Here is a 45,540-nt window from a genome sequence, read left to right on the forward strand (position 1 = left end):
CGTCGATCAATAAGGCAGCGGATCTGGGGGTAAAGTGTGTCGAATTTGACGTTAAGTTGACGGCCGATAGACAGCCAGTTCTATTCCATGACACAACTCTTGGTCGGACCAGCAATGGAAAAGGCCATGTCTCCCAAATGACCTTGGAAGAACTCCGCACCTTAGATATCGGAAGTTGGTTTTCGTCTGAATTTTCCGGCGAACGAATTATGACACTTTCCGAAACCATAGAGGTGTTGGTCAAACGCGGGGTCGGCGCGATGGTCGAGCTAAAATCTTCTCCCAGTCAAGAGGTGCAAACCGGGCGCGTCGTGGCTGAGCATTTGATCCAGCACTGGCCTGATAATTTTCCGGCCCCCACTTTGGTGAGTTTTAGCGAGAAATCATTGGCCGCTGCTCGGGAAATCGCGCCAGAACTTCCAGTAGGGCTAAACGTGCGGCGGGTGCCCAAGAATTGGCAGCAGCGCCTAAAGCGTTTGGGGTGTAAAACGCTGCAGTGTCGGCATCAGTATTTGACGCGGGCCCGAGCACAGGAAATTATATCAACAGGCACAACGCTTCGGTGTTTTACGGTCAATACCGCACGGAGGGCTCGGACACTGGCGAGTTGGGGTGTGCATGGAATTTTTTCGAATTTCCCAGACAGAACGCCAAAACCTGCCAAAACTTGCCAAAAAACTGAATAAGGAGTTTCAGATATGACGACCCTAGCGGACATGATCGAAGATCGCTTCGGCATTAAGACAGATGCGGGCGCAGATATTGATGCGGAAGGCGTATTGAAGGCGATTTTGGGGCGGCACTCGATCCGTAAGTATGCCGATACCCCCATTCCCGAAGGTTATTTAGAGATCATATTGGCGTGTGCGCAGTCGGCCCCTGCCAAATCTGATCTGCAACAGTACTCAATTATGGTGATCGATGACCCCAAAACTAAGACAGCGGTTTCTGCCCTTGGGCCCGAACTCTGGTTTGCCGATGCACCGATTTCATTGGTGTTCTGTGGTGATATGCGGCGGGGCCAGCGCTTTACCAACGACATTCACGGCCATGCCCATGTTAATAATACCGTCGATACTTTTATGAATGCAGCTGTGGATGGCGCGCTCGCCATGCAGGCCTGCACCACTGCCGCCGACGCGCTGGGCCTCGGCAGTTGTTTCGTCAGTAATGTTCGTAAATACCCCTTCGAGATTTCAGAAATTCTGGGCTTGCCTGAAGGTGTCTACCTCATTGCCGGGATGGGGGCTGGATTTCCTGCGGAAGAACGCGATGTGACCCTTAGATTGCCGCCGTCAACGGTGGTGCATCGAAACCGATACGATGATGCGTCTTTGGAAGAAGACTTGGCAGCCTATGGTGCTAAGCGGCGCGCGAAGTTTCCCGTGCCCGATGATCGTCAGATGCACCAAGACAAATTTGGAATTTCAGATAATTATGTCTGGTCGGAAAATGCAGCCCGGCGCCTGTCCGTGCGCGAACGAGACAATTTCACCGACTACGTGAAATCCCAAGGCTTTAAGCTGGAGTAACCCCGAGCATTTCTAGAAGCATCTCATTGAAGGGTTCTGGAGCCTCATAAATCACCCAGTGGCCCGCGTCGGGGATGACCCTAAAATCGCAGTCCGGTTGGACTTGGCGCAGGATTTCTTCTCGCTTATCAATGTGACCCAGGGCAATGGCATCCCGTTCGCCCCAAATTCCTGAAATCGTCCCTTTCACCTTATGCAGGGCCTCAAGAGTTTTTGCTGTCACCGCGAATTTAATGCTTTTGACGCGCCCGCGTTTGGTGTTTTCGATTTGGGTGTGAATTGCTAAATCGTCAACTTTATCCGGGTCTGCAATCATTAGAATTTCAAGATTTCGGCGTTGTGCAGCGTGGATGGCTTCGGGTGTCTCGGCATCTCGCCAATTGAGCATTTCATCCATGGGAGAGCGGGGGATGCCCATGCCGCCTGAGCCGATAATGACAAGAGATGTCACCCGCTCGCCTTGATGAACTGCAACCCGGCTGCCAATTGTGCCGCCGAACGAAAACCCAGCCACCTGAATGGGTTTCGAGGCTGAAACCAACAAATTTAGTCCTTCAGATACAACGGCACCAATTCCGTCTGGCGTAATCGGTTCCGGCGGCATGGCTGAATCTCCAAGGCCTGGTGTGTCTGGTGCGAAGACGGTGAAGTGCTTAGACAGGACATCAATATTCCTGATCCAATGGGTCCAAGAGCCATAGCCGCCGTGCATCAGCAGCAGTGGCGGCCCGTCGCCCCAAATATGCCAGACCATTTCCCCCTCACCGCAAGGAGTTGTTTCCTTAACAGAGCGGGCTTCCATTTGGCTTACAATTTCGGCGGGCGTTGTCATATTCATATCCGTTGTGACCTTGGTATCTTCTTTGTTTCCGGTATCAGAGCCGAACTGTCAACCGAGACTCAATAAAATTGCTGACAATTCACAATCAACATTATAATCTCGTTTTAAAGGCGTAAAGATTATTAGAGGAAACTAGCCGATGGCAGCTGTTGCATTAGTCCCGAAATTGGAACTGGTTGGTTCGGAACTAGACTTTATTCGCAAGGAGTCGCTGACTTCTGTGGTGAAGCGTGAGCTTGAGCGTATGATTCTCAATGGCGACTTGAAGGCTGGCGAGCGGATCAACGAGAACATGTTGGCAGGTAAGCTGTCGATCAGCCGCGGCCCCATTCGCGAGGCTCTGCGTAAGTTGGAGCAGGCGGGACTGGTCGAGTCATTGGTTAACCGGGGCATGTTCGTTCGCAAAATCAGCCTGGAAGAAGCCCTGAACCTCTACGAAATAAGGGCCGTATTGGCAGAGCATGCAGGCAAGCAAATTGCCAAGCGTATTACCAACGCCGAAAAAGATGTTCTGGTCGAGTTCGTAGAGCAAATGGAAATTGCGGCGGACGCGCACGATCTTGAAACCTATTATCCAATAAACATCGAATTTCACGCCACGCTGATGGACTTTACCGGTAATCCACGACTGGCGAAGGCCTATACCAACATGGATAACGAACTCCAGTTGTTCCGCCAGCGGGCGATGCTGACGCTGGAAGGACTGAAAACATCAAATGCTGAACACCGCGCAATTGTTGAGCGTATTTCGGTGGGGGACGTAAGAGGCGCGGGTGCAGCGATGAAACATCACGTCATGGCTGGTAAGGAACGCGGGCTATTGGCGATAGAGGAATAAGGCCCGTTCGGATATTTGGGAAGTCTATCTGTTTTGACAAAGGGGAATATTGGGCTAAGCTCATCACCCCTTATTACGATGGAGGTGTCGCAACTACTTGTTAATGCGACTGGTTTCGGCTGAAGCTGCGGGGAGCAGTTTCAGAGTTATCTTAAAATAGAAAAATCTAAAGGGAGGATCACCATGAGACAGTCTTTAAAACAGGCCGGTTCCTTTGCCAATGTGGCCGGGACCGCGCTGATTTTGGCCATGGCTGGCATTATTGCCGCGACAGCCGGTGCCGAGGCCCAGAAGAAGAAAAAGAAGAAAATGTTCGAAAAACCTGTCTGCGATAAGGTCGAAGTGATTTCGCATGCGTCACCAGGTGGCGGTACCGACACAACCGCGCGGATGATGATGATCAGGACACGGCGTTACTTAAAGAAAAGTGGTTATCTAAAAGGTGACATGGTTGTCGTCTACAAACGTGGCGGCATGGCCCGGCGCGCGCACGAGTATTTTGCACGTCGTAAAGCTGACGGCTGTACGATCATGGCGATTACGCAATCGCACATGAATGTGCTGGCGACTAAATCACCGATCACGATTGGTGACATGGTTGGCGTCGCCCGTGCGATGGATGACCCCGTGTTTTTCCTCAACCATGTTGATAGCCCAAATAAAACGATTGAAGCAGTCGTTGCCTCATCGAAGAAGAAGACTTTGAGCTGGGCAGGTGCTGGTGCCAATAGTACGGATCATATCGCCATTGATGAATTCACGCGTGCTGCAGGGATCAAATACAAATTTGTTTCCTATGGAAGTGCGGGTCCGATGACCAGTGGTCAATTGGCGAAGGCACATGACCTTTCTGCTTTGAATGTCAGTGAAGCGGCTGACCAAATCGAAGCCGGTAAGTTTCGCGCTGTTGCCGTTCTCAGTGAGAAGCGTCTGAAGGATTATCCCAACGTTCCGACGGCGATTGAGAAAGGCTGGAACGTGCTTGCTTCCACGACCCGCGGTTATGTGGTGAAAAAAGGCACGCCGGAAAAGGCCCGGAAACATCTCACGGATTCGCTTGTAAAGGCCATGCGACATAAGGTCTTTGCTGGTTATCTAATGGCATCCGGATTGAACCCAAAAGAAGCTGTTGCGGGTCATGGGCCCTGGCAGAAGAACTTGGGCGATATGCACAAAGCAGCCGTAAAGGCCGTCGCTCGGATGAAAGCGGCTAAATAATATAATCCGGTAGATCTGAGGATATTGTTGTGAGCGAAACACCACAATTGCCAACTGGACAAGATGCAGGAGGCACCCAGGAGTCGGGTGCCTCCTCATCCGGTTATCTTAACCGAACCGACACGGTCATCGCCTTAATTGTTTTAGGCGTCTGCTTATTGGGTTGGTACCATACAACGACGTGGGAAAAGCCAATGGCGGCTTTCACGTCCGTTGTGCCGCCGACGTGGTTTCCTCAGCTTGTGCTCGGGTGCATCATGGCGTTGGTAATTTTCCTGCCGCTTGAACAGCACCTGAAGGGAAAAAATGGCGCTGTGCTCGACGATGACCGTCGGGACCGCATTAAACCCATTACCTATGTAACCACTGTCGTCACGGTTACGATTGCGGCGTCTATGGCGTGGATGGGGACACTTGTCACGGTCGTCCTAATTTGCATTGTTTTACCCGTAATGTGGGGAGAACGACGCTGGAAAATCCTCGGCCCGTTCATTGTTCTTTTTCCAATTCTTGTTTTTCTTCTGTTTAAAGTTCTTTTTTCCGTCAATTTCGAGCCCGGCATGATCGGTCTCGGGATTCAGTAGCAAGGTTAGATTTCCATGGAATGGGCCCCAATAATCAAAGGGTTTACGTTAATCCTTGAGCCGACAAATATCGGTCTGATCTTTATTGCCGTTGTTATCGGCGTGTTGGTTGGTGCATTGCCAGGCTTAACCTCAAGCATGGCAATTGCCCTGTTATTGCCGCTGACCATTGGCATGGATGCAATTCCCGCGATCTGCATGTTGGCAGCGCTTTACTGTGCGGGCACTTTTGGCGGCTCAATCACCGCCATTCTTATTAATGCCCCTGGTGCACCACCCGCTGTCGCAACCGCCTTTGATGGCTATCCGTTGTCGCAACGGGGTGAAGCAGGCCGGGCACTTGGCATGGCGGCTTTTGCCAGTGTCATGGGCGGCATTATTAGCCTGCTTATTTTTATCGTAGCCGCACCTGCTCTTTCCACGATCGCCACCAGTTTTCGGCATGTCGAATATTTCGCTTTGGCGATATTCGGTCTGTCCATGTTGGCAACCATCAGCGGTCGCTCTTCCTTGCGTAATTTGATCTCTGGTGCCTTTGGTGTGCTCATCGGTACCGTGGGCATGCATATTGGGACCGGCATCAAGCGATTTATTCCGTTCGATATGTACATGCTGGAAGAAGGGATCGGTTTCGTACCGGTTCTGATCGGCCTGTTTGCCTTTGGCGAATTGTTAAACCAATCGGGTAAACTCCAGAAGAAAATGGAGTTGGTAAAGGACGTCGCCATTAAGCTTCCGAGCATTGCCGATTTTAAGCTGGTTAAGAATACGATCTTGCGGTCTTCAATTATCGGTACTGTTATTGGAATCCTTCCCGCCGAAGGCGCGACGGTCGCCGCGATTATCGGCTACAACGAAGCCAAGCGCTGGTCGAAAACCCCAGAAGAATTCGGCAAAGGATCCATCGAAGGTATCGCCGGGCCAGAAGCCGCCAACAATGCTGCCACGGGCGGTGCCATGGTGCCGACGTTGTCTCTGGGAATCCCAGGCAGTGGCTCTACAGCTATAATTTTGGTCGCGCTTATGATGCATGGGTTCCGTCCGGGACCGTACCTGATCCGTGAAACCCCTGAATTTGTCTATGCCATCTTTGGTGCGATGTTGATCGCTAACTTTATGTTCTTCTTCCTCGGAATGGCGGGGGCGAAAGTCTTTGCTCGGGTTACATTGATCCCCCGTACATTCCTGTGGCCAATTGTCTTGGTGTTCTCCGTCGTTGGTTCGTATGCGCTGAACCAGTCCACATTTGATGTCTATGTCATGTTGGTTTCTGGCGTGTTGGGCTTTCTGATGCTGCGTCATGGATTTGGCCCGGCACCTTTTGTTATGGGGCTGATCCTCGGCAAACTGATTGAGGAAAACTGGGAAAATGGGATGGTCTTCTACGACCACAACATGTTGCGATTCCTAGAAAGCCCGATCGTGGTTGGTTTCCTGTTGGCATCTCTTCTCACCGTTTTTTGGATACCGTTGACCAATGCAATTCAGAAAATTCGTGCGACGAAAGTCGATACCCTCTCGGACGAATAAGGGTCGCCGGTTCAATCAATTTTATTTCGAAACGTAGAGACTCTCTGTGAATGAATTCCGGCGAACGTGGGAACTAGAATGAGCGATCCTAAAACCATTTTTGAGAAGATTTGGAACCGTCACGTTATCACGACCCGTGAAGACGGTGCGGACCTTCTGTATATTGATCGGTTGTTGAGTCAGGAAAACACCTTTCACGCGTTCGCTAAAATCAGGGCCGAAGGCCATGCGGTCAAAAGCCCGTCGCAGGTCTTTTGTTTTGCTGATCACTATGTGCCAACCGAACCTGAAGCCCGCGCCAAGGGCCTCGACGGAATTAAAAATCCGGAAATCCGCGCCATGGTGGAAATCATCACCAAGGATGCGGAAGAATTTGGCATTCAATTGTTTGGCCTCGGCGATATCCGTCAGGGAATCTTGCACGTGGTCGGGCCGGAACAAGGAATTACCCAGCCCGGCATGATCATCGCTGGTGCAGATTCTCATACATCCACCCACGGTGCGTTAGGGGCTTTTGCCTTCGGCGTGGGCTCTTCGGAATCGGCACATGTCTTGGCGACCCAAGCGCTTTGGCGGCAAAAGCCCAAGACCATGCGGGTTGATGTTTCCGGCGCTTTGCCGTTTGGCGTGGCGTCCAAGGATGTCATCTTGGCCATCATCGGCAAGGTTGGTGCGGGCGGTGCCGTCGGACATGTGATCGAATATACTGGCGAAGCCATTCGTGCGATGAACGTCGAACAGCGCATGACAGTCTGCAACATGTCGATTGAGGCTGGTGCGCGTGCAGGTCTTATCACACCCGATGAGAAAGTTATTGAATATGTGAAAGGTCGTCCCTTCGCGCCGAGTGAAGAAGACTTTGATAAAGTCGCCGACTGGTGGCGGACATTGGCGTCTGACGACAGTGCCGCGTACGATCAGGAAGTTACCCTACAAGCAGGCGACATCGCGCCGATGGTGACGTGGGGTAACAGCCCAGAAGATGTCGTGGCGATCACTGACGTGTTGCCGGACCCAGAGCATGAGTCCGATCCCAACCGTCGGGCAAAGTTGGAACGTGCCGTTCGTTATATGGATTTGACACCCGGCATGCTGATGACAGATATCCCTGTTGATCAGGTCTTCATCGGGTCCTGCACCAATGGTCGTATCGAAGATTTTCGCGATGCTGCTGAAGTCGTTAAGGGTCGTAAAGTTACAGTTCCGGCTCTGGCTGTTCCTGCCACTGGCCTGGTCAAGAAGCAGGTGGAAGACGAAGGGCTAGATAAAATCTTGGTAGAGGCTGGGTTTGAATGGCGGGAGCCCGGTTGCTCCATGTGCGTGGGCATCAATGGCGATGACCTGCGTCCGGGACAGCGTAGTGCATCAACCTCCAACCGCAACTTCGAAGGGCGACAAGGGCGGGGATCACGCACCCATTTGGTCAGCCCTTCCATGGCCGCCGCTGCCGCAGTGACAGGTCATTTGACAGATGTTCGCACATTGAAGGAGGCTTAGGGACCGATATGCAAAAGTTTACCAAGCTTACCGGAATTGCGGCACCCATGGACGAATTGAACGTCAACACGGACCGAATTCTGCCAGCGCGTTTCATCAAAAAACCCCGAGAACCCGGCTATCAAGATTTCTGTTTCCACGATGCGCGCTTGGATGAGGACGGTAAGGAACGTCCCGAGTTTGTTCTCAATCAGGCAAAGTACCGGGACGCACAGTTTATCATCGGTAACACCAACTTCGCCTGTGGGTCTTCCCGGGAAGGAGCAGTTTACACCCTCCAAGACTTCGGCTTGAAAGCCGTTATTGCGCCCAGCTTCGGTGACATTTTTGCCTCCAATGCGGTGAAGAATGGGTTTGTACCAATCCAACTTCCGGAGGAAGTTTGCGCTGCGCTGCGCCACAGTTTGGGGGAAGCCAATGACCCTTCGATCACCGTTGACCTGGAAAACCAGACGGTCACGGGTCCCGGCGGGGAGGAGCATTCCTTTGAGATCGAGCCGTTTCAAAAACATTGCATCTTGAATGGACTTGGTGAGATCGCACTGACCTTGCAGGAAACGGATAAAATAGACGAATTTGATGAAGCCTACCGGGAAGAATTCCCGTGGCTGTACGGCTGAGGAAACGTTGATGGCTAATTCAGCAAGCGAGATATTTACGGCATTCGTTGCCGACCTGACGTCTGATCAAGTGACGCCAGATGCCCGAGTCGCTGTGGCCAACGCGCTGTTGGATTTCGCGGGTCTTAGTATCGCGGCAAAAGATGAAAACTATATCGGCGCGATCAAGGCGGGCTGGGACGGCGAAGGATCCTGCACCGCCTTCGGCCACGACAAATCCTATGACGCTGCGGGGGCCGCCGTCATCAACGGCACGGCCTGTCATGGCGAAGACTACGACGATACCTTTGAAGGCAACCCAATGCACAACACCACGGTCATCATGCCCGCAGTATTGGCGGCATGTGAACGCTATGGCCGGTCTGGTGATGATGCATTGCGCGGCGTGGTCGCCGGCATGGAACTGATGTGTCGCATGGCACTGGTGGCCCCGACCGGTATGCATAGGGCTGGGTTCCATCCAACAGCAGTCGCCGGGGCCTTGGGGGCGACCGCGGGTGTTGGCGTAGCGTTGGGGTTAAATGCCAAGCAAATGACCGATGCTTTGGGAGTCGCGGGCAGTATGGCGTCGGGTATTATCGAATACTTAGCCGAAGGGACGTGGACCAAACGTTTCCATCCGGGCTGGGCCGCACAATGCGGCATTCGTGCGGCGCTTATGGGGCAGCATGGGTTCGCAGGACCGCGCACTGTTTTGGAAGGCGAACACGGGTTCTTCTTTGCCTTCGCCGATCACAGCATTGAGCGCGATTACAGCCATATCACCGAAGGCTTGGGCGAAAAATGGTGGATGGAAAACATCGCCGTCAAACCCTACGCCTGTGGCACCATGACCCAGCCCTTCATTGATTGCGCCATTAAGCTGGCCAAGGAAGGTCTAGATCACCGCGACATCGTCAGCATTGATTGTAATGTTGGCGAAGGCACTGTGCATCGCCTCTGGGAAGTGGTGGCGGAGAAGCAGCGGCCCTCCACGCCTTATTCAGCAAAATTCAGCGGCGCCTTCTGTGTCGCCGTTGGATTGGTCGATCAGGCGGCAGGATTGCTGCAGTTTACCGACGAAAAAATTTCCGACCCGGATATCTTGGCGGTTGCGGGCAAAGTCAATTATGTGATCGACCCCAACGACGAATATCCGCGGAATTATTCAGGCCACGTGCGCGCGACGCTTAAGGATGGCAGTGTACGTGAAGCCCGCCAACCGCATCTTCGGGGCGGTGTGCGAGAGCCCGTGTTGCGAGATGAACTCGAAGTCAAATTCCGCGCTAACATTGCCTTTGCGGGATGGTCCGATGCTGATGCGGACCGGCTTGAAAAAGTTTGCGCCAATTTGTTCGACGCACCGGATATGAGTTCCCTTAAAGAATTTGCCGCAAAGGCATAGCCAATCACGCCAAAAATTTGTAAAACCTGTTTTCTTAAAGCTAACCGAAAGAAATTTTATGCCGCATAAACCCGCTTCCTCCGCACTTTCCAAAGTAAAGGTTCTTGATCTGACCCGAGTCCGCTCCGGTCCCACCTGCGTTCGCCAGCTGGCTGACTGGGGTGCCGACGTGATCAAGGTTGAAATGCCAGAGGCCCTGGACCCGGATGGTGCCTTGGGCGCGCCGCGTCATACCTCCGACTTTCAAAATTTGCAGCGCAACAAGCGCTCCATCACCCTCAACATGAAAGAGCCCGAAGCAGTTGAGATTTTTATGAAACTCGTCGCCAAGTCGGATGTCGTTGTTGAAAACTTCCGGCCCGGCGTGAAGCACAAGCTTGGCATCGATTACGACTCGTTGAAGGCGGTCAATCCTCGCATCATCTTGGGCAGCATTTCAGGTTTCGGCCAGGACGGCCCAGCCATGGGGAATCCTGGATTTGATCAAGTAGCACAAGGCATGGGTGGTCTAATGTCGATTACCGGGGAGCCCGGAAAAGGTCCCATGCGGGTCGGTATTCCTATTGCGGATTTAACCGCAGGTATTTTCTGCGCCCATGGGATCATGGTTGCTCTGTTCGAACGCGAAACCTCCGGTGAAGGGCAGTGGGTGCAAAGTTCCTTGCTACAAGCCATGACCTTCATGTTGGATTTCCAGGCGGCGCGCTGGACCATGGATGGCAACGTCCCGCAACAAGCCGGCAATAATCATCCGACCAGCATCCCGACCGGCGTGTACCAGACCAAAGACGGCTACATGAACATCGCCGTTGCTGGACAAAACATTTGGGGTCGGTTCTGCAAGGAATTGGATCGTGAGGACTGGCTTGAAAATCCTGATTACATCGATGGCCCGGCACGTTCGAAAAACCGCGATCAACTCCATGACGAGATCACTGCCATCACCAAGACGATCAATACCAAAGAACTCATCGAACGCTTGTTGGCGTCAGGGTGTCCGTGCGGGCCGATCAATACGATTGACCAGGCATTCGAAGAACCCCAAGTCAAACACCTGGGCATGAGCCAGACCGTTCATTCGGAAAAGCTGGGCGATATAAATCTCATCACCCAACCTATTTCCTTAAGCCGCACGCCAAGCAAACTCGAGGTAGCACCGCCGGAACGAAGTGAACATACCGATGAAGTGCTGAGCGATCTTGGCTACAGCGAAGAACAACTCGCGGACCTAAAATCCCGCACTGTCATTTAAGATATAAAGGAGACGCCACTCATGGCTACCGATAAAATTTTATCCGAAGTTGAAGGTCCTGTCGGACGCATTATTTTCAACAATCCTGAAAAACACAACGCCGTGTCTCTCGACATGTGGGCCGCGGTTGAAGGTTACTTGGAAGAATTTAAAAATGACGATGACATTCGTGTTGTTGTACTGACTGGGGCTGGTGGGCGCGCTTTTGTTTCAGGTGCCGATATTTCCAGGTTCGAAAATGAACGCGCATCGGAAGAGGCGATCAAGAATTATAACGAGAACGTCAGCCGCGCCTACGACAGCATTTATAATTTTCCGAAACCAACCATCGCCATGATCCGGGGCTACTGCATCGGTGGTGGAATGGGATTAGCAACGGTTTGTGATTTACGTGTCTGCACCGAAGCCTCCACATTTGCGGTGCCTGCGGCAAAGTTGGGGCTCGGATATGGGCATGACAAAGTCCGCTTGCTGATGAACTTGGTCGGTCCTTCGTTCGTGAAAGACATTTTCTTCACCGCCCGACAGTTCAAATCCGAAGAAGCCTACAACATGGGGTTCATTAACAAGATTGTTGCCGATGATGACCTCGAAACCTACGTTCAGGAATACGCGGAACGCATCGCTGCCAACGCACCGTTGACGATTTCGCACATCAAGAAAGTTGCCATTGAAATGGTCAAAGACGTCGAAGAACGCGACATGGGTTCCGTCATTGATGCCTTCAACAAGTGCTTCAATTCAGAAGACTACAAAGAAGGCCGGACATCATTCATGGAGAAGCGGAAGCCGCAGTTTCAGGGGAAGTAGATCTCTACCCCGCCGCAAACACAATCGTACTAATCGGACCCTGAGCCCGGCTGTTCACGAACTGATCGACGTATTCGTTCTCGCTCTCGAACATGTTCTCACTCGGACCTGTCCAGATGATGTGCCCGTCGTGGAGCATGGCGAGGCGGTGGGACAGGCGTTTGGCACCGACCATATCGCTGTTGACGGACAGGACTGTGACGCCTAATGCATCGACCAATTCCAGAATTAGGTCGTTGATCTTGTTGGAAGTTATGGGGTCGAGGCCCGCAGTAGGTTCATCCAACAGCAAGATTTCAGGATCAGTGGCAATCGCGCGGGCGAGGCCGACGCGTTTTTGCATGCCGCCGGAAAGTTCGGTTGGATACAGGTCCGCATCACTGGCGGGCAAATTGACCAAGCGCAGTTTTTCGATGGCGATTTCTTTGGCTTCGACCGGGGTCATTGATTTGTCTTGCAGCAGGCGAAAGGCGATGTTTTCCCAGACATGCAGGCTGTCGAACAGGCCTGATTTTTGAAACAACATGCCGATCTTTTTTTGTAGTTTTAGGCGCGTACTTTCAGAAATTTTCCAGATGTCTTGGCCATCGATTTTGATCGTGCCGCGGTCGGGCGGTACCAAGCCAATGGCAGTTTTTACGAGTAATGTCTTGCCAGACCCGGACGTTCCCACAAGACAAACCGACTCCCCTTTTTCCAAGGTGAAATTGAGGTCTTTAAAGACATGATTATCGTGAAAACTTGTGGTGACACCGGAAAATTCGATAACGGGTGGGGTGGTCATATCAATCCTTCCCGTAAGGGTTCTTCATCGATGAAACGACAGAGGCAAACACGTCCCGAATTTGTTCTTCGTCGCAGTCCATCAGAAGAGCATCTTCGAACGCGTCTTGGCAGTACTGGCGAATTTCATCCAGATTTTCGTTCAGCACCTTCAGTTTTTCCTCACACGACACCGGCGTGCCGTCGGGTTCCTGCCAACGGATGGGTTTTGGTTTTGGAGAAGCTGCGTTCATGGCCGAGCCTTATGCCACCGCCGAAGCGGGAACAACACCGATCATCGAATCCCGGGTGACCAGTTCTTCTAATTCCTCGACGCTCATGCTGTCTGTGCCTTCGGGGCGTTCCGGCAGAACCATATAACGTAAATCAGCCGTACTGTCGTGCACGCGGACTTGTTTGTCGTCGGGGATATCGGTGCCGAATTCGGCCAGAACTTTGCGGGGTTCGCTGACCGTGCGGGTCCGGTAATTGCGGCTTTTGTACCAATCCGGCGGCGCGCCCAGCAAAGGTTTCGGGTAACACGAACACAACGTACAGACGACGACGTTGTGAACGTCTGATGTATTCTCGACGACATAAAGGGTCACGTGCCCCATCACGATGCCAAAATCGGTGACAGCTTCTGTCGGGTTCTCCAGCAGGCGCTTCTTGAAATCGGGATCAGTCCAGGCGCGGGCAACGACTTTCGCGCCCATGGCGGGCGTAAGTTCATCAATGCGTTCCACACGCTGGCGGAATTCACCAGCATCAAGGATGCCTTTCTCGATCATCAATTCGCGAACCGCCATCTCCATAACGCCATAGTGACCCAGGCTTTCTTCCTCGTCCGGTTGGAAGGTCAGCTCATGGTCGTGGCCCTGGTGGTGGGCGGGAATGGGCATATGGATGAGGTCATCGTCGGCCATGGTTTAGTCCTCTATCAAAACAGAAGCGATAGTCTGTGACGCTTCCAGCAATTTATGATCTTCACCCCAGTGACCCATCAGTTGTGCGCCCACCGGCAAACCCTTGGGGCCGGTGAAGGCGGGGATGGAAATTGCCGGGATTTGGGTTCGGGTCGCTAAATTGTTCATTGTCGCACTACCGGTCAGGGCGGTCCCTTCCAAGGCCTCGCCAAAACTACTGGCGGTTAGCATGACGTCGTAGTCTTTGGTTTCTTTAGCGAAGCGGCGGCGGTAGTTTTCGTTGGCGCGGATTGCATTCCTCCATTCGCCGTGGGTGAAGGTGGTGCTGTCCACAAGATGGGTATTTTTTAGAATATCGGTGATTTGGTCGTAGTGGTTTTTGAGTTCCCACGCCAAGGCTCTGTTCATGCCGTACTTGTTGACGACCAGGTTTGCCAAGCGACTTTCCTCGAACGCGTCTTCATCCAAGGTCAGGTCTTCCACTGTTGCGCCAGCTTTGGTGAGCTGAGCTGCAGCGTCTTCCAATAAGGTTTGAGTAGACGCATCGATTTCATGCCAATGCGGGGTTCGACAGAAACCAACACGAAGACCAGCAATATCAGGTCCATTCAATGGGTTATCGCCTAGGCGAAGCATTCCTGAACGGAACAGCGAGATATCTTCGACGCTGCGGGCGAACAGACCGACAGTATCCAACTCAGCCGTGTTCTCCTTCACGCCATTCTGACCGAATTCACCGAAGGTCGGTTTATAGCCATAGACGCCACAATAGGATGCGGGCCGAAGTGTTGATCCGACCGTCTGGGTGCCAAACGCCAACGGCACCATCATCGCCCCGACCGCCGCGGCGGACCCACTGGACGAGCCGCCGGGTGTGTGTGCTGGGTTGTGGGGGTTGGTGGTCGGGCCGGGGCCACGTGCGGCAAATTCAGTAGTGACGGTCTTACCCATGATGATTCCGCCAGCGTTCTTGGTCAGCGTCACGCAAGAGGCTTCGCCTCGTGTCTGGTTATCCTTGTAGATTGGTGATCCGTACTGGCTCGGCATGTCGGCGGTATCGATGATGTCTTTGACGCCGACGGGAATTCCTTTAAGCGGGCCTGTACCCGATGCATCGCTTTCCCGCGCGGCACTAAGCGCCTGATCATTATCCAAGTGAACCCATGCCTTAACCGTCGGCTCGCGCTCTTCGACGCGGGCGAGCAGGGCCTCCATCAACGCCGTCGCGGTCAAGGAGCCGTCCGCGATTTCGGCTGCGGCCTCGGTTGCAGTTAGTTCCGCCGGATCATTTGTTTTCAGCATGATGATTTTCCTAAACGGCTTCTAGCCAGTGTTGGAAGATTTCAATATCTATCGTGTCTTCTGGACTGCCGCTGTAATCAGGCCAAGCCTCGGTCTGCATAAAGCGAACCCGATAGAGCGGCTGCTTGGGTTCGTCATAGTGACCCTTCGCGCGTTCTTCCGGATTATCATAGGCGGCGATGACGTCGGCGATAACGCCAGATTTACCACGAATATAATATGGTGTGCGGATGTGGCCCGGCGGATAGTCGCCACGTATATGAACTTGGTCGCCGATGCTAAAGCGGGTGGGTTCTTCAGCCATTATGCGCTCTCCGCTTCAAGGCCCAAGCGATCCCGGATTTCAGCCATTTTGGCCTCGATTTCTTCTTCCGTCAGCATGCCCTTATCCACGAGAACCCCCGCAACAGACGCCATCCAAAGCTCGTAGTAGGTGAGGGATTCGTATTTATCCTCGCCCATGGTCTCGATCTTGTCTCGGCGTTCATCAACGTAGAAGGCACGCTTGCCGATCTTGGGGGCGCTCAGCGCCATGGTCAGCGCATCGACGCGTTTTTCCCAGGGTGCGAGGATATGTTCGGTTTGTTCAACAGGGCCGCCGGGAAGACCGCCCATGTCGTGATAGCCGCGAGGCGTTTTTTCATCTGTCATAATAAGTGATTATGACAAGGATACCCTCCCTCTCGTCAAGGAAATATAAGATTTAGGCGATATCGAACACTAAGACGTGAGCGTCTTCTCCTGCAGTCAGGGTGAATCCATATTCATCGCTGATAGCAGCTCCGTCTCCCTTGTTCAGGGTTACATCGCCAACGGTCACAGTTCCTTCTGCAACTTGCAGCCAAGCATCCCTTCCTTTGGCCAACTCGTGAGATATAGACTTACCCGCGTCTAATCGTGTCGCATACAGATCCAGGTCTTGGCTGAGGCTCAGAGAGCCATCTCGCCCCGTCTTTGACGCCACCAGCAATAAGGTGTCGCGTTTGGCGTCTTCGTCAAAGGTCTTTTCTTCCCAACTAGGTTCCAGATCATTTTGATCGGGCTCGATCCAGATTTGGAAAAAATGGTTCTGGATGTCTTCGGACGGGTTAAATTCGCTGTGCCGAATGCCTGTGCCGGCGGTCATGCGTTGCACGTCACCGGTTTTAATGGTCGATCCGTTGCCGACGCTGTCTTTGTGCTCCAGCGATCCAGTCAGCATATAGCTGATGATTTCCATATCCTTGTGGGGATGAGTCGGAAATCCGCAGGTTGCGGCGAATTTGTCCTCGTTAATCACCTTGAGCGACTTGAACCCCATGTATTCAGGGTCATAATAATGCGCGAAGGAGAAGCTATGGCGACCGTCCAGCCAATCGATATCGGCCTGTCCACGATCTTCGTCTCTGCGTTTCTTGATCATAAGGGGCATCCCGTCCAAGTTTTTGTTCTTACGGAGGTAGTACTGCAATGGAGCCACGTCAACCGTCCCAAGACGCCGACAATCTAAAGGCGATATCTGACGGGACGCTAGGTTATTACAACCAAGTCGCCGAACAGTTCTGGCACGGCACCAAAGATCATGATGTCAGCCAGAACCGTCACGCAGTGTTGGAGGCGATTGAAGGCGACGGGCCGCATACCGTGCTGGATTTCGGTTGTGGCCCAGGTCGAGATTTAATCGCTTTCAAAGAGATGGATCATCGCCCGATTGGCCTGGAAGGGTCCGTCGAACTGGCGAAACTGGCGCGCAGGCATTCGGACTGCGAAGTGTGGGAACAGAATTTTCTAGAGTTGGACCTTCCAGATAGTCATTTCGATGGGGTTTTTGCCAATGCATCGTTTTTTCACGTGCCGAGTAGTCAAGCCCCTCGAATTTTGGATGAACTAAAGGCGGCGCTGAAGGCAGGCGGGGTACTTTTTTGTTCCAATCCCCGGGGTAACGATGACGAAGACTGGCGCGGTGAGCGCTACGGCGTTTTTTATGACGACAGGACTTGGCTCAGCATGGTCGAGGCTGTAGGTTTTACCCCAATTCAAAAATATTACAGACCAGCAGGATTGCCTCTCGAACAGCAACCCTGGCTTGCTACAGTGTGGCGTAAATAAGGAATTAGAAAAATATGGCGAAGCACAAGATCGCAGTAATTCCCGGCGACGGAATTGGGAATGAAGTGATGCCTGAAGGCATGCGAGTGATGGAAGCCGCAGGTAAGAAATTCGGCATTGAGTTCGAATGGGATGAATATGATTGGTCGTGCGAACGCTATGCCAAAAAGGGTGCGATGATGCCCGAAGACGGCTTGAAGCAGATTGAAAAGCACGATGCGGTTTATTTGGGTGCCGTTGGATTTCCAGGCGTTCCGGACCATGTTTCGTTGTGGGGGTTGCTGATTCCCATTCGCCGCGAATTTCGCCAATACGTATCGCTTCGCCCTGTGAAACTGATTGATGGCATCCCGTGCCCGCTTGTCGGGCGCCAAGCCGGTGACATCGACATGATGGTGGTGCGGGAAAACAATGAAGGCGAATATTCGTCTATTGGCGGGCGGTTATATGAAGGCACAGACGAAGAAGTTGCCATGCAGCAAACCATCTTCACGCGTAAGGGCACCGATAAAATTCTAAAATACGCGTTCGATCTGGCGCAAAGTCGGCCGAAGAAGCACCTGACATCAGCGACTAAATCTAACGGAATTATTCACACCATGCCCTATTGGGACGAACGGGTGGCGGAAATGGCTAAGAAATACCCGGACGTGAAGGTCGATCAATATCACATCGATATCTTGACCGCGCAGTTCGTGCAGAACCCGGATTGGTTTGATGTTGTCGTCGGCAGCAACTTGTTTGGCGATATTCTGTCTGATCTGGGCCCTGCCGTAACCGGCACCATCGCCATAGCACCCTCGGCAAACATGAATCCGGAGAAAGATTATCCATCGATGTTTGAGCCGGTGCACGGTTCTGCCCCTGATATTGCAGGCCGCAACATTTCCAACCCCATCGGCATGATCTGGTGTGGTGCACAGATGCTGGAACACCTTGGCTACAAGGAAGCGGGCGATGCTGTTCTGGATGCCATCGAACGGGTGATTAAAGAAAGCCCAGTGAAGACCCGTGATATGGGTGGCCAAGCCTCCACGGCAGAAATGGGTAAAGAAATTATGGATGCGTTAAGTTAGGCCAAAATTAGGAGAGTGCCTTGAGCGAAGAAAAAACCGATCTCGAGAATCGTCTCGAAGAATATGAAGTCCATCTGGAAAAAGCCCTCGGCATGGGCGGGCCAGCGAAACTTGCTAAGCGTAAGGAGCAAGGTCAACTCAATGCCCGCGAACGCATTGATTGCTTGGTAGATGACGGCAGCTTCGTCGAATCAGGGTTGTTCGGAACATCCTCCTTTGCCAAGGATGCTGACAACACGCCCGGCGATGGCAAACTTGTAGGCTACGCGCAGTTGGACGGGCGCGATGTTGGGGTCGTGGTTAATGACTTCACTGTCAAAGGCGCATCTACCAGCGCGACAAATTCGAAAAAGGTCGGTTGGATCAGACGTACGGGGACAGAGCGCGGTCTGCCTGTGATCTTCATTGGAGAATCCACAGGCGCACGGTTGCCGGACGCGATGGGCTCCAAAGGCATGGGAACTATGCTGGGCAATGACATACATCAGTTTCAGCGCACCCGGGTGACGCCCTGGGCGGCGGCGGCATTGGGAAATTCGTTCGGCTCGTCGGCTTGGCTTGCGTGTTGTTCGGACTTTGTTGTTATGCGCAAAGGTTCGATCATGGCCGTCTCCAGCCCGAAATTGGTCTCCGAAGCCTTGAAGCGGGATGTTGATTTGGAAGAACTCGGCGGGTGGAAATTGCATGCGGAGACAACAGGTTTGATCGACCGGGCCGTAGATACGGATGAAGAGGCGATGGAGGAAATACGGAAATTCCTGAGTTATCTGCCAAGCCACCATAAAGAAGCTCCGCCGGAAGTTGCTGTGACTGCTGGTTCCGGTGAGGACATGGCTGACATTGGCGATGTTCTCCCAACCAGACGAACTCAGGTCTATGACGTTAAAAAAATTCTTCAGAAGGTCGTCGATAAGGACAGCTTTTTTGAATTGAAAGCCCGCTATGGAAAACCGGCGGTGACGGCCTTCGCACGAATGGATGGAAAAAGCGTTGGGATCATTGCCAACAATCCGAAGTTCAAGGGTGGGTCCATGGACATCAACGCGATTAAGAAAATGATCAGCTTCACGGTGATGTGCGATTCGTTCAACATTCCCATTGTAAAGTTTGTGGATACCCCTGGCTTTATGATTGGCTTGGATGCGGAACGCGAAGGGGCGCCAGGTAAGATCATGAACTTTATGAATGCGACAACGTTGATTACGGTGCCGACCATAACAGTGATTTTACGAAAAAGTTACGGTCGTGCCTATGTCACCATGGGCGGTGGAAGGCATTCGGACGACATTTGCGCGTGGCCCACAGCCGAAGTCAGTTTCATGGACCCGGTGGCAGCGACCAAGATCGTGCACAATAAAAAACCGGGAGATGACGGCTTCGAAGAAGCACTGGCACAAATCAATCAGGACAACGATGTTTGGGGTCTGGCATCGGTCTATTCGGTACAATCTGTCATTAAGCCTGAACAAACCCGAGACCATTTGATCCGCATGCTTGATGTTCATCGCCTGCGTCTTACCAACGGGGTCGGGGAGCACATGATGCGCACTTGGCCCACCAGCTACTGAGATTTTATTCCATGGATGCAGCTAAACTAATTCGAAAAGCCTTGGACGGATCGCGCGCGTCGTTGGACGAGCAGGCGGGCAAGCAGGTTTTGTCAGGCGCCGGAATTTCAGTTCCTAAATCCATTGTGGTAACGGGACCTATGGAACTGCCGGCGGCTATAGAAGGCCTATCCGCCCCCTTCGTTGTAAAAGTCATGTCGGCAGAAATTCTTCACAAAAGCGATGCCGGTGGTGTGGCCATTAATCTTAAATCTGCGGAAGAGGTCGCTGCGGCGGTTGCCGCCATGGCGACGTCGCCGAAAATTAAGTCAGCGAAAGTTGACGGCTATCTGATCGAAGAAATGGCGCCAGCGGGCCAAGAAGTCGTCATCGGCGGTCTCCGCGATCCCAACTTTGGGCCGATGGTCATGGTTGGGCTTGGCGGGATTTTTGTTGAAGTTCTCAAGGACGTCAGTTTCCGGGTATGCCCTATCACCGAAGGTGACGCACGGCGGATGCTGGATGAGTTAAAGGGCGGTGCTTTGTTGGATGGTGCGCGCGGCCAAGCGCCAGCATCCCGTGATGCCATCGTGGATGTGCTGATAAAACTCGGCGGCGCAGATGGGATTCTAATGACCCATGCCGATACGGTGGCTGAGGTTGATATTAACCCCTTGATCGTTTCCGAAACTGCAGCAGTCGCAGCAGATGCGCGGTTTATCTTGGCGGAAAGAGAGGGCGAAACAGAGTGGGACGCGGCACCCAATCTTGATCCCCTGTTCATGCCGAAGACCATTGCGGTTGCGGGGGCATCTGCGACATCTCTTAGTATGGGAAATACCTTCCTGCGCCGACTCAAAGAGTTTGGCTATAAGGGTACGGTCTATCCGATCCATCCCAAGGCGGATGAAATCGATGGAATGAAGGCTTACTCATCCTTCGCTGACACGCCGGAGCCAATTGATTACGCTTATGTAACGATTGCAGCCAACAGAGTTCCCGCCATGTTGGCGGGGGCAAAGGGGCGGGTAAAGTTCGCTCAAGTTTTATCCAGTGGCTTTGCCGAGGTACCTGAAGGGGTCGCTTTGCAAGATGAGCTCGTTGCGGCTGCAAAAGAAGGTGGTTCGCGCTTGATCGGCCCTAACTGCTTGGGGACCTATTCGCCTCGCGGCGGTGTTACGTTCCCCGAGCGGGCGACGAACGAACCTGGCGTTGTCGGTGTGATTTCCCAAAGTGGTGGACTGGCGACAGACATTGTTCGGCTGGGTCAACGTCGCGGCTTGCGGTTCAGCGGGTTGGTTACGGTTGGTAACTGTGCTGATCTAAATGAAGCAGATGTTCTTGAATATTATTTGAGCGATCCGGAAACTCGCGTCATTGGGCTTTATCTTGAAGACGACAAAAATGCCCGCCGGATATTTGAATTGCTCAGCCAGAACGCTTCGAAAAAACCAGTCGTGCTACTGAAAGGCGGACGCACCCAGCAGGGCAGGGCGGCGGCGGCCTCACACACAGGATCGTTGGCCGGTGGCGATGAAGGCTGGGTTGCACTTTCAAAACAGACGGGAGCGGTATTGGTTGAAAGTCTTGGATCATTCCTGGATGTATTGTTGGCGTTTCAGTTCCTCGCGCCCAATAAATCCCGCCCGACGAAGCGCATTGCTTTGTTTGGCAATGGCGGTGGGACCAGCGTGCTGGCAACCGATAGTTTTGCAAGGCTGGGGCTGGATGTTGCCCGCTTCGAAGACAAAACCCGCCAAGCATTAGAGGCGCTTAAGCTGCCACCAGGGACCAGTGTCGCCAATCCCATCGACGCACCGGTTGGGACTTTACAGACAGAAGAAGGTCGGATCGCCGAGAAAATTCTCGATGGAGTCTATGCTCACAGCGCGCCGGATGCTTTTGTCATGCATCTAAATTTGACCGCGTTTACGGGGCGGGGTGCACCAGGGGATACGCTTAATAATCTCGTGAATGCGGCGCTCAGAATTCAAGAAAAATACCCCGGCCAAGCGCATTTCGTGTTGGTACTTCGAAGCGATGGCGAAGAAGATACCGAAGCCCTGAAACGCGAATTTGAAACCAAGGCGGCGCAAGTTAATATGCCTGTCTACGGTGAATTGATCGAAGCGGCGGGTGCCTTGGCGGCTGTTAGTCATGTCGAGAGGTTTATGCATGGAAGTTGATCTTGATCACCTGCGGCAATGGATTGGAAAAACCGAAGAACGTTTCGACCAAGTGACCGTGTCGCCACTGGCTAGAATGTCGGCGACTTTGGACCGGGACGATCCGCGCCCCGCGTCCGGTGATGCAGTGCCATTGTTGTGGCATTGGCTCTATTTCCTGCCGGAAGAAAAACGATCTGAATTGAAAGAAGACGGGCATGGAAAATTAGGCGGATTCTTGCCACCGATTCCCTTGCCGCGCCGCATGTGGGCAGGCAGTCGATTGGATCATATCAAGCCACTTCGGGTTGGTGAAAACATCCGACGGGTCTCAGAGGTCAAAGATGTGACCTATAAAGAAGGCCGTAGCGGCAAGTTGGTGTTTGTCTTGGTTTATCACGATGTCTTTGGTGAAGACGGCCTCGCCATTCACGAAGAACACGACATCGTCTACCGGGAGATGCCGGCGCCGGGCACACCGTCTGTTACTGATCCAGCAACGCGCCCAGCACCCAGTGAGGCCCAATGGACATGGACGATTGATCCCGATATCGCCTTATTGTTCAGGTACTCAGCCTTAATCTTTTATGCCCACCGCATTCATTACGATCATGCTTTCACGACAGAGGTTGAGGGCTATCCGGGCCTAATCGTGCATGGACCTTTGCTGGCAACCTTGATGCTGGAGCTTTGCCGACGAGAAATGCCGGAGGCGCAGTTCTCAAGGTTTGAGTTCCGCGCGCAGTCTCCCATATTCATGGATCATCCATTTGTTGTCGCGGGCGCCCCTTCAGATGATGGAAAAACGGCGACGGTTTGGGTAACTGACCCTGACGGTGGAACTGCCATGCGCGGCGAAACAACTATCGCGTCTTAGCGATAATAGGCGATCCTTGACCCGCAAAAATGCACCGTTATGATGACAGGTGAACCGACTGTTCGGTGTTAATATAAGGAAATAACGCATGCCTTTCCACCGTTTCGAAGATTACGACAAACATTATCTGACGCCTGATCTCTCGACGGGGCTCGCCCCGGTGATTGAGGGCACGTACATGTATTATTGCATGATCAGCAAGGAAGCAGGGACGGGGTCTGAACTCCATTATCATCCCAACGAATTGCTGATATTCCCGGTCAGTGGAAAGCTCAATGCGCTGGTCGGTAAAGATCGGCGGGTGGTAGAACCTGGGATGTTTGTTCATGTGCCGGCTTTTGCGCGCCATTCCATGAAGGCGACTGAAGAAGGCCCGGTGCATTATCTTTATATCAAGGACCAGACTTGGACCGTGGTTGGCCTAGCCGAAGATGAGGCAGTGCCAGACCAAGCGATGTCCGTTGATGAGATCAATAAAGTTCACGATTCCGGCGAAGGGCGAACCCGAGCAGAAGGTGAGTCTCAAGTCATCATTGAAGGGCTGAATAATTCATTCTATCCAATTCTAAATTCGTTTGGTGATGCGCCGGTTTCAGGGCGTCGGACGATCAGGGTAGAAGGCGAACGCTTGGCCTTTACATTTACCGAGGTGCCGCCGGGCGACAGTGACGAATTGGTCGACAACCCGCACGAAGAATTCACCTATATGCTGACAGGACGGATGTCTGCAGAGGTCAATGGCGAAAGCAAGGAACTTGGCCCCGGTGATATTGTCGAAGTTCCACGCGGCGGAGCGAGCCGCCTTGTTGCCGGCAACGAAGCACCGGTCCGACATGTGACGATTAGTTCCATGCCGTTCTTGGAAAATGCAATCGATAATAAAAATGGGTGAGTGACTCTTGGTATTGGGAGCAGCGATTTTAGGTATTAATCGCTGCTCACTCGATATCCACCGCCCGATTTCTTTGCTTCGTACATGGCCGCGTCTGCGGCGAAGTGGAGTGATTTCCCATCCTTGCCGTGATCGGGATAAACTGCGAACCCAATGCTAATGCCAGTGTTTAAAGTTTGCCCCTCATAGACAATCGGCTGCGACACCGCTTCCAAAACTTTTTCGGCTAAAACCTCGCCGCCGGGAATGCTGACATTTGTGTGCATGATGACAGCAAATTCATCGCCGCCAATTCGTGCAACGGTATCAGAATGGCGCATTACCTGAAGCAGGCGCTGGGCAATCTCACGCAGCACATAATCGCCAGCCTGATGGCCGTATTGGTCGTTTACCTGTTTGAACTTATCCAGGTCAAAACAGAATAAGCCAACTTTTTCATCCAACCTTTCGGCACGAATTAATGCCTGGTTGAGCCGATCTTCGAAGACATAGCGATTGGCAATCCGGGTTAGGGAATCTTCCAAGGCCATCTCTTCAAGCCGACGTCGGGCCTCGCGGAGCTCCTTTTCAAGCACCTTTTTCTCCAACGCGTAATGCACCGAGCGTCGAATTTGTTCTTGGGTGATTTCACCTTTAACTAAGTAATCTATGGCACCCCGTTTCATCGCTTCAACGGCAACGTTCTCGTTGCCTTGACCGGTAAGCATAATGACGGCTGTCTCGGCTAAGTAAACGTCACTATGCGCCGCATCGGACAAGAATTCCAAGCCGTCGGTGTCCGGTAAGTTGTAATCGAGCAAAATACAATCGGGAACCTCGATCTCGCAGGCCTCTAACGCCGCGTCTCCAGAATCAGCGAAAATGAATTTGTATTCGGTTTCTTCGTCAGTCTCTAAGAACCGGTGGTAGGTTTCTTGATCTTCTGGGCTGTCGTCGATGATGAGAATGCGAACGGTCATAGCGGATTAACCGTCTTGTGGCTTGGGTAGTACGACGACTTTAAACCAAAAGTCGCGCAGTCTTTGAATGGCTTCCATAAACCCGTCCAGATTGACGGGCTTTTGCATGTAGCTGTTTGCTCCGCTCGAATAGCAATCCTCAATATCACGTTCGTCAGTTGATGTTGTCAGCACGATCACTGGAATAGTCTTTAGACTATCGTTGTCCTTGATATCATGCAGGACTTCCCGGCCATCTGTGCCAGGCAGGTTCAAATCAAGCAGTATGACGGTCGGTCTGGGAGACGTCTCAGGGTCCGCGTGGTCGCCCCTTTGATAAAGGTAATCCAGCGCGTCATCGCCGTCCTCGCAATGGACGATCTTATTGGCGACACCAGATTTTCGAAACGCGCGTAACGTGGTTTCAAAATCTTCCGGATTGTCCTCAACAATCATAATGCAGCTGTTTTTTTGCTCCATCCCGTCGCTCATTGTAATTATTCTCCGCCCTGCAAGGTAAAAAAGAATGTTGTCCCAATTTTATGTTCAGATTCAACCCAAATTCGACCGCCATGCCGTTGGACGATTTTCTGAACAATGGTTAGCCCGGCGCCGGTCCCGCCGCCAAATTTGTCACGCCCGTGAAGTCGCTTAAAAATTCGGAAGATTGACCCAAGGTGTTTTTCCCGAATGCCAATCCCATTGTCCCGAACATAAAATACTCTACCATCGCCGGGCGAGTCATCAAAGCCAACTTCGATCCATTTTTCTTCCTTATCGTTGTACTTCATCGCGTTGGTGATGAGGTTGCGAAATACTTCGCCAATTCTAGCGCCATCACAATGTGTGGAGGGCAGGGGGCGCGGAATGCGAAGGTCAATGCCGTTTTCCGCCAGTGATACATGCAGGGAATCGATAATTTCCATCACGTTCGCATTTAGATCGACTTCCTTCGTTGCCAAATCCACGCGCCCAACCCGAGAGAAATGCAAAAGTGAATTTATTAAGTCTTCTAGCCGCTGGGTCAAGCGGGTCAACGTGGCCAGCTTGGAATTGCCTTCTTCATCCAACTTATCGCCATAATCTTCGATCAAAAACTGCGCATAGTTATGGATGCCGCGCAGAGGTTCCTTCAAATCGTGAGATGCGATATAGGCGAAGTCATCGAGTTCTTTGTTGGAGCGCTCAAGGTCTTTGTTAGCGAGTGATAATTCAACGGTATTTGCCACCAGCTGATTTTCGATTTCTTTACGTGCGGTAATGTCTCGTATGACCCCGGCAAACATGCGTGTATCTTCTAGTTGAAGTTGGGTCAAAGTGAATGAAATGGAAATTTCGGTACCGTCTTTTTTTACGGCGGTAATTTCTTGGGTTCGTCCGGTAAAATTGCCCTCGCGCAGTCCTAGATACCTTTCAAGAAAAGATTCCTGATTGTCGCGGTCCGATTGTGGCAGCAGAACTTTTACGTTTCTGCCTGTTATTTCATTGACCGAATAGCCAAAAATACTTTCTGCCGCTTTATTGAACGATTGAATTTTGCGGTCAGTATCTATGGTTACGATCCCATCCCCAATATTATCAAGGATCGACCTTTGTCGTACTTCGCTATCGTGGAGCCTTCGGAGTAACGGTGCATTAATTCCGACCACGGTCAGGGCGCCAAAAGTAACCAACAGAACCGATACAGCTGCAGCGAGAATTGCGGCATTGATTATTGGTGCACGGGCCTCAGAAATGTCGATTTTGGCAACCATTCCAAAGTGCCCGCCGGAGACAGGTTCATAGGCAGCAAGTACAGGCACTCCATTATAATCCAGTGTGGTAATGACCCCTGATCTGCCAGAAAGCGCTTCGTGCATGGCTTCTGCGGTGGGGCTATCAAAAGCAACGGGTTTAGGCTTTTCAATTTGAAAATTGCGGTGACGCAGGACAAAGATGATCTGATCGCCGTCACGTTTGGCCATAGAAAATTCCCCGGTCTCGCCAAACCCCTTAAAACTTTCATGCGCTTCTATAACCTGAGCTATGGTAGCCCCTTCGGCACCTAAGGGGTGATCCTGGGCGCTGTGCCGTGCATCAAAGGCAAGGATAGCTTCGACCATGCGCGCTTGGCTTTCGACGTATTCAATAAGCCGATTTTCTTGACTTTTCATACCTGCTTTATGCAACGTAAAAACGGTCACGCCGCCTACAGCGACGGCAATGATGGTCATGACCAAAATAGAAATGTAAGTAATTTTCAGTCGATCATCGGTTAGATATCTTGAAAGCGCGTTGACCATAATAAGCTTTGAATAAAATCGAGTTTAAATTTTGATGTTATATTGACGTGATAACGACGGGGTGCAAAGCCTATTCAGATTCCATCACAACCAACAGGTCCTTCGTATCTACCTGTGCGCCGACGTGGTGGAGGACTTTGTCGATGACACCGTCTCTTTCCGCAAAAATAGAGGTTTCCATCTTCATCGCCTCAATCGCGACTAGGACGTCGCCACGCTTGACCTTGTCCCCTTCATTGATAGACACACTGACGATCAGGCCGGGCATCGGGGCACCGACATGGTCCGGGTTTCCGTCTTCGGCCTGGGCGTGTTCTTCTTCAGTGGGCGCGCGGCCCCGATCAATAACCCGTACCGTGCGGGGCTGGCCGTTCAGTTCGAAAAAGACGTTGCGGCGGCCTTGGTCGTTGGGATCCCCCACGGCAAGGAATCGGATCACCAAGGACACACCGCGTTCTAGATCGACGCTAATTTCATCGTTGGTTTCCATGCCGTAGAAAAACGCTGGCGTCGGCAGGACGCTGATATTGCCATAAGTTCGACGGACCTTGGCGTAGTCGACGAAGACATCCGGGTACATAAGATAAGACGCCAATTCTTGATCACTAATTCGGCGACCGACCTTCCCGTCGGCATCGCTATGTGCTTTCGTTAAATCTGTCGAAGGCAGTACCTCACCGGGTCGTTTGGTCAGGGGCGCGCGTCCTTTGAGGATTTTCTTTTGAAGTTCTTCGGGGAAGCCGCCGTAGGCTTGACCCATTTCGCCGCCAAACAATTGCACAGCAGATTCGGGGAAAGCAATTTCGCGGTCCGGACTCATCACATCGTCTGGGGTCAAGCCACTGGTCACCATCATCAGTGCCATATCGCCAACCACCTTGGATGTGGGCGTTACTTTGATGACGTCGCCGAACATGTGGTTCACCTGGGCATAGGTGCGGGCGATGTCGTCCCAACGTTCTTCAATCCCTAAAGACCGCGCTTGTTGGCGCAAGTTGGTGTATTGTCCACCCGGCATTTCGTGCTGATAGACCGACGACGTGCCAGCGCGGATATCCGGTTCAAACCCGGCGTAGTTCCGTCGCGCCTGTTCCCAGTAATCTGAGATAACCGTGAGGGCGCGTTGATCTAATCCGGTATCACGCTCGCTACCGCGCAGTGCGGCAGCGATAGAGCCTAAGTTTGGCTGAGAGGTCAGACCGCTCATGGAATCCATGGCGGCATCGACGGCATCTACGCCAGCTTCTGATGCGGCTAAGATACTCGCTGCCGCAATTCCGCTGGTATCATGGGTATGGAAGTGGATGGGGATGCCGACTTCTTGTTTAAGAGCTTTAAACAGGATCGTTGCCGCTGCAGGCTTCATCAGACCGCCCATGTCTTTGACGCCTAGTATGTGCGCGCCTGCGGCCTCTAAGTCTTTGCCGAGCGTTAGATAATAATCTAAGTCGTATTTGGCGCGAGAGGGATCAGTGATGTCGCCCGTGTAGCACATCGAGCCTTCGCAGAGCTTACCGCTTTCCAACACCGTATCCATGGCGGGGCGCATGTTGTCGACCCAGTTGAGAGAATCAAATATGCGAAATAGATCAATCCCAGCATCGGCGGATTGTTCAACGAAATAACGCACCACGTTGTCTGGGTAGTTGGTGTAGCCAACGCCGTTCGATGCCCTGAGCAGCATCTGCTGGATCATATTCGGCATGGTTTCTTTGAACCGTGCCAAGCGCTCCCACGGGCATTCGTTCAAGAATCGCATGGCAACATCGAAGGTCGCACCGCCCCAGGTTTCCACCGAAAGCAACTCAGGCAGCATCGCCGCGTAAGCGTCTGCGGGCTTAATCAGATCATGGGTCCGCATGCGGGTGGCAAACAGGGATTGATGCGCATCGCGGAAGGTTGTGTCGGTAATCAGAAGATTTTTCTGTTCCATCATCCACTGCGCAAAACCGGTGGGCCCTAGTTCTTCGAGCCGTTGCAGATTGCCGTCAGGCGGGCTGCCAGGGTCAACGGGAATGGATTTTAGCGTGGTAAAAGAAGTCGGGCGCGGGCGTCCTTCGACTTCAGGGTTTCCGTTCACGATGACATCGCCAATGTAGTTCAACAGTCTCGTTGCCCGATCCCGACGTTTGACGAAGTGGAACAGTTCTGGTGTCTCATCAATAAAACGGGTGGTGTAGTCGTTGTCTCTGAATTTCGGGTGGGTAATCAGGGTTTCCAAAAACAAAAGGTTAGTTGCCACACCGCGGATGCGGAATTCGCGCAAGGCTCTATCCATGCGCAGGATGGCTTCTTCTGGCGTTGGTGCCCAGGCCGTTACCTTTTCCAAAAGCGAATCAAAGTGCCGGGTAATCAACGCACCTGAATAGGCTGTGCCGCCATCAAGCCGGATGCCGAAGCCGGTGGCTCCCCGATAGGTCGTGATGCGGCCGTAATCAGGCACAAAATTGTTTTCCGGGTCTTCCGTCGTGACCCGGCACTGAATGGCGTGACCGTTGAGTTTGATGTCTTCTTGTTTGGGGACGCCGCTTTCATCAGTGCCGACAGTTGCCCCTTCGGCAATTCGGATTTGCGCTTTGACGATATCGATGCCGGTGACAGTTTCGGTGACCGTATGTTCGACCTGAATGCGGGGATTGACCTCAATAAAATAGAATTCACCGGTATCAACATCCATGAGGAATTCAACCGTGCCCGCGTTGGCGTAACCTGCTGTATTGCCAATCGCGAGAGCGGCATCGGTGAGGACCTTGCGCTGGGAGTCATCAAGATACGGCGCGGGCGCGCGTTCGACGACTTTCTGGTTGCGGCGCTGAACAGAACAATCTCGCTCAAACAGATGATAGAGATTGCCGTGGGTGTCGCCGAGAATCTGGACTTCTACGTGGCGCGCGTGGCGGACGAGTTTTTCCAGGTAAACTTCGTCGTTGCCAAACGCACTCATGGCTTCGCGTCGGCCCGCCATCACTTGATCTATTAGTTCGTCTGCGGTTTCGATCACGCGCATGCCGCGTCCGCCACCGCCCCAGCTTGCTTTTAACATGACCGGGAAGCCGACTTTCTCAGCGGCTGTATGGATGCTTTTTTCATCGCTGGGGAGGGGACCGCTCGCCGGCATGACGGGTGCCCCAGAGGCGACGGCTAGTTTTCGTGCGGAGACTTTATTCCCTAAGGATCGCATGACGTCCGGCGATGGCCCAATGAAGGTAATTCCGGCTTCTATACAGGCATCGGCAAAGTCTGGGTTTTCGGCTAAGAACCCATAACCCGGATGAATGGCATCGACCTTGGCGCGCTTGGCGATGCGGATGATGTCTTCGATGTCCAGATAGGCCTCGATCGGTCCCTTGCCCGCACCAACCTGATAGCTCTCGTCTGCCTTGGCAATATGAAGCGCGAAACGGTCTTCGTTTGCAAAGATGGCGACCGTGTCGATGCCGAGTTCATTTGCCGCCCGCAGCACACGAATTGCTATTTCACTGCGGTTGGCGACTAAAAGGCGACGAATTTTCTTAGGGCGCTTGGACATTTGATTGTTGTTCCTATTGATTTGGGCAATTGAACAATATGCAATGGAGTCGATAACTGCACATTTTCCCAGAATTCTAGAGAAAATCAGGATAATTTTAGAGTATTCCCAGGTTCTTGGCCTGAATATAGCCTATTCCTCCGACGATTTGGAGAAAATATGACCGGATTAACTCCGAAAACGTATATTTTTTGTAGATTCGAGATAATGCTGTGGCTTCTTGGTATGTGTTGACAGCTAAGGACGGCACTTGTATGTTCCGCGCCTCAGTCGCCCCCGGGGTTTATGGCCGGATTTGTGGGCGGCTCATTTAATTAGAGGATTAGGGACATGAAGGTTAGAAACTCGCTCAAATCAGCGAAGACCCGCGATAAGAACTGCCGCATCGTCCGACGCAAAGGCCGCGTCTACGTGATCAACAAGCAGAATCCACGTTTCAAAGCGCGCCAGGGTTGATCTAAAGGGCGGAACACGCCCTTTCCTCGCTTACTATTAAGCTACCTAAAACCACGTCATTCGGCGTGGTTTTGTTTTGCGTGAAATTCTCTTCTCCTCTTTCCTTTCTCCCCGGCACCAACAAGCTTATATATAGAGGCGTAGACAACCCGTTGGGAGAGGAGTCCTCCATGGCCATTGCCATGCCGGCACCAGACCAGAGTGTTATCGCCAGGCGTCCAGAAATCATCGCTGCGATGAAAGAGATCGTCGCACCGGAGTGCTTGATTGATGATCAGGAGGAACTGAGCGCGTATGATCAAGACGCGTTGACCGCCTATCACCAGTCGCCGTTGATCGTGGTGCTGCCGGAGACCACAGAGCAGGTTTCGCGCATTCTTAAATATTGCCATGCAAATCAAGTGAAGGTCGTACCCAGGGGGGCTGGGACCTCTTTATCAGGTGGGGCCTTGCCTTTGGGGGATGGCATTATTCTGGGCATGAGCAAGTTTAATAAAATTATGGACATCGATTACGACAACCGCTGTGTCGTGGTGCAACCGGGGGTCACGAATTTGTCGATTACCCAGGCAGTTCAGCACAAGGGCTTCTACTATGCACCTGACCCCTCCAGCCAAATCGCTTGCACCATTGGTGGCAATGTGGCGGAGAACTCGGGCGGTGTGCATTGCCTGAAATATGGCCTGACCACCAACAACCTGCTGGGTTTCGAAGTGGTGTTGATGAACGGTGAGACCATTCGTTTGGGCGGCAAGCATTTGGACAGCGAGGCCTACGATCTGATGGGACTGCTGACCGGGTCCGAAGGATTGCTGGGGGTGACAACCGAAGTCACCGTGCGCCTGCTGCAATCGCCGGAAACTGTGCGGGCGGTCCTGATCGGTTTCGATTCCAACGAGGCTGCGGGGGATTGCGTCGCTGCCGTCATTAGTGCTGGTATCATTCCTGCGGGCATGGAAATGATGGATAGGCCTTTAATCCACGCGACAGATGATTTCCTGGGTTGTGGGTATCCGTTAGATGTTGAGTCGCTGATGATCGTTGAATTGGATGGTCCAGAGGCGGAGGTCGATTACCTGATCGAGAGAATTGAGGAAATCGCTCACGACTGTGGCTGTATGAACATCAAGGTCAGTACGTCCGATGCGGAACGCGAAAATTTCTGGGCCGGGCGGAAGGCGGCGTTCCCGGCTGTCGGGCGGCTCACGCCGGATTATCTCTGTATGGACGGCACCATCCCGCGTCATAAAATTTCTGAAGTGCTGCAAAAGACCGATGAACTGGCGAAGAAATATAATTTGGCTGTGGCGAATGTCTTTCATGCGGGCGACGGCAACCTGCACCCGCTGATCATGTTTGATTCCAATGACCCTGATGAACTCGAACGGGCCGAAGCATTCGGTGCTGATATTCTGACTTTATGTGTAGAACTTGGCGGCGTGCTATCTGGTGAACACGGTGTTGGCGTTGAAAAACGCGACCTGATGGGGACCATGTTTACCGAAGAAGACATGAAGCAACAGCAGCGGGTCAAATGTGCGTTCGATCCTGAAAGCCTGCTTAATCCTGGCAAGGTCTATCCACAACTGCATCGCTGTGCCGAATTGGGCAAAGTTCATGTCCACGGTGGGCAACTCCGCTTTCCTGATATCCCGAGATTCTAATTTTATCATGACCGAAAATTTCAAACCTGAAACCCAGGAACAAGTGCTGGAACTTGTGAATTGGGCCGCGGCTGACGGCCATGCTTTTAATGTGTCTGGCACAGGTACGAAGAAAACTTACGGGCGATCATTGGATGCGGTAAATGGCCTGAGCCTAAGCGCGTTCTCCGGTATCGCATTGTATGAGCCGGAAGAACTGGTCATGGCCATGGGCGCGGGCACGCCGATGGCTGAGATCCATGCGGCATTGCAGGAGAAAAATCAGCATCTTGCTTTTGAGCCGATGGACTTAGGGCCGCTCTTGGGTGAAGGCTCCGATGGTGGAATCATTGGCGGCGGCACCATCGGCGGCGTATTGGCGTGCAATCTGTCAGGCCCCAGGCGGATCAAGCTAGGTGCCGCCCGCGATCATCTTTTGGGGTTCAACGCGATCAGTGGCCGGGGCGAGATATTTAAGTCCGGCGGTCGGGTGGTTAAAAATGTCACGGGATTTGATCTTAGTAAATTGATGACCGGGTCCATGGGGACGTTGGCCGTATTGACCACCGTAACGTTAAAGGTTCTGCCCGCACCAGAGCGCACCCGGACTGTTCTGATCATGGGAGATGATGCATCGAAAGCCGTCCAAGCCATGACAGCCGCCTTGCAAAGTCCCCACGAAGTTTCAGCAGCAGCGCACATTCCATCGGCCTTAACGGCCCGTTCGGAAGTGGGCTACATCGCGGGTGCTGGAACGGGCATCACGGCGGTTCGTGTCGAAGGCCCAGGTCCTTCTGCTGATGTCCGGTGCGAAAAGCTTCGGGAATTATTGGCTGGGTTCGGTGAGATCGAAGAACTGCATTCGATGAATTCGGCTAAATTTTGGCGTGAAGTCAGGGATGTAAAATTTTTCACCGGCGATACTTCGTCAGAAAAACAAATCTGGCGAATTTCAGTGCCCCCTGCATCAGGTGCCGACGTCGCGGCCTCGATAATGGAAACGCTGAGCGGAGAGGTATATTTCGATTGGGGCGGTGGGCTGATTTGGCTGGCGCTTGATCCGCAAGCGGATGCAGGTCACGAGATTATACGAGGCGCGCTCAAAGACGGGGGCCACGCGACGCTAATCCGCGCCGCTGGTACAGTCCGGGCGACTATTCCCGTGTTCCACCCCCAACCAGGACCCTTGGCCGAAATCACCAAGCGGACAAAGACTGCCTTTGATCCCAAGGGCGCGCTCAATCCCGGCCGCATGTACGAAGGGGTCTAAGACATGCGGACGAACTTTAGCGCTGACCAACTCAAAACGCCGCTGATCCAACTGGCAAACAATATCCTGCGGCGCTGTGTGCATTGTGGGTTTTGTAATTCCACATGTCCCACATATGTGCTGATGGGCGATGAACTGGATGGCCCTCGCGGGCGGATCGCGATGATAAAGGGGATGCTGGAACGGGGTGGTCCGGCATCGGTAAAATTGACCCTGCACGTGGACAGATGCCTCTCGTGCTTGTCGTGCACATCGACCTGTCCATCCAGTGTGGACTACATGCATTTGGTGGATAAGGCTCGGGTGCGAATCGAAGAAACCCATACCCGGCCTTTGTTTGACCGATTGCTTCGGAACGTTGTTGCGAATTTATTACCTAATCCAAAGATGTTCCGCCTGGCGTTGATTGGGGCGTGGTTGGTCAAACCTGTCGCGCGGTTCCTACCCGGGCGATTGGGCGCAATTGCCAAGCTGGCACCGACGCGTATTCCATCGCCATCTTCTATCGATACACCGCGTGTTTATCCGGCCCAAGGTGTTCAGCGAAAGCGGGTGGCGCTGATGACCGGCTGTGCGCAAAAAGTTCTGGATCCCGAGATCAACGAAGCCACGGTGCGGTTGCTAACCCGACACGGGTGCGAAGTCGTAGTGCCTTCCGGCGGGGGATGTTGTGGCGCACTCGTCCATCACATGGGGCGGGAAGCCGATGCCGCGTCTCAGGCCCGTGCCAACATCGAAGCCTGGGAACAGGTCGCTGATCTAGATGCGGTGGTGATCAATGCATCAGGCTGTGGCACGGTGATCAAGGACTACGGCTTTATGTTCAAGGATGACGATGTCTGGGCTGAACGTGCCGATAAGATTTCTGGACTGGCCAAGGACGTAACCGAAGTCATGGCGGATCTAGGGATCGAAAAATCCCCGGCCGCTCCTAAAGGCCGGGTGACCTATCATTCAGCTTGTTCGCTCCAGCACGGTCAGAAAATTAGCACTCAACCTGTTGAGTTACTTAAAGCTGCTGGGTTCGAAGTGAGCGAACCAGCTGAAGGACATCTTTGCTGTGGGTCAGCTGGAACGTATAATATTTTTCAATCGGATATTTCAGGGCGGTTGCTCGAGCGCAAGGTTAAGAACTTGCAGCAAACCGGGCCTGATATGATCGCTGCGGGAAATATTGGCTGTATGGTACAATTGCGCGAAGGGATCGATGTTCCCGTGGTTCACACGGTATCGCTGTTGGACTGGGCGACTGGCGGTCCGAAGCCTGAAGGAATTAGTTAATGTGGACGCGCACAAAAACTCCGTATTTTCTCTTGCCGGTTATTCTGATTTTAGTAACAGGTCCGGCTTTTGCTGCGCAGGACGATAACCGACTTCCCGGCTTATTTGATGCCTTGAAACACGCCGCAAACCCGTCAACCGCTCAGGTGATTGAAAATCGGATTTGGGATATCTGGCTGTTCAATGGCAATGCCCGAATTGATTCTCGGATGCGCGAGGGGATCGTTGCCATGAGTGCAGGTGATTATCCGACGGCGCTTCGGGCCTTCGAATATATCGTTCGCGAAGCCCCTGAGTTTGCCGAAGGTTGGAACAAGCGCGCAACCGTCTATTATCTGATGAATGATTTCAAACAATCGATTGGTGATATTAAGCGAACCCTCGCGTTGGAGCCTCGCCATTTTGGCGCGGTCTCAGGCTTGGGATTGATCTACCTGGAACTACACGATGGTGCTTCCGCCTTGGAAGCCTTTCAACGGGTGCTTAAAATTCATCCCTTCATGGCCGGCACACGAGCCCAAGTGGAAATTTTGCGTCACCAGTTTGGTGGTAAGGCGATTTAGTATTTTTAAAGTTACGGAGCGATGAGTGTGAAGAAGTTTATTGCGTCTAGTGTTCTCAGTCTTATTGTTCTGGTCATTTTTGCCGTGGTGGTTGGCCCTGGTCTTATCGACTGGAATAAACATAAATCGACACTGACTGATCTGGCCAAACAATCGACCGGACACGATGTCTTCATTGATGGCGATATTAAGCTCAATGTCTTTCCGTCACCGGCCTTCATCGCCAATAAAGTGCGTGTCGCCAATGTAAAAGGCGGCGCCGTTCCTGAGATGGTGCGCCTTGAATCGTTAGAGGTCCGGATCGCACCGGCCCCCCTGCTCGCTGGGCACATTCAAATTGAAAGCGTTAAACTAATCCGCCCTGTGGTGGAAGTTCAGATGTTCGCTGATGGGCGTCATAACTTGGCCTTCGCAACGGCATCGAAAGACGCGTCTCCTGCGCCAACTGGAAGTTCCGCCACGCCATCAGCTCAGAACCCTACCCCTTCGTCTTCTTCTGCAAAATCATTTTTGGAATCAGTTCAATTGGACAGTTTCGCGATTGAAGATGGGACAGTCGTTTACAGAAACACCAAGGACGGGACGACCGAGAAGGTAAGCGCCATCCACGGACGGCTTGCGGCAGGGTCGCTGATCGGACCGTTCGAAAGCTCAGGCCGATTTATCTTGCGGGGTATCCCAATTTCTTTTGAAGCCAATATCGGAAAGACTATTCACGGTCGCACGCTGCCGCTCAGCGCCACGCTTGGCGACCAATCAGGTCGCTCAAAACTTATGGTGTCGGGAACTGTGGCCAGCCTGACTGATAAGCCGAGTTTCAAGGGTAAGATTAAGGGTCAGGGGAAAAATCTGGCCGGGCTGATCCGCGACCTGACCGGAAACACAGAACCTCTGCCTGGGTTTCTCGGACAATCTTATAATATTGAAGGTACCGTCACGGCTTCGGAATCATCCGTTGAGGCCAAAAAGCTAGCCCTGAAATTGGGGGAGTCGAAGGCATCGGCGGACATTTCCGTCAATTTGAAAAAGTCCATTCGGGCGAACGTTAAGATTGCCGCCGAACATGTTGATTTAGACAAATGGCTCGCCCTGCCGACCGATACCGGCAAGCCAGCCCTAACCAATCCGATGAAAAATATCACGGTCGGAAAAAGCGCCAAGCAACAGGCGGGCTCAATCTCCAGGGGTTCAGGAAAGAAGACAGCAAAGTCGAAGGCGTCGGCTAAATCGGATCCTGCGGGCATTAATACCGTGATCAATCTATCGGTCCAGTCCGTTACTTTTAAGCAGGGATTGATACACAAGACCCGGCTGAGTGCCGAAATTTCCGGCGGCGAGTTAACAATAAATCAGCTTTCAACCCAGCTACCGGGCGCTGCAGATGTTGCGGTGTTTGGATTTGTTGCGAACACGAAGACCGGCCCCAAATTTGAAGGCGACGTCGATATCAATGCTGGCAACAGCCGTGAGGTCGCGCGTTGGCTTGGGGTTGAATTGCCGGACTTGCCCTCTGGGAGGCTTCGCCGAATTACGATGAAGGGGAAGGTTACGGCGACATCGCACCAAGTCGGCATTCGCGGGCTTAATCTAAAATTTGACAGTTCCCGGGTGACCGGCGGGGTGACGGTGGCGCTGCCCCTGGAGCCAATTTCTTTTGGCGCCAACCTGACGTTGGATAAAATTAATCTGGATGCGTACTTGGTCAAGGGTAAGCCTGCAAAGAGGAAGGCGGCAAAAAAGGTTCAATCGAGTGGCGGCGCGATGCCTTCAACTTCTCAGACCGCGCCGGTAAAATCTTCTTCTGGCGGCGGTACGTTCGCGGCGTTAAGCGTCCTTAAGTCATTCAGCGCAGACGTTAAGGCCTACGCGAAAAACGTTCGCTACAACGGCAAAACCATCACCGGCATTGTTTTGGACGGGCGGTTGTTCGACAACAAATTGACGATCCGTCGTGCCAGCGTCGCCAAGGCCGAAGGGGCGTCGTTGATGATCAAGGGCGAGGCCAAAGGGCTCGTCGGGATTGCTAACCTCAAGAACGTACAGATAGACCTTCGCGCCCCGAGCGTTAAGAAACTGGCACGGTTGTTGGGGGCAAAGGTACCGCCCGAAGCCGCCAGACTCGGCAAGATTGATCTTTCAGGCAAGATCAATGGTTCGGTTTTAAAACCCGCCGTGGATTTAACATTTAAGGGCGGGGGTGCCACTGTTGTTTCCAAGGGCACGGTCTCATTTTTGCCCTTGGTAGGGGGCGCTGACCTGGATGTATCTCTCAAGCATGGGAGTTTGAAAAAGTTTCTGCAGGTCTTGGGCGTTCAATATCGGCCCAGTGGAAAGACGGGTGCGGTAAACCTGCGGGGGCATGTGAGAAGTTCAACCGGTGTGGTCGATATGGACAACGTTAGGGGTAATATCGGGCTGGTGAAGCTAAGTGGAAAATTGGGTCTTCGGAAAGGCAAGGCGCGTCCGAAAATTACCGCTGATCTTGTAACCAATGCACTGGATCTAAATGCCTTCGCGCCTGCGAAACGTCGCAGGGGTAATTTGCGTTCTACGCCGCGTGTCATTCCTGCCGCGTGGGTCGTACCCAGGGCTGAAGACGCAAACAACCTGTTCGTTCAAATCGTCCGAAATTCATCAGCACGATGGTCGCCACAGCCGCTCGACCTGTCGCAATTGAAGACTGTGGATGCGGACATAAAGTTGCAATCCAAATCGATCAAGTTTGAAACCTACCGATTGGACAAAGCCATTATCGCCTTGAATCTCAAAAATGGAACACTGCAGGCGAACAAATTAGCCGGCGTCATATTCGGCGGTACCCTCGATGGCCAAGCGACGTTGAAGGCGGGTGCTGGAATTCCTACGGTAGCTTCTGTGGTTAAGATTAGGAACATGAACGTCCTGAGTGCGGTCCGCGCCATCACCAAACAATCCTTGGCCTCTGGCTCTTTGGATTTGGACCTTAATTTAGCAGCGCGCGGTCTGTCGCCGATGGAACTGGTTTCGACCTTGGGCGGCAAGGCCAAGGTAGCAATTCGAAACCTTGATCCTAAGAAGGTGGGCAAAGGCACTGCATTCGCCGGGGCACTCGGGCTGGCTCGAATGATGAACAGGACCAGCGGGCTCCTCGGTGGTCGACGTGGGAAATCTAAGGGCTTGGCGGATGTTGCTGGAAACTTTGTCATCGATAAAGGCATCGCCCGGTCGCAAGATTTGACGGTTACGGCAAACGCCGGTCAAGGAATCGCCAAGGGATTTGCGAACCTGCCCAAGTGGCACATGGATTTTAATGGTGATTTGACGCTGTCTAAAGATCCATTGTCGACAATAATTCGGGGGAAATCAAAAATACCGGATGGCGTTCCATTCCGAATTTATGGAGCGTTGGATAAACCAAACGTAAAGGTTGATACCAGCAAGTTGCCAGGAGGGGGCCTTGCTATCCCTATTCCGGGTGCAGAAAGATTGCTTAAAAGCAAAAAAGTTATAAAGGGCTTGGATGTTCTGAAGAAATTTGGCGTGCAAATTCCGGGCATCACACAGCCGACCCCGGCACCCGCGCCGCAGGGTCAGGTGTCACCGCCACCTTTGCCGCCAAATACAGGTGGAACGTCAGGGCTGTTACCACCGCCCCCTCCGCCGCCCCCAGCGCAGGAGCCTCAAAGGAAAAAACTTCGCTTCGAAGATGTGCTTAAGCAGTTGCAGAATTTACGCTGAGTTTAAGCCTGAACCGATTGCAGCACATAGACCCTGATCGCGCCGGAAAGGTTGCCGGTGCGGGTTTCGTCTATCTCGGCGATTAATTGGTTGAGCGATAGATCGCGCGCGGCAGCGATTTCCTTCAACCTGTCCCAGAAGGCATTCTCCAGGCTGACACTTGTGGCGTGTCCGGCGATGGTGACCGATCGTTTGAGGAGGCGTTGAGGGTCATCATTCATCGTTTTTTTGCTGCCTTTGCCGCCTTCGCAACATCCCAAGCCCGGCGCGCCCAATCGCACATGTCGTCGCCGTCTTCAATCACGTCAGGCGGCACTTCGTGATAGGGCATGACCGTGCTCTTTTCCTTGTTGGTCACGAACGGCCCCATGTCGGCGTCTTCATATTCGTCTCGGTTTGCATCGCCGGTTCTAAAATATAATACATCTGCGCGCGTGATCAGCGCGAACATAATGCCATCCAAGTAAATCCCGGCACCCCCAAACATGGCCCGCGCCATGACCGGCCCCAGCGGAGAAAGCTGATCCAGCACATAGGCTTTATATTCAGGGTTAACCGCCATCGATATTCCTAACCAAGGTGTTGCGCCAAAAGACCAATGGCGAAGCCGATGAAGATAATGCCAGACAAAATAGATACCCGACGACGGGCGACATCACTTGAAAGCCAGCGCCGGACTGCACCAGCCGCGAGCGCAATGGGCGTTTGCCATAAGGTGTTGATAACGATGAGCGCTGCCGCCAGCGTTAATAACTGGGCCGTCTCATCGCCCCGCCCGGTCTCAACAAAGTTCGGAAAAAGTGCCAAGAAGAGAACGATCACCTTGGGGTTTAAAAGATTGGTCAGCACCGCATCGCACCCGGCTTTTAACGGCCCTGTCTCCCCCCCTCCAACGTCCAACGCCAAAGCCCCTGCGCCCCGGATTGCTCCCACCCCAAGCCAAGCAAGGTAAGCAGCCCCAATAATTGTGACAAATTTGAAGGCCGTCGGTGATGTCGCGATTAAAACCGAAATTCCGGCAACCGCCAGCAGCGTATGCCCCAACAGCCCGACCTGCACCCCAGCGACTGCCGCCAGCCCGACCTTTCGACCAGACACCAACGTGTGACGCAAAATCAAAACTGTATCCGGCCCAGGAGACATGACACAGGCAAAAGATGCCAGGGTGAAGGCAGCTAAAACATTAAGATCAACGGGCATCATAGAGATGAGTCGGGGCTGGCCCCATCCTCCCTACTTCGGCTGAAACTCAGCGAAGAAGTCGTTGCCTTTGTCATCAACCACGATGAAGGCTGGAAAATCTTTGATGTCGATTTTCCAGATGGCTTCCATGCCGAGTTCTTCGTATTCGATGCATTCGACCTTGGTGATGCAGTCTTGGGCGAGCTTGGCGGCCGGGCCGCCGATGGAGCCGAGATAAAATCCGCCGTGATTTTTGCAGGCGTTGGTGACGGCCTTTGATCGGTTGCCTTTGGCGAGCATGACCATGGAGCCGCCGGCTGCTTGGAAGGTATCAACGTAGGCATCCATGCGTCCCGCCGTCGTTGGCCCGAACGAGCCAGACGCCATGCCTTCCGGAGTCTTCGCCGGGCCCGCATAATAGACCGCGTGATCTTTGAAATACTGCGGCAGGTCGTCGCCTGCATCCAGCAGTTCCTGTAATTTTGCGTGGGCGGAATCGCGCGCCACCACCAAGGCTCCGGTCAACGACAGACGTGTTTTGACGGGATATTGGCTGAGGGTTTTGCGAACTTCATCCATGGGTTGGTTGAGATCAATCTCAACCACATCATCGCTGAGCGCGCCGCCTTCAACATCCGGTAGATACTTAGCGGGATTGGTCTCCAACTCTTCAAGGAAAACGCCATCCTTAGTTATTTTTGCCAAAATTTGTCGGTCTGCTGAGCACGATACAGCGATCCCTACGGGGCAAGACGCGCCATGACGGGGAAGCCGAATAACGCGCACGTCGTGGCAGAAATATTTGCCGCCGAATTGGGCACCGATGCCCATGGTCCGGGTCATCTCCAGAACTTTTTCCTCAGTTTCTAAATCGCGCACGGCTTGGCCGAAGTCACCACCGGATGTGGGCAGGCCATCAAGGTAGCGCGCACTCGCCAACTTCGCGGTCTTCATGGTCAGTTCTGCCGACGTGCCACCAATGACAATGGCCAAGTGATAGGGCGGGCAGGCGGCAGTGCCGAGGGAGCGAATTTTTTCATCCAAAAAGGACATCAGACGTTCCGGGTTCAAAAGCGCCTTGGTCTCTTGGTACAGGTAAGATTTGTTGGCGGATCCACCGCCCTTGGCCATGAACATGAACTTATAAGCGTCGCCGGGTACGGCGTAGAGATCAAACTGCGCCGGCAGGTTGGTGCGGGTGTTGACCTCCTCAAACATGCTCAATGGGGAGGTCTGGCTATAGCGGAGGTTATTGTTGTTATAAGCGTTCAGAATGCCTTCTGAAATCGCCGATTCGTCACTCCCGCTGGTCCAGACATTCTGGCCCTTCTTGCCCATGACGATGGCGGTGCCGGTATCTTGGCACATGGGTAGGACACCGCTTGAGGCAATGTTGGCGTTCTTTAAAAGCTCTAACGCCACGAACTTATCGTTGGGGGAGGCTTCATCATCATCGAGAATGTTTCGAAGTTGTTGCAGGTGGCCGGGCCTGAGCAGGTGGGAGGTATCGCGCATGGCGACTTCCGCCAACATGGCCAAGGCGCTGGGGTCGATCTTTAGGACCTCTTGCCCATCGAAGTTGGCTGTGCTGACACCGTCAGACGTTAGTTTACGGTAGGACGTGGTATCTTCGCCCAGGGGAAACATTTCATGGTGTTGGTATTCGCTCATTGCCTCGCCCTCTCAGGTCATTCCAAGCTATAGATTGAAGGGGTGTTCGTCCGCCGGTTTTTTTCTCCAGCAGGGATTATTTTTTTCTGAAAGCGTCCAGCGCAATGACTTCGCCGGTTTTTTGTTCATCTTCGGAACTGTCGTTTTTTTGTACCGGTGCTGCGGCAGCTTCCGCCTCGTCACCAGCGACTGTGGCCTCAGGTTTAAAAGATCGAATGTGCTCGTCCGCGTCATATTCATCCATTGGTGCTTCGGCGGCTTTGAGTTGTAGCCCAAAATTAACCGATGGATCGGCAAATGACGTGATGGCTTCAAACGGGATGCGTAGGGCCTCAGCCTTGCCATTAAAGCGCAGACTAACAGAGAAGAAATCTCGACCAACCTCCAGATTTTGGAACTGATGCTGGAGGACGATGGTCATGGTATCAGGATGTTCCGCCCGCAGAAAACCGGGAATTTCTACCCCGTTCATGGGAGTCCTAAAGGTAACATAAAAATGATGCTCCCCCGGCAGGCCTTCGGCTGCCGCTTGCATAAGGACACGCCGCACCACGCCACGAAGCGCTTCGTCGATCCAGTTGTCATATGGGATAGCAGTATCGTCCATGGAATGACTCTAGAGGATATCCAAAACAACGTCGAGGGAAAGGCTCGGCGTTATTGAAGATTATTTTGTATAAAAAAATTTGCCGGGGAATAAATTTAGTGGGGGGCTTCTGTTGCAAGGTGCCCCCCGAACCCCGCGTAGCCTTAAGCGGCTACTGCAAATGCCTCGTTATCGTTGGCATTTCTAGGTTTGGCCCGATAACGGCGGTACCATGCCGGGAAAAAACTATACCTTTACCACGCACGTCGATCCTGTTTCGCCCCCATTGGAAAAGACCACATCGCTTTCAGCATGTTGCATAGCTAGTTGCATTGCTTATTGCAGAGGGTCCAAACGATAATGGTGGAGGCGCCGGGCACTGCCCCCGGGTCCGTAACGTTTATTCCGCATAGCGTTTATCGCCATAGCCGGTAAACCGGCATGGCTAATATAGGGCGAAAGGGGGATGAAGGGAAGGGGTAGGGCGCCAAACCCTTCCTATTAAGCCTATAAACCCGGCTGGCACGCAGGTGATTCCGGGGGACCGAACAGGAGTTCGCTTAAATCCTCCAGGCGGTTAACAGTATGAAGTTCGTCGGTCACGTTGTTGCAGGCAACGTAATAGCTGCGCCGGGGTTCAGTAGCTTTGGTGATGCTCCAGAGGGTATTCAGCTTTTTGTTTTGCAAGCTGACCCAGGGGTCGCCTTCGTCGGTTTGGCCTTCCTCAATCGTTAAATCATGGGAATTTAGTTCACCAAACCGACTCCGTGAAATTTCTCTCAGCCGGTGCAGACAAGCCTGCTCATCCGCATCCCAGTTCCGTACGGTATAAAGTTGAATGACCTGTCCCAATTGAGTGCCCCCTTTTAACTTAGCCAATTAAAATTTGGCTATTATCCGCTGAGTTTTGCCAACATTGTTCCTGTTTCTATGCATACATGGGTAATCTAGAAATTTCGAATGGCCATCCCCTAAACGGGGTATGTATTAAAATAACCTGACATTTTTTTCAGGCGAGCACTAAAATATAACTCACCAGTATAACATTTTGATGGCTTGCCCGGCGGTCGCCGCAGTGTAAAATCTCCTTGTTCAGGCGGCGTCAAAATTAAGCAGGAAATTTAATGCAGCAATACCTTGAGCTTATGCGCCACATCCGCGATGAAGGCGTGGAAAAAGGGGATCGTACGGGGACTGGAACCCGCAGCGTCTTCGGCCATCAAATGCGGTTTGATCTGGCCGGGGGTTTCCCCCTCGTGACTACCAAGAAACTCCACCTTCGGTCCATCATTCACGAGCTGCTTTGGTTCCTGAAGGGTGATACCAATATAAAATATTTGAACGACAACGGGGTTTCAATCTGGGACGATTGGGCCGATGAAAACGGTGATCTAGGTCCGGTATACGGGTCGCAATGGCGATCGTGGCCGACGTCTGATGGCAGTCACGTTGATCAGATCACTCAACTAGTGAACCAGCTCCGCGACAATCCAAATTCACGCCGCCTTATTGTAAGTGCCTGGAATGTCGAGCATATCGAGTCGATGGCCCTGCCGCCGTGCCACTGTTTGTTCCAGTTCTATGTCGCTGACGGTCGTTTATCGTGCCAGCTCTACCAGCGAAGTGCTGACGTATTCCTAGGAGTGCCGTTCAATATCGCCTCCTATGCCCTGCTGACGTTGATGCTGGCCCAGGTCAGCGGCTTGGCCCCCGGCGAGTTCATTCATACCTTCGGAGATGCCCACCTTTATACCAACCATCTGGAACAGACGGATTTACAATTGTCGCGGGAGCCGTTTCCCCTGCCGGAAATGGTGCTGAAGTCTGACGTTCAAGACATCTTCGGATTTACGTTCGACGACTTTGAATTAAAAGACTATCAGTCCCATCCTCATATTTCTGCGCCTGTCGCGGTGTAAGCGATGCGCATATCCATCATCGTCGCGATGGGCGAAAACCGGGTGATTGGTTATAACGGGGCGATGCCCTGGCATATTCCGGGTGATCTTAAGTATTTTAAAGAAAAAACCATGGGAAAGCCGGTCATCATGGGCCGCCGGACTTTTCAATCTATTGGCAAGCCCTTGCCCGGGCGGACCAACATTATATTAAGTGGAGATCAATCGTTTCATGCAGATGGCGCAACGATTGCGCATGATCGAGAAGAAGCCGTGGCCATCGCCAAACAGGCTGAAGGTGGAGACGATGAGATCATGATCATTGGTGGGGCAAAGGTTTACACCCATTTTGCAGAACTCACCGACCGGATTTATCTAACCCAAATCCATGCAAAACCGGAGGGAGACACATTTTTTCACGAATTTGATCTTAACCAGTGGGTCGAATTCAGCCGAGAAGATCATGACGGTGGTCTGTCCTATAGCTTTATCGTCTTGGACAGATCGCCTAATACCAAGAAGCATTAATAGGAACCCATTGAGATCGTCTTTCCGGCCTTCCGGGCGCACCTCCAAGGCTTTCGGACCACGTCGCACATCGCTTACGATGCACAGCATCGCTGCACAAAGCGCTCCTAGCCGAAAACTTTGGAAGCGCGTCCCAATAAGTTCCTATTAATGCTTCTTGGTATAAATAAAATTTCCCTATTGAATAATAATATTAGGTGCCTGCGCGTCTTTGCTTGCCACGACCTGCTCCACTTTTTCCCAAACTTTCTCGGC

General features: G+C 52.7%; 43 protein-coding genes and 1 other RNA gene. 25 read left to right on the plus strand and 19 right to left on the minus strand.

Annotated elements, in window-relative coordinates; all coding sequences use genetic code 11:
• Both HOM51_07205 and HOM51_07210 read left to right on the plus strand, forming a co-directional pair.
• Positions 1–686, plus strand: a 686-nt coding sequence (locus tag HOM51_07205) for a glycerophosphodiester phosphodiesterase (GenBank protein ID MBT5034294.1), incomplete at its 5' end; no start/stop codon positions are given.
• A 12-nt stretch (positions 687–698) separates the two neighbouring features.
• On the plus strand, positions 699–1,532 hold the full coding sequence (locus HOM51_07210) for an NADPH-dependent oxidoreductase (GenBank protein ID MBT5034295.1): 834 nt from the start codon (positions 699–701) through the stop codon (positions 1,530–1,532).
• Here the strand turns inward: HOM51_07210 and HOM51_07215 are convergent.
• Positions 1,519–2,364: an alpha/beta hydrolase gene (locus HOM51_07215; protein MBT5034296.1), complete on the minus strand. Its 846-nt coding sequence runs from the start codon at positions 2,362–2,364 to the stop codon at positions 1,519–1,521. The two genes, HOM51_07210 and HOM51_07215, sit on opposite strands and share 14 nt — an antisense overlap.
• 148 nt (positions 2,365–2,512) lie before the next feature.
• Between HOM51_07215 and HOM51_07220 the strand changes: the two genes are divergently transcribed.
• The 9 genes from HOM51_07220 to HOM51_07260 all read left to right on the plus strand — a co-directional run bounded on the left by HOM51_07220 (position 2,513) and on the right by HOM51_07260 (position 12,106).
• Entirely contained in the window at positions 2,513–3,211 is a 699-nt protein-coding gene (locus HOM51_07220; GenBank protein ID MBT5034297.1) for an FCD domain-containing protein, read from the plus strand.
• Between the two features lie 183 nt (positions 3,212–3,394).
• The gene (locus tag HOM51_07225) at positions 3,395–4,429 is read left to right on the plus strand and encodes a tripartite tricarboxylate transporter substrate binding protein (protein ID MBT5034298.1); all 1,035 of its coding nucleotides are present in this window, start codon (positions 3,395–3,397) and stop codon (positions 4,427–4,429) included.
• Positions 4,430–4,458: 29 nt separating this feature from the next.
• Positions 4,459–5,013, plus strand: a complete 555-nt coding sequence (locus HOM51_07230) for a tripartite tricarboxylate transporter TctB family protein (GenBank protein MBT5034299.1) — start codon at positions 4,459–4,461, stop codon at positions 5,011–5,013.
• Positions 5,014–5,028: 15 nt separating this feature from the next.
• Entirely contained in the window at positions 5,029–6,543 is a 1,515-nt protein-coding gene (locus HOM51_07235) for a C4-dicarboxylate ABC transporter permease (GenBank protein ID MBT5034300.1), read from the plus strand.
• Positions 6,544–6,621: 78 nt separating this feature from the next.
• Positions 6,622–8,040, plus strand: a complete 1,419-nt coding sequence (gene leuC, locus HOM51_07240) for a 3-isopropylmalate dehydratase large subunit (protein ID MBT5034301.1) — start codon at positions 6,622–6,624, stop codon at positions 8,038–8,040.
• Between the two features lie 8 nt (positions 8,041–8,048).
• A complete protein-coding gene (leuD, locus tag HOM51_07245) occupies positions 8,049–8,660 on the plus strand; it encodes a 3-isopropylmalate dehydratase small subunit (GenBank protein MBT5034302.1) in 612 nt (203 codons plus the stop codon).
• A 10-nt stretch (positions 8,661–8,670) separates the two neighbouring features.
• A complete protein-coding gene (locus HOM51_07250; protein ID MBT5034303.1) occupies positions 8,671–10,044 on the plus strand; it encodes an MmgE/PrpD family protein in 1,374 nt (457 codons plus the stop codon).
• Positions 10,045–10,102: 58 nt separating this feature from the next.
• Positions 10,103–11,296: a CoA transferase gene (locus tag HOM51_07255; GenBank protein ID MBT5034304.1), complete on the plus strand. Its 1,194-nt coding sequence runs from the start codon at positions 10,103–10,105 to the stop codon at positions 11,294–11,296.
• 21 nt (positions 11,297–11,317) lie between these two features.
• Entirely contained in the window at positions 11,318–12,106 is a 789-nt protein-coding gene (locus tag HOM51_07260; protein MBT5034305.1) for an enoyl-CoA hydratase, read from the plus strand.
• A gap of 4 nt (positions 12,107–12,110) precedes the next feature.
• On the opposite strand, the gene HOM51_07265 is transcribed toward HOM51_07260, so the two are convergent.
• The 7 genes from HOM51_07265 to HOM51_07295 are packed head-to-tail and all read right to left on the minus strand — an operon-like array spanning position 12,111 to position 16,498.
• A complete protein-coding gene (locus HOM51_07265) occupies positions 12,111–12,890 on the minus strand; it encodes an ATP-binding cassette domain-containing protein (protein MBT5034306.1) in 780 nt (259 codons plus the stop codon).
• 1 nt (position 12,891) lies between these two features.
• Positions 12,892–13,122: a hypothetical protein gene (locus HOM51_07270; protein MBT5034307.1), complete on the minus strand. Its 231-nt coding sequence runs from the start codon at positions 13,120–13,122 to the stop codon at positions 12,892–12,894.
• A 9-nt stretch (positions 13,123–13,131) separates the two neighbouring features.
• On the minus strand, positions 13,132–13,770 hold the full coding sequence (locus tag HOM51_07275) for a nitrile hydratase subunit alpha (protein ID MBT5034308.1): 639 nt from the start codon (positions 13,768–13,770) through the stop codon (positions 13,132–13,134).
• Between the two features lie 27 nt (positions 13,771–13,797).
• Positions 13,798–15,096, minus strand: coding sequence for an amidase (locus HOM51_07280; GenBank protein ID MBT5034309.1), 1,299 nt, complete (start codon positions 15,094–15,096; stop codon positions 13,798–13,800).
• A gap of 10 nt (positions 15,097–15,106) precedes the next feature.
• Complete coding sequence (locus HOM51_07285; protein ID MBT5034310.1) at positions 15,107–15,400, minus strand: nitrile hydratase subunit beta; 294 nt, start codon at positions 15,398–15,400, stop codon at positions 15,107–15,109.
• Positions 15,400–15,747, minus strand: a complete 348-nt coding sequence (locus HOM51_07290) for a nitrile hydratase subunit beta (GenBank protein ID MBT5034311.1) — start codon at positions 15,745–15,747, stop codon at positions 15,400–15,402. The genes HOM51_07285 and HOM51_07290 overlap by 1 nt, the downstream gene beginning before the upstream one ends.
• A gap of 52 nt (positions 15,748–15,799) precedes the next feature.
• Positions 15,800–16,498: a pirin family protein gene (locus HOM51_07295; GenBank protein ID MBT5034312.1), complete on the minus strand. Its 699-nt coding sequence runs from the start codon at positions 16,496–16,498 to the stop codon at positions 15,800–15,802.
• A gap of 47 nt (positions 16,499–16,545) precedes the next feature.
• On the opposite strand from HOM51_07295, the gene HOM51_07300 reads away from it, so the two are divergent.
• From HOM51_07300 to HOM51_07325, 6 genes are all read left to right on the plus strand, one after another.
• Positions 16,546–17,184, plus strand: coding sequence for a class I SAM-dependent methyltransferase (locus tag HOM51_07300; GenBank protein MBT5034313.1), 639 nt, complete (start codon positions 16,546–16,548; stop codon positions 17,182–17,184).
• Positions 17,185–17,198: 14 nt separating this feature from the next.
• A complete protein-coding gene (locus HOM51_07305) occupies positions 17,199–18,260 on the plus strand; it encodes a tartrate dehydrogenase (protein MBT5034314.1) in 1,062 nt (353 codons plus the stop codon).
• 92 nt (positions 18,261–18,352) lie between these two features.
• A complete protein-coding gene (locus HOM51_07310; GenBank protein MBT5034315.1) occupies positions 18,353–19,828 on the plus strand; it encodes a methylmalonyl-CoA carboxyltransferase in 1,476 nt (491 codons plus the stop codon).
• A gap of 611 nt (positions 19,829–20,439) precedes the next feature.
• Positions 20,440–21,993, plus strand: a complete 1,554-nt coding sequence (locus HOM51_07315) for an acyl-CoA synthetase (protein ID MBT5034316.1) — start codon at positions 20,440–20,442, stop codon at positions 21,991–21,993.
• Complete coding sequence (locus HOM51_07320) at positions 21,965–22,849, plus strand: acyl-CoA dehydrogenase (protein ID MBT5034317.1); 885 nt, start codon at positions 21,965–21,967, stop codon at positions 22,847–22,849. The genes HOM51_07315 and HOM51_07320 overlap by 29 nt, the downstream gene beginning before the upstream one ends.
• A gap of 88 nt (positions 22,850–22,937) precedes the next feature.
• Positions 22,938–23,741: a cupin domain-containing protein gene (locus tag HOM51_07325; GenBank protein ID MBT5034318.1), complete on the plus strand. Its 804-nt coding sequence runs from the start codon at positions 22,938–22,940 to the stop codon at positions 23,739–23,741.
• Between the two features lie 35 nt (positions 23,742–23,776).
• Here the strand turns inward: HOM51_07325 and HOM51_07330 are convergent, their stop codons facing one another.
• The 4 genes from HOM51_07330 to pyc form a co-directional block, all read right to left on the minus strand.
• Positions 23,777–24,700, minus strand: coding sequence for a diguanylate cyclase (locus HOM51_07330; protein ID MBT5034319.1), 924 nt, complete (start codon positions 24,698–24,700; stop codon positions 23,777–23,779).
• A gap of 6 nt (positions 24,701–24,706) precedes the next feature.
• Positions 24,707–25,171, minus strand: a complete 465-nt coding sequence (locus HOM51_07335) for a response regulator (protein MBT5034320.1) — start codon at positions 25,169–25,171, stop codon at positions 24,707–24,709.
• 5 nt (positions 25,172–25,176) lie between these two features.
• Positions 25,177–26,961 (minus strand): PAS domain S-box protein, encoded by a 1,785-nt coding sequence (locus HOM51_07340; GenBank protein ID MBT5034321.1) that lies wholly within the window; start codon positions 26,959–26,961, stop codon positions 25,177–25,179.
• Positions 26,962–27,031: 70 nt separating this feature from the next.
• On the minus strand, positions 27,032–30,490 hold the full coding sequence (gene pyc, locus HOM51_07345; GenBank protein ID MBT5034322.1) for a pyruvate carboxylase: 3,459 nt from the start codon (positions 30,488–30,490) through the stop codon (positions 27,032–27,034).
• Positions 30,491–30,820: 330 nt separating this feature from the next.
• On the opposite strand from pyc, the gene rpmJ reads away from it, so the two are divergent.
• The 6 genes from rpmJ (at position 30,821) to HOM51_07375 (ending at position 39,420) form a co-directional block, all read left to right on the plus strand.
• On the plus strand, positions 30,821–30,946 hold the full coding sequence (gene rpmJ / locus HOM51_07350; protein MBT5034323.1) for a 50S ribosomal protein L36: 126 nt from the start codon (positions 30,821–30,823) through the stop codon (positions 30,944–30,946).
• A 170-nt stretch (positions 30,947–31,116) separates the two neighbouring features.
• The gene (locus HOM51_07355; protein ID MBT5034324.1) at positions 31,117–32,610 is read left to right on the plus strand and encodes an FAD-binding protein; all 1,494 of its coding nucleotides are present in this window, start codon (positions 31,117–31,119) and stop codon (positions 32,608–32,610) included.
• Positions 32,611–32,617: 7 nt separating this feature from the next.
• Positions 32,618–33,859, plus strand: a complete 1,242-nt coding sequence (gene glcE / locus HOM51_07360) for a glycolate oxidase subunit GlcE (GenBank protein ID MBT5034325.1) — start codon at positions 32,618–32,620, stop codon at positions 33,857–33,859.
• A gap of 3 nt (positions 33,860–33,862) precedes the next feature.
• Positions 33,863–35,140 carry a glycolate oxidase subunit GlcF gene (glcF, locus tag HOM51_07365; GenBank protein MBT5034326.1) on the plus strand — a complete coding sequence of 426 codons (1,278 nt, stop codon included), beginning with the start codon at positions 33,863–33,865 and terminating at the stop codon, positions 35,138–35,140.
• A complete protein-coding gene (locus HOM51_07370; protein MBT5034327.1) occupies positions 35,140–35,703 on the plus strand; it encodes a tetratricopeptide repeat protein in 564 nt (187 codons plus the stop codon). The genes glcF and HOM51_07370 overlap by 1 nt, the downstream gene beginning before the upstream one ends.
• 27 nt (positions 35,704–35,730) lie before the next feature.
• Complete coding sequence (locus tag HOM51_07375) at positions 35,731–39,420, plus strand: AsmA family protein (GenBank protein ID MBT5034328.1); 3,690 nt, start codon at positions 35,731–35,733, stop codon at positions 39,418–39,420.
• Positions 39,421–39,422: 2 nt separating this feature from the next.
• On the opposite strand, the gene HOM51_07380 is transcribed toward HOM51_07375, so the two are convergent.
• From HOM51_07380 to HOM51_07410, 7 genes are all read right to left on the minus strand, one after another.
• Positions 39,423–39,641, minus strand: a complete 219-nt coding sequence (locus tag HOM51_07380) for a ribbon-helix-helix domain-containing protein (protein MBT5034329.1) — start codon at positions 39,639–39,641, stop codon at positions 39,423–39,425.
• On the minus strand, positions 39,638–39,982 hold the full coding sequence (locus HOM51_07385) for a TfoX/Sxy family protein (protein ID MBT5034330.1): 345 nt from the start codon (positions 39,980–39,982) through the stop codon (positions 39,638–39,640). Before HOM51_07385 ends, HOM51_07380 begins: the two co-directional genes overlap by 4 nt.
• Positions 39,983–39,990: 8 nt before the next feature.
• The gene (locus tag HOM51_07390; protein ID MBT5034331.1) at positions 39,991–40,623 is read right to left on the minus strand and encodes a LysE family translocator; all 633 of its coding nucleotides are present in this window, start codon (positions 40,621–40,623) and stop codon (positions 39,991–39,993) included.
• 30 nt (positions 40,624–40,653) lie between these two features.
• Positions 40,654–42,273 (minus strand): fumarate hydratase, encoded by a 1,620-nt coding sequence (locus HOM51_07395; protein MBT5034332.1) that lies wholly within the window; start codon positions 42,271–42,273, stop codon positions 40,654–40,656.
• Positions 42,274–42,349: 76 nt separating this feature from the next.
• A complete protein-coding gene (locus HOM51_07400; GenBank protein MBT5034333.1) occupies positions 42,350–42,880 on the minus strand; it encodes a hypothetical protein in 531 nt (176 codons plus the stop codon).
• A gap of 97 nt (positions 42,881–42,977) precedes the next feature.
• Positions 42,978–43,339, minus strand: a transfer-messenger RNA (tmRNA) gene (ssrA, locus tag HOM51_07405).
• Positions 43,340–43,366: 27 nt separating this feature from the next.
• On the minus strand, positions 43,367–43,711 hold the full coding sequence (locus tag HOM51_07410; protein MBT5034334.1) for a hypothetical protein: 345 nt from the start codon (positions 43,709–43,711) through the stop codon (positions 43,367–43,369).
• A 272-nt stretch (positions 43,712–43,983) separates the two neighbouring features.
• Between HOM51_07410 and HOM51_07415 the strand changes: the two genes are divergently transcribed.
• A complete protein-coding gene (locus tag HOM51_07415; GenBank protein ID MBT5034335.1) occupies positions 43,984–44,778 on the plus strand; it encodes a thymidylate synthase in 795 nt (264 codons plus the stop codon).
• Positions 44,779–44,781: 3 nt separating this feature from the next.
• Positions 44,782–45,285: a dihydrofolate reductase gene (locus tag HOM51_07420; protein ID MBT5034336.1), complete on the plus strand. Its 504-nt coding sequence runs from the start codon at positions 44,782–44,784 to the stop codon at positions 45,283–45,285.
• Positions 45,286–45,540: the final 255 nt, after the last annotated feature.

The organism is Rhodospirillaceae bacterium, from assembly GCA_018660465.1.
GTDB lineage: Bacteria > Pseudomonadota > Alphaproteobacteria > Rhodospirillales > JABJKH01 > JABJKH01.

Excerpts from the sequence above, each read along its gene's own strand:
- HOM51_07210 (MBT5034295.1), top strand. The coding sequence starts at position 699 with ATGACGACCCTAGCGGACATGATCGAAGATCGCTTCGGCATTAAGACA.
- HOM51_07215 (MBT5034296.1), bottom strand. The coding sequence starts at position 2,364 with ATGACAACGCCCGCCGAAATTGTAAGCCAAATGGAAGCCCGCTCTGTT.
- HOM51_07220 (MBT5034297.1), top strand. The coding sequence starts at position 2,513 with ATGGCAGCTGTTGCATTAGTCCCGAAATTGGAACTGGTTGGTTCGGAA.
- HOM51_07225 (MBT5034298.1), top strand. The coding sequence starts at position 3,395 with ATGAGACAGTCTTTAAAACAGGCCGGTTCCTTTGCCAATGTGGCCGGG.
- HOM51_07235 (MBT5034300.1), top strand. The coding sequence starts at position 5,029 with ATGGAATGGGCCCCAATAATCAAAGGGTTTACGTTAATCCTTGAGCCG.
- leuC (MBT5034301.1), top strand. The coding sequence starts at position 6,622 with ATGAGCGATCCTAAAACCATTTTTGAGAAGATTTGGAACCGTCACGTT.
- leuD (MBT5034302.1), top strand. The coding sequence starts at position 8,049 with ATGCAAAAGTTTACCAAGCTTACCGGAATTGCGGCACCCATGGACGAA.
- HOM51_07250 (MBT5034303.1), top strand. The coding sequence starts at position 8,671 with ATGGCTAATTCAGCAAGCGAGATATTTACGGCATTCGTTGCCGACCTG.
- HOM51_07255 (MBT5034304.1), top strand. The coding sequence starts at position 10,103 with ATGCCGCATAAACCCGCTTCCTCCGCACTTTCCAAAGTAAAGGTTCTT.
- HOM51_07260 (MBT5034305.1), top strand. The coding sequence starts at position 11,318 with ATGGCTACCGATAAAATTTTATCCGAAGTTGAAGGTCCTGTCGGACGC.
- HOM51_07265 (MBT5034306.1), bottom strand. The coding sequence starts at position 12,890 with ATGACCACCCCACCCGTTATCGAATTTTCCGGTGTCACCACAAGTTTT.
- HOM51_07270 (MBT5034307.1), bottom strand. The coding sequence starts at position 13,122 with ATGAACGCAGCTTCTCCAAAACCAAAACCCATCCGTTGGCAGGAACCC.
- HOM51_07275 (MBT5034308.1), bottom strand. The coding sequence starts at position 13,770 with ATGCCCATTCCCGCCCACCACCAGGGCCACGACCATGAGCTGACCTTC.
- HOM51_07280 (MBT5034309.1), bottom strand. The coding sequence starts at position 15,096 with ATGCTGAAAACAAATGATCCGGCGGAACTAACTGCAACCGAGGCCGCA.
- HOM51_07285 (MBT5034310.1), bottom strand. The coding sequence starts at position 15,400 with ATGGCTGAAGAACCCACCCGCTTTAGCATCGGCGACCAAGTTCATATA.
- HOM51_07290 (MBT5034311.1), bottom strand. The coding sequence starts at position 15,747 with ATGACAGATGAAAAAACGCCTCGCGGCTATCACGACATGGGCGGTCTT.
- HOM51_07295 (MBT5034312.1), bottom strand. The coding sequence starts at position 16,498 with ATGATCAAGAAACGCAGAGACGAAGATCGTGGACAGGCCGATATCGAT.
- HOM51_07300 (MBT5034313.1), top strand. The coding sequence starts at position 16,546 with ATGGAGCCACGTCAACCGTCCCAAGACGCCGACAATCTAAAGGCGATA.
- HOM51_07305 (MBT5034314.1), top strand. The coding sequence starts at position 17,199 with ATGGCGAAGCACAAGATCGCAGTAATTCCCGGCGACGGAATTGGGAAT.
- HOM51_07310 (MBT5034315.1), top strand. The coding sequence starts at position 18,353 with ATGGGCGGGCCAGCGAAACTTGCTAAGCGTAAGGAGCAAGGTCAACTC.
- HOM51_07315 (MBT5034316.1), top strand. The coding sequence starts at position 20,440 with ATGACCCATGCCGATACGGTGGCTGAGGTTGATATTAACCCCTTGATC.
- HOM51_07320 (MBT5034317.1), top strand. The coding sequence starts at position 21,965 with ATGTCGAGAGGTTTATGCATGGAAGTTGATCTTGATCACCTGCGGCAA.
- HOM51_07325 (MBT5034318.1), top strand. The coding sequence starts at position 22,938 with ATGCCTTTCCACCGTTTCGAAGATTACGACAAACATTATCTGACGCCT.
- HOM51_07330 (MBT5034319.1), bottom strand. The coding sequence starts at position 24,700 with ATGACCGTTCGCATTCTCATCATCGACGACAGCCCAGAAGATCAAGAA.
- HOM51_07335 (MBT5034320.1), bottom strand. The coding sequence starts at position 25,171 with ATGAGCGACGGGATGGAGCAAAAAAACAGCTGCATTATGATTGTTGAG.
- HOM51_07340 (MBT5034321.1), bottom strand. The coding sequence starts at position 26,961 with ATGGTCAACGCGCTTTCAAGATATCTAACCGATGATCGACTGAAAATT.
- pyc (MBT5034322.1), bottom strand. The coding sequence starts at position 30,490 with ATGTCCAAGCGCCCTAAGAAAATTCGTCGCCTTTTAGTCGCCAACCGC.
- rpmJ (MBT5034323.1), top strand. The coding sequence starts at position 30,821 with ATGAAGGTTAGAAACTCGCTCAAATCAGCGAAGACCCGCGATAAGAAC.
- HOM51_07355 (MBT5034324.1), top strand. The coding sequence starts at position 31,117 with ATGGCCATTGCCATGCCGGCACCAGACCAGAGTGTTATCGCCAGGCGT.
- glcE (MBT5034325.1), top strand. The coding sequence starts at position 32,618 with ATGACCGAAAATTTCAAACCTGAAACCCAGGAACAAGTGCTGGAACTT.
- glcF (MBT5034326.1), top strand. The coding sequence starts at position 33,863 with ATGCGGACGAACTTTAGCGCTGACCAACTCAAAACGCCGCTGATCCAA.
- HOM51_07370 (MBT5034327.1), top strand. The coding sequence starts at position 35,140 with ATGTGGACGCGCACAAAAACTCCGTATTTTCTCTTGCCGGTTATTCTG.
- HOM51_07380 (MBT5034329.1), bottom strand. The coding sequence starts at position 39,641 with ATGAATGATGACCCTCAACGCCTCCTCAAACGATCGGTCACCATCGCC.
- HOM51_07385 (MBT5034330.1), bottom strand. The coding sequence starts at position 39,982 with ATGGCGGTTAACCCTGAATATAAAGCCTATGTGCTGGATCAGCTTTCT.
- HOM51_07390 (MBT5034331.1), bottom strand. The coding sequence starts at position 40,623 with ATGATGCCCGTTGATCTTAATGTTTTAGCTGCCTTCACCCTGGCATCT.
- HOM51_07395 (MBT5034332.1), bottom strand. The coding sequence starts at position 42,273 with ATGAGCGAATACCAACACCATGAAATGTTTCCCCTGGGCGAAGATACC.
- HOM51_07400 (MBT5034333.1), bottom strand. The coding sequence starts at position 42,880 with ATGGACGATACTGCTATCCCATATGACAACTGGATCGACGAAGCGCTT.
- HOM51_07415 (MBT5034335.1), top strand. The coding sequence starts at position 43,984 with ATGCAGCAATACCTTGAGCTTATGCGCCACATCCGCGATGAAGGCGTG.
- HOM51_07420 (MBT5034336.1), top strand. The coding sequence starts at position 44,782 with ATGCGCATATCCATCATCGTCGCGATGGGCGAAAACCGGGTGATTGGT.